47 protein-coding genes, 4 pseudogenes and 3 other annotated features (1 of these 54 cut by a window edge) are annotated in these 57,671 nt (G+C 35.2%); of the genes and pseudogenes, 11 read left to right on the top strand and 40 right to left on the bottom strand.

Features of this window, described 5'->3' with window-relative positions:
* Positions 1 to 44 precede the first annotated feature (44 nt).
* Together BM211_RS02700 and BM211_RS02695 are read right to left on the bottom strand one after the other, a co-directional pair.
* A complete protein-coding gene (locus BM211_RS02700) occupies positions 45 to 905 on the bottom strand; it encodes an AraC family transcriptional regulator (RefSeq protein WP_090994970.1) in 861 nt (286 codons plus the stop codon).
* A 34-nt stretch (positions 906 to 939) separates the two neighbouring features.
* The gene (locus BM211_RS02695; RefSeq protein WP_090994967.1) at positions 940 to 1,965 is read right to left on the bottom strand and encodes a serine hydrolase domain-containing protein; all 1,026 of its coding nucleotides are present in this window, start codon (positions 1,963 to 1,965) and stop codon (positions 940 to 942) included.
* A gap of 201 nt (positions 1,966 to 2,166) precedes the next feature.
* Here BM211_RS02695 and BM211_RS26660 point away from each other — a divergent pair.
* A pseudogene (locus BM211_RS26660) lies at positions 2,167 to 2,292 on the top strand (DedA family protein); the annotation flags it as partial.
* Between the two features lie 268 nt (positions 2,293 to 2,560).
* On the opposite strand, the gene BM211_RS02685 reads toward BM211_RS26660, so the two are convergent.
* The 5 genes from BM211_RS02685 to BM211_RS02665 all read right to left on the bottom strand — a co-directional run bounded on the left by BM211_RS02685 (position 2,561) and on the right by BM211_RS02665 (position 6,470).
* Entirely contained in the window at positions 2,561 to 2,953 is a 393-nt protein-coding gene (locus BM211_RS02685) for a VOC family protein (RefSeq protein ID WP_035433669.1), read from the bottom strand.
* Between the two features lie 29 nt (positions 2,954 to 2,982).
* Positions 2,983 to 3,612 (bottom strand): HAD-IIIA family hydrolase, encoded by a 630-nt coding sequence (locus tag BM211_RS02680; protein WP_035433667.1) that lies wholly within the window; start codon positions 3,610 to 3,612, stop codon positions 2,983 to 2,985.
* Between the two features lie 115 nt (positions 3,613 to 3,727).
* Positions 3,728 to 4,303 (bottom strand): YpjP family protein, encoded by a 576-nt coding sequence (locus BM211_RS02675; protein ID WP_035433666.1) that lies wholly within the window; start codon positions 4,301 to 4,303, stop codon positions 3,728 to 3,730.
* Positions 4,304 to 4,549: 246 nt separating this feature from the next.
* Positions 4,550 to 5,767, bottom strand: coding sequence for an ABC transporter permease (locus BM211_RS02670; RefSeq protein WP_090994963.1), 1,218 nt, complete (start codon positions 5,765 to 5,767; stop codon positions 4,550 to 4,552).
* Positions 5,760 to 6,470 carry an ABC transporter ATP-binding protein gene (locus tag BM211_RS02665; RefSeq protein ID WP_035433663.1) on the bottom strand — a complete coding sequence of 237 codons (711 nt, stop codon included), beginning with the start codon at positions 6,468 to 6,470 and terminating at the stop codon, positions 5,760 to 5,762. The genes BM211_RS02670 and BM211_RS02665 overlap by 8 nt, the downstream gene beginning before the upstream one ends.
* Before the next feature lie 219 nt (positions 6,471 to 6,689).
* On the opposite strand from BM211_RS02665, the gene BM211_RS02660 reads away from it, so the two are divergent.
* Positions 6,690 to 7,229, top strand: coding sequence for an HAD-IIIA family hydrolase (locus BM211_RS02660; protein ID WP_035433662.1), 540 nt, complete (start codon positions 6,690 to 6,692; stop codon positions 7,227 to 7,229).
* 463 nt (positions 7,230 to 7,692) lie between these two features.
* Here the strand turns inward: BM211_RS02660 and BM211_RS02655 are convergent, their stop codons facing one another.
* The 5 genes from BM211_RS02655 to BM211_RS02635 form a co-directional block, all read right to left on the bottom strand.
* Positions 7,693 to 8,133, bottom strand: a complete 441-nt coding sequence (locus BM211_RS02655) for a GNAT family N-acetyltransferase (protein ID WP_035433661.1) — start codon at positions 8,131 to 8,133, stop codon at positions 7,693 to 7,695.
* Entirely contained in the window at positions 8,130 to 8,603 is a 474-nt protein-coding gene (gene tsaA / locus BM211_RS02650; RefSeq protein ID WP_035433659.1) for a tRNA (N6-threonylcarbamoyladenosine(37)-N6)-methyltransferase TrmO, read from the bottom strand. Before tsaA ends, BM211_RS02655 begins: the two co-directional genes overlap by 4 nt.
* 135 nt (positions 8,604 to 8,738) lie before the next feature.
* The gene (locus BM211_RS02645) at positions 8,739 to 10,178 is read right to left on the bottom strand and encodes a GntP family permease (RefSeq protein WP_090994960.1); all 1,440 of its coding nucleotides are present in this window, start codon (positions 10,176 to 10,178) and stop codon (positions 8,739 to 8,741) included.
* Between the two features lie 164 nt (positions 10,179 to 10,342).
* Entirely contained in the window at positions 10,343 to 10,999 is a 657-nt protein-coding gene (locus BM211_RS02640) for an HAD family hydrolase (protein WP_090994957.1), read from the bottom strand.
* A gap of 14 nt (positions 11,000 to 11,013) precedes the next feature.
* Complete coding sequence (locus tag BM211_RS02635) at positions 11,014 to 11,655, bottom strand: class I SAM-dependent methyltransferase (RefSeq protein WP_035433654.1); 642 nt, start codon at positions 11,653 to 11,655, stop codon at positions 11,014 to 11,016.
* Positions 11,656 to 11,838: 183 nt separating this feature from the next.
* On the opposite strand from BM211_RS02635, the pseudogene BM211_RS02630 reads away from it, so the two are divergent.
* Positions 11,839 to 12,636: pseudogene (locus BM211_RS02630) on the top strand (lipid II flippase Amj family protein).
* A gap of 58 nt (positions 12,637 to 12,694) precedes the next feature.
* On the opposite strand, the gene aspS reads toward BM211_RS02630, so the two are convergent.
* The 3 genes from aspS to ileS form a co-directional block, all read right to left on the bottom strand.
* Complete coding sequence (aspS, locus tag BM211_RS02625; protein ID WP_090994954.1) at positions 12,695 to 13,987, bottom strand: aspartate--tRNA(Asn) ligase; 1,293 nt, start codon at positions 13,985 to 13,987, stop codon at positions 12,695 to 12,697.
* Positions 13,988 to 14,097: 110 nt separating this feature from the next.
* Positions 14,098 to 14,310 (bottom strand) — a binding site (T-box leader).
* A gap of 139 nt (positions 14,311 to 14,449) precedes the next feature.
* On the bottom strand, positions 14,450 to 18,658 hold the full coding sequence (locus BM211_RS02620; RefSeq protein WP_090994951.1) for a tetratricopeptide repeat protein: 4,209 nt from the start codon (positions 18,656 to 18,658) through the stop codon (positions 14,450 to 14,452).
* 113 nt (positions 18,659 to 18,771) lie between these two features.
* Entirely contained in the window at positions 18,772 to 21,876 is a 3,105-nt protein-coding gene (gene ileS, locus BM211_RS02615) for an isoleucine--tRNA ligase (RefSeq protein ID WP_090994949.1), read from the bottom strand.
* Between the two features lie 55 nt (positions 21,877 to 21,931).
* Positions 21,932 to 22,173: a binding site (T-box leader), on the bottom strand.
* A gap of 202 nt (positions 22,174 to 22,375) precedes the next feature.
* Between ileS and BM211_RS02610 the strand changes: the two genes are divergently transcribed.
* Positions 22,376 to 22,612: a hypothetical protein gene (locus BM211_RS02610; protein ID WP_090994946.1), complete on the top strand. Its 237-nt coding sequence runs from the start codon at positions 22,376 to 22,378 to the stop codon at positions 22,610 to 22,612.
* A gap of 281 nt (positions 22,613 to 22,893) precedes the next feature.
* Here BM211_RS02610 and BM211_RS27450 read toward each other — a convergent pair whose 3' ends face one another.
* The 5 genes from BM211_RS27450 to BM211_RS02590 form a co-directional block, all read right to left on the bottom strand.
* Positions 22,894 to 25,215 carry a GW domain-containing glycosaminoglycan-binding protein gene (locus BM211_RS27450; RefSeq protein WP_090994944.1) on the bottom strand — a complete coding sequence of 774 codons (2,322 nt, stop codon included), beginning with the start codon at positions 25,213 to 25,215 and terminating at the stop codon, positions 22,894 to 22,896.
* Positions 25,216 to 25,675: 460 nt separating this feature from the next.
* On the bottom strand, positions 25,676 to 27,292 hold the full coding sequence (locus BM211_RS02600; protein ID WP_090994942.1) for an amidohydrolase: 1,617 nt from the start codon (positions 27,290 to 27,292) through the stop codon (positions 25,676 to 25,678).
* Positions 27,293 to 27,304: 12 nt separating this feature from the next.
* A complete protein-coding gene (locus tag BM211_RS26655) occupies positions 27,305 to 27,469 on the bottom strand; it encodes a hypothetical protein (RefSeq protein WP_218160777.1) in 165 nt (54 codons plus the stop codon).
* 64 nt (positions 27,470 to 27,533) lie between these two features.
* Positions 27,534 to 28,874, bottom strand: coding sequence for an aspartate aminotransferase family protein (locus tag BM211_RS02595; protein WP_035433636.1), 1,341 nt, complete (start codon positions 28,872 to 28,874; stop codon positions 27,534 to 27,536).
* A 355-nt stretch (positions 28,875 to 29,229) separates the two neighbouring features.
* The gene (locus tag BM211_RS02590; protein ID WP_090994940.1) at positions 29,230 to 30,819 is read right to left on the bottom strand and encodes a PucR family transcriptional regulator; all 1,590 of its coding nucleotides are present in this window, start codon (positions 30,817 to 30,819) and stop codon (positions 29,230 to 29,232) included.
* Between the two features lie 300 nt (positions 30,820 to 31,119).
* Here BM211_RS02590 and BM211_RS02585 point away from each other — a divergent pair, with 300 nt between their 5' ends.
* Entirely contained in the window at positions 31,120 to 31,809 is a 690-nt protein-coding gene (locus tag BM211_RS02585) for a YjjG family noncanonical pyrimidine nucleotidase (protein ID WP_035433634.1), read from the top strand.
* A gap of 412 nt (positions 31,810 to 32,221) precedes the next feature.
* Here the strand turns inward: BM211_RS02585 and BM211_RS02580 are convergent, their stop codons facing one another.
* From BM211_RS02580 to BM211_RS02525, 12 genes and pseudogenes are all read right to left on the bottom strand, one after another.
* Positions 32,222 to 32,830, bottom strand: a complete 609-nt coding sequence (locus tag BM211_RS02580) for a GNAT family N-acetyltransferase (RefSeq protein WP_177206875.1) — start codon at positions 32,828 to 32,830, stop codon at positions 32,222 to 32,224.
* Positions 32,820 to 33,557 carry a helix-turn-helix domain-containing protein gene (locus tag BM211_RS02575; protein ID WP_090994934.1) on the bottom strand — a complete coding sequence of 246 codons (738 nt, stop codon included), beginning with the start codon at positions 33,555 to 33,557 and terminating at the stop codon, positions 32,820 to 32,822. Before BM211_RS02575 ends, BM211_RS02580 begins: the two co-directional genes overlap by 11 nt.
* 167 nt (positions 33,558 to 33,724) lie before the next feature.
* A pseudogene (locus BM211_RS02570) lies at positions 33,725 to 33,883 on the bottom strand (DDE-type integrase/transposase/recombinase); the annotation flags it as partial.
* Between the two features lie 50 nt (positions 33,884 to 33,933).
* Positions 33,934 to 35,622, bottom strand: a complete 1,689-nt coding sequence (gene argS, locus BM211_RS02565; protein ID WP_090994931.1) for an arginine--tRNA ligase — start codon at positions 35,620 to 35,622, stop codon at positions 33,934 to 33,936.
* A gap of 48 nt (positions 35,623 to 35,670) precedes the next feature.
* Positions 35,671 to 35,886, bottom strand: a binding site (T-box leader).
* A 40-nt stretch (positions 35,887 to 35,926) separates the two neighbouring features.
* Positions 35,927 to 36,703, bottom strand: a complete 777-nt coding sequence (locus BM211_RS02560) for a class I SAM-dependent methyltransferase (RefSeq protein WP_090994929.1) — start codon at positions 36,701 to 36,703, stop codon at positions 35,927 to 35,929.
* Between the two features lie 45 nt (positions 36,704 to 36,748).
* Complete coding sequence (locus BM211_RS02555) at positions 36,749 to 37,183, bottom strand: BrxA/BrxB family bacilliredoxin (protein ID WP_035434617.1); 435 nt, start codon at positions 37,181 to 37,183, stop codon at positions 36,749 to 36,751.
* Between the two features lie 84 nt (positions 37,184 to 37,267).
* Entirely contained in the window at positions 37,268 to 37,651 is a 384-nt protein-coding gene (locus BM211_RS02550; protein WP_035434619.1) for a thiol-disulfide oxidoreductase DCC family protein, read from the bottom strand.
* Between the two features lie 5 nt (positions 37,652 to 37,656).
* Positions 37,657 to 38,784 carry a conserved virulence factor C family protein gene (locus BM211_RS02545; protein WP_090994926.1) on the bottom strand — a complete coding sequence of 376 codons (1,128 nt, stop codon included), beginning with the start codon at positions 38,782 to 38,784 and terminating at the stop codon, positions 37,657 to 37,659.
* A 63-nt stretch (positions 38,785 to 38,847) separates the two neighbouring features.
* A complete protein-coding gene (locus BM211_RS02540) occupies positions 38,848 to 39,186 on the bottom strand; it encodes a single-stranded DNA-binding protein (RefSeq protein WP_090995014.1) in 339 nt (112 codons plus the stop codon).
* A gap of 161 nt (positions 39,187 to 39,347) precedes the next feature.
* Entirely contained in the window at positions 39,348 to 40,079 is a 732-nt protein-coding gene (locus BM211_RS02535) for a Bax inhibitor-1/YccA family protein (RefSeq protein ID WP_035434624.1), read from the bottom strand.
* Positions 40,080 to 40,155: 76 nt separating this feature from the next.
* Entirely contained in the window at positions 40,156 to 42,048 is a 1,893-nt protein-coding gene (locus BM211_RS02530) for an ABC-F family ATP-binding cassette domain-containing protein (protein WP_090994923.1), read from the bottom strand.
* Positions 42,045 to 42,692: an HD domain-containing protein gene (locus tag BM211_RS02525; protein WP_090994921.1), complete on the bottom strand. Its 648-nt coding sequence runs from the start codon at positions 42,690 to 42,692 to the stop codon at positions 42,045 to 42,047. The genes BM211_RS02530 and BM211_RS02525 overlap by 4 nt, the downstream gene beginning before the upstream one ends.
* Positions 42,693 to 42,815: 123 nt before the next feature.
* Between BM211_RS02525 and BM211_RS02520 the strand changes: the two are divergent.
* Positions 42,816 to 43,145: pseudogene (locus tag BM211_RS02520) on the top strand (hypothetical protein); the annotation flags it as partial.
* A gap of 444 nt (positions 43,146 to 43,589) precedes the next feature.
* Here the strand turns inward: BM211_RS02520 and BM211_RS02515 are convergent.
* A complete protein-coding gene (locus BM211_RS02515; protein WP_090994915.1) occupies positions 43,590 to 43,964 on the bottom strand; it encodes a hypothetical protein in 375 nt (124 codons plus the stop codon).
* 297 nt (positions 43,965 to 44,261) lie between these two features.
* Here BM211_RS02515 and BM211_RS02510 point away from each other — a divergent pair, with 297 nt between their 5' ends.
* Positions 44,262 to 44,546: a TIGR04197 family type VII secretion effector gene (locus BM211_RS02510; RefSeq protein WP_090994910.1), complete on the top strand. Its 285-nt coding sequence runs from the start codon at positions 44,262 to 44,264 to the stop codon at positions 44,544 to 44,546.
* A 41-nt stretch (positions 44,547 to 44,587) separates the two neighbouring features.
* Positions 44,588 to 44,950, top strand: coding sequence for a DUF3958 family protein (locus tag BM211_RS02505; RefSeq protein ID WP_090994907.1), 363 nt, complete (start codon positions 44,588 to 44,590; stop codon positions 44,948 to 44,950).
* 194 nt (positions 44,951 to 45,144) lie between these two features.
* Here the strand turns inward: BM211_RS02505 and ltrA are convergent, their stop codons facing one another.
* Complete coding sequence (gene ltrA, locus BM211_RS02500; protein WP_090994906.1) at positions 45,145 to 46,944, bottom strand: group II intron reverse transcriptase/maturase; 1,800 nt, start codon at positions 46,942 to 46,944, stop codon at positions 45,145 to 45,147.
* A 697-nt stretch (positions 46,945 to 47,641) separates the two neighbouring features.
* On the opposite strand from ltrA, the gene BM211_RS02495 reads away from it, so the two are divergent.
* The 3 genes from BM211_RS02495 to BM211_RS02480 all read left to right on the top strand — a co-directional run bounded on the left by BM211_RS02495 (position 47,642) and on the right by BM211_RS02480 (position 49,486).
* A complete protein-coding gene (locus tag BM211_RS02495) occupies positions 47,642 to 48,823 on the top strand; it encodes a T7SS effector LXG polymorphic toxin (protein ID WP_256216742.1) in 1,182 nt (393 codons plus the stop codon).
* Between the two features lie 222 nt (positions 48,824 to 49,045).
* Positions 49,046 to 49,237, top strand: coding sequence for a hypothetical protein (locus tag BM211_RS02485; RefSeq protein WP_035436836.1), 192 nt, complete (start codon positions 49,046 to 49,048; stop codon positions 49,235 to 49,237).
* Entirely contained in the window at positions 49,238 to 49,486 is a 249-nt protein-coding gene (locus tag BM211_RS02480) for a DUF4176 domain-containing protein (protein WP_035436833.1), read from the top strand. It abuts the gene before it with no gap.
* Positions 49,487 to 49,579: 93 nt separating this feature from the next.
* Here the strand turns inward: BM211_RS02480 and BM211_RS02475 are convergent, their stop codons facing one another.
* From BM211_RS02475 to BM211_RS02450, 6 genes are all read right to left on the bottom strand, one after another.
* Complete coding sequence (locus tag BM211_RS02475; protein ID WP_090994900.1) at positions 49,580 to 50,599, bottom strand: GH25 family lysozyme; 1,020 nt, start codon at positions 50,597 to 50,599, stop codon at positions 49,580 to 49,582.
* Entirely contained in the window at positions 50,599 to 50,805 is a 207-nt protein-coding gene (locus BM211_RS02470; protein ID WP_371261852.1) for a hypothetical protein, read from the bottom strand. Before BM211_RS02470 ends, BM211_RS02475 begins: the two co-directional genes overlap by 1 nt.
* Position 50,806: 1 nt before the next feature.
* A complete protein-coding gene (locus tag BM211_RS02465) occupies positions 50,807 to 51,088 on the bottom strand; it encodes a hypothetical protein (RefSeq protein WP_090994895.1) in 282 nt (93 codons plus the stop codon).
* A 63-nt stretch (positions 51,089 to 51,151) separates the two neighbouring features.
* Complete coding sequence (locus BM211_RS02460) at positions 51,152 to 54,883, bottom strand: phage tail protein (RefSeq protein ID WP_090994892.1); 3,732 nt, start codon at positions 54,881 to 54,883, stop codon at positions 51,152 to 51,154.
* A 1-nt stretch (position 54,884) separates the two neighbouring features.
* Positions 54,885 to 56,834: a hypothetical protein gene (locus BM211_RS02455; protein ID WP_090994889.1), complete on the bottom strand. Its 1,950-nt coding sequence runs from the start codon at positions 56,832 to 56,834 to the stop codon at positions 54,885 to 54,887.
* 15 nt (positions 56,835 to 56,849) lie between these two features.
* A protein-coding gene (locus BM211_RS02450; protein WP_090994887.1) for a phage tail domain-containing protein crosses the window boundary here: on the bottom strand, positions 56,850 to 57,671 show its 3' portion. Its footprint extends 6 nt past the window's final position; 822 of the gene's 828 nt are visible here — the last part of the coding sequence; the start codon falls outside the window, past its right edge; the stop codon is at positions 56,850 to 56,852.

Raw genomic sequence — 57,671 nt, 5'->3', positions numbered from 1 at the left:
AAAATGTAACATGAAACGTATTTTTATTGTTGTTCCTATTTGATTCAATTATTGTCGTTTTTTGATATGATATTTTTTCTATACTGTAATGGCGTATATCCATATTTTTCTTTAAACTGTGAAATAAATGATTTTACATTTGGAAATCCGTGTTTTATTGCTATATCTTGTATAGAATTTGTGCTACTGATAATATCTTCATAAGCTTTATAGAGCCTGTATCTCGTTAAAAAAGAGGTGAAATTTGATCCAAAGGATTTTTTGAACATACGGGAAAAGTGTTCTTCACTTACAAAAAAATGTTTAGCTACATCTTTCAATTTAAGTTCTTCATCGTAATGTTCATAAATATACGTAATCATCTCCTTCTGTCTATTCCCCAGTTGAAAATCATTTTCTACATTCTCCCCATCTTTACAGTATCGTAATAAAATATAAACGATTTCATAAATCAAACTATTAATTTTTATATAACTTAAATCATCAGAATTTGTTACTAATTCCTTTAACTCAAAAAATATTTTTTGAAGGTTTGTTTTCTGAACAACTGAGTCTTTTATATTAAATCTGTATTTATCAAAATCTTCATTTACCTCTTTAAGAAATTCATAGGAAATAATTAACATCATTACTGCACAACTTGTATTTTCAATTTTTTCAAATTCATGAACATCTCCACTGTTTACAAAAATGAATTCACCAGCTGATACTTTCTTTTTTTGCCCATTCACATACAAAAAAATTTCTCCATATACTACTAGGCTAATTTCAATACTTCTATGCCAGTGAGGAGGAATATAATCGTGAAAATCAGTTGAAAACATTGTATCCTCTATATATTCAACCATTCCTGGAATTCGATCACGTAATTTTATTTCTTCATATTCTCCTTGCCTGATTTTCAATAGTTAACCTTCCTTTTCATTATAAATATTCACCCTATTTCAAAATCTCTCCAATAATGCCCTCCATTTGATGAACTCCTAAATCGGTATTTGTCATAATAACCACACCTGTTTCTAAATATGGATAAGCAACGATCATACATTGAAATCCAATTCCCCAACCAAGTGAAGAAAATTCAATTTCTTGTCCTATACCATCTAGAAAAACGCCTAGCCCCGCCCATTCTTTACAACCTTGTGAGCTAATAAGTTCCTTTGCCTTACTTTCAGAAAGACCAATTTTACTTTTACCTTTTAACGAGTTCACAACTTCAATTACTAAAATTGCTAAATCTGTTGGCGTTGTCCAAAGTCCGGCAGCTGCTGGATATGGATAAATCGGATATTCACTAGAAACGACTTCACCTTTTTTATTATGTCCACAAGAAAATTGTATATTGTTTCCTGTTAATGTTGTTTGTTTGTATGTACTGTTTTTCATATGTAACGGTTCAAATATCTGTTCATCCATTAATTCCACGAAAGATTTATCACAAACATCTTCTATTACTTGCTGTATAATACAAAAACCTGCATCGGAATATTGAAAGTCACTTTCCGGTTCATATTGTACTTCAATTCGCTCTTTACAATACGGTGTTTTTCCTTCTAATAATTCAACCATTGCAGGTTCGCCTAGAGTGGAATTATATTCGCAAAAACTCCCTTCAGGATCGATTATTCCAGATTGATGGCTAAGTAATGTTCGTAACGTAACTTTATTATTTTGCGTATATTCATTTTCAGGAACCTTCCAAGATGTAAGTCTATTATTTATATCCTCATCTAAATGAAAGATACCTTGGTCGGTTAATTTTAATACTAACATCGCTGTTAAGAACTTACTAATCGAACAAGCATTAAAAATAGAATGATTGTTTACCCTTCTATTCGTTCCCGCTTTCATGACACCAAATTCTTTTGTCATATGTATCGCACCATTTTCAATGAAAGCAATACTTAAACCAGATACATTATAGTGCTCCATACGTTCTGAAATATTTATATCCCTTAATTCCATATCGAATCCACCCCCATATTATCCTATGTAAATTTTAACAAAAGAATATATGTTCGTAAATTATTTTTATCCCGCTATTCGTGGGCAGTAATACTCCCACCTCAAAATTCAGCGAAAACAAAGAAGATAGGAACGCTACCTATCTCCAAAGTATCTTTTAGGAAGCGATATTTTTTTAGTACGTTTAAAATTTTGTATGTGGTAGGTGAAAAATGGCAGAATATTAACGAAGTAGCTGGCCCTTATGTGAAAGATTTTGCTATAGCTGCTGTGTGTCTTGCTGTTTTCTATTTTATTGTAAAGAAATTAACGAAAAAACGTGGTTAGTAATTTCATATTAATGATGGGAACATCTTAATTATGTAGTGGAAAAATAAAATCAATTCATTAATGATGTTAAAATCGGAATCATTTCGTGATCAAAACTATTTTTTCTGTATGTCTCGTGTCACAGTATATTCATACACAAAAGACCCATCCGCTAATTTATGGATATTAGTAGATGGCCTTTTGATCGTTTTTATTTGTATTTAAAATTCATTGAAAAATCACTAGATAAACATGATAATCTCTTCTAATTATGGTTTGTTTACATTTACATCTCCATATTCGGCGCATACACAACTTCTACTATGTAACCGTTTGGATCATAAAAATCTACCGTATAATATCCTTCTGAATACTCTTTCACTTCTATCGGTCCCCGAATGATTGTAGCTTGCACATTATGCAAAAAACTTGCTACTTCATCAACTACAGAGCGATTCATTGCCTGGTAACAAATATGTCTTGGCCCTAATGTTCGTACAAGCTCTACACGAATCTCCTTAAAATATATCTCTGTTTCCCCTGTACTAAAGGCTGTTTCATTTAGTTGTTTCCAGCCAATAATCGAAAATAATTGCCGATAAAATTCAATCGATTCCGCTAAGTTTGCTACCCAAAACTCAATGTGATGAATACCTGGTTCAAACGTTTTCTCTGGCATACTCCCCATTTCCCTTTCCTATCAATTTTCTATTTCGAATGTACAACACTTACAATTTCTTCTGGCTCATTGACAATGTAATTCGGAGATTCAACCTGAACTGTTTCTATCACATCATATCCCCAGCTTACCCAAATCACTTCTACACCAATTTTTTTACAAGATACGATGTCTCGAAGCTCATCTCCTACGTAAATTACATCTGAACTTTTCAGTTTCTTTGCTTTTAAAAATTTCTTTATCATCTTGTCTTTTCCGAAAATATTGTTAGAACAAAAAACATCTTGGATAAAATCAATTTCATTCTGACGTAAAAATTCGCGAATATGCTCCTCTGCGTTTGAGGATACAATGACAATTTCATATCCACTTTCTTTCAACGTCTGTAACACATCTATGATTCCATCGAACAAAGTAAGATTTTGAATCGATGGTTGATATAATTTATAAAATTCTAATGCTATCATAGGGATTTTATACAGGGGCACATGAAGCAATTTACACCTCTCTGGAATTGATAACTTCCTCAATGCTTCAACATCCTCTTCTCTTACCTGTTTAAAACGGTGTTTCTCCGCTATTTCATTGAAAATAGGGATAAAAATATCTTTAGAATCCACTAACGTACCATCAAAATCAAACATAATATATTTACTCATTACAAAGGCTCCTTGTTATCATTTATATTTTTTATACTTAAGAATTCTCTTCCAAACTGATATATCCTTTTATTCACAAAAAAAGAACAAGGTATATCTCCTTGTTCTCCTTTTTCTATGACAGCCATTTTGGCGGTGTATTCGTATTCCAATAAATATCACCAAGCTCGTGGTGTCCTGTAAAATCGTCATCATAACAATGGTAATGAAAATTAAAATAGTAACCATCTTGCGGTGGATGATCTCTTCTTACGTGAAAACGAAGTAAGTCATTCCCAGTTTTTGTATTATACACATGAAAAATCTTTTCATTTTTCCCACCGGCCGGTTTTTGCGAAATTGCTAAAGACTGCAGTGAATCTTCCGGTGTGTTATTCGCAAGGTTTGCAATTGCTTCTTCTATTTTCGGCAATATAACATCTTTAAACTCATCTTCAATTACTGGGCCAATTTTCGATCCGAATTTCTCCATCGATTGTCTCTCAGCCTCTTGCATCGCATAGAAAAGAAATGATTCTGAACTTATATCGCTTGATTTTTCATCCAGTATAAACGACGGTTGCTCTAAATTTTGTTGTTTTGTAGGCTTGTCCGCTTTGGCAGTATCAAGCAGTACAGAAGGAGGTGTTACTAATCCAAATGTAAATACAGTAATTAACGCGACGAGTGTCTTTTTCATCCAATTTGGCATGTTGTATCCCTCCCTTTCTTTTTATATTTTTATAACGATTTCTTCTATTATACAAAATGATGCCAATTTTTGCACTTTACAAATTTATTTACGTTAACATCATTTGAATATGAAATAGTAAGATTTCATATAATAAATAATATACCTTGATCTGACTAGGGGGACTTGACCTTCTCTTTTCAGCCGTTAGCATTTGCGTTCTAATCTTTGTTATGTATGTGTCGATTACGGATTAACAAAAAAGATCTATCTAGCTCTTTTTTTATTAGGAATAAATAAAATCCACACTGTTAGTCCAATGGTGACTCCTGCGCACATCACAGCAGGGATCATATAAAATTGAGCTAATGTCGTAATGCCGTAAACACATAAAGCTGGCAAAATGAGATATGCCTTTGCTTTCTGCGACAGCCATAGTTTCTTTCCTTCTGAACAATATAGTTGTAAATATAGTTTGCCAGAAAAAACTTTCCATATGTCTCTTGAGTAACGAAATATTGCAAACAATGCAAACGAAACAACAATTGCAGCAAGCCACCACGGAGCAACCCAAATTGTACTTGTACTAATAAGAAGGATACGAATGTAAAAACCACCTGCATCACCCGAACGAAAATATTCCTTTAAAAAAGCTTCAATGATTCTTGCATCATTACTTTTTCCTAGCAATATTCGTTTAGAACGCGGAAATAACCACGGCTTCGCTGCGTTTGTAGGTTTTTGTACTTGACCTCCAAGTGTCATAATTTGTGTTGTCCATCTCATTCCCTCTGCTTGTTCTTTTTCAATTTCTTTAAAGAAGAAGCGATGGTACTCCATTTTTGCTTTTAATAAGAAAAAACTTATGATAAATAGAAGGAGAAAGAACAAAATCGTGTAAAAAGACTGCTGTAATATATATCTACATGCCATTCCTACATATACAACGCTTATAAAAAAGAGAATATTTTTAATAATAATCACTTGCCACTGTTTATGAAACCGAATATCAATATACCGTTGCAGCAAGGAGAGCATGAAACGAAAGCAAGTCAAAAAGATAAAACAGAGAACAGCTTGTAAGCCTGTTCCATGTAGACTTTTCAAAAAGATTGGTAGGAATAGTAATGTTACTAGTGCACTTGTGAAACAAATACGACAAGATGAATATAGCATTCCATATTTCATCATTTGTTTCATCCAATCTGGAAATTGAATTAAAAACAAACTGTCCGCTTGTTCCAAAAATGAACGTACACTTCTTGAAAACGTTGTACTGTAAAAGATAAAAAGTCCGATAGATAAATAGAGCACATCTTCATTTTCTGGTCCATTTTTCCAAAGTGAAGTGTAGTATATCCAGCTAAATACAAGTGCTGGAACAACTGCATATAATGCGATTGTCCAATCAACAACAGAACGTACCGCTTTCCATTTTCGTTTTAATTCATGAAATAGTCTCTTATAAAATAATTTTCTAATCATGTTGCTCCCGCCTTACAATCACATCAAAACAATCTAACAATGTGCCTTCTGGCATGTCAGCAAGTGTTTGAATACTACGTAAATCTCCATTTGCAAATAACGTTCCTTCTGAAATTAATAAGAACCGCTCACATATTCTTTCTGCCGTATCTAACACATGTGTGCACAGTAAAATGCCAGCTCCGCGCTCCTTTTCTTTATACAAAAAGTTGAGAAAATCGCGAGTTGCTGTCGGGTCTAATCCAATAAATGGTTCGTCAATAATATAAAAGTCTGGCTTTGTTAAAAAAGCTAAAATGAGCATTGATTTTTGTTTCATTCCTTTTGAAAACTTCGATAAATATTCATGCTTATGCTTGTCCATCCGAAATGTATGTAACAACTCTTCAGCTTGTATTTCCCAGCTCCCTGATTTAACATCCTTAGCAGCCATTAATAGTTCAATATGTTCCCATAACGTTAAGTAATCATAATACGTCGGATGTTCTGGTACATAGGCATACGGATTCTTTTTTTCTCCAAATGAGACTTTCCCGTCCATATGCGCCAATAAGCCAAGAATCGCTTTTATCGTTGTACTTTTTCCTGCTCCGTTTGCACCAATTAAAGCAACTAGTTCACCTTGTTCAATTGAAAAGGCGATATTATGTATCGTTTGCTCTCTATATTCGTATCCAGCTGATTTTATATGAACTTGTAGCACGTGTATCCCTCTCTTTACAAAAAATACAATATATTCCTATGAAAATAATAACATATTTTTATAGGAAAAATATAAACCATAGCAAAGATACCATTCATATGCAGGAAAATAATCTCAATAGTAGAATACTTTATATTCTGAGCTCAAACTATTTTTTGTTACTCCATGTACACCGTTTTATAAAATATTTCTAACAAACGACGAGAAAGGATATTTACTATGACAAATAAACGGAACATCGAAGCTATTTTCATCGACCGTGACGGTACAATTGGCGGTGATACAACCATTCATTATCCCGGAGAATTTCAGTTATTCCCATTTTCGGAGATGGCTCTAAATCAACTAAAAGCACAAAACATACAACTTTTTTCCTTTACAAACCAACCTGGCATTGCTGATGAAAAAGCAACAACCGAAGACTTTATTCAAGAATTAGAAGCTTTCGGTTTTGATGATATTTATCTTTGTCCGCACCGGCATAGTGATGGCTGCAGTTGTCGTAAGCCTGAAACAGGAATGCTTCTTCAAGCAGCGAAAAATCATCATCTTGATTTAACGAAATGCGTTGTAATCGGTGATCGGTGGAGCGATATTGTTGCAGGTATAAAAGTCGGTGCCACAACAATTTTAGTTCAAACAGGTGCCGGGTACGATGCACTGCATACGTACCGTCATAAGTGGTCGGACATGAATGCTGATTATATTGCCACAAATTTAGAAGACGCTGTTTCATGGCTCTTTTCACATTCTATATAAAAATAAAACAGCAATACCGGATAAACGGCATTGCTGTTTTAGTCATTCCACTCGCTTTGCATACCTCACTGCAAAAATACGAAAACTATCTCTTTATAAAAAGCTTATCCTTACATATTCATATGTTATGAAAACGAATCACAATATGCTTGTATATATATCACTAGTCATATATGGATTTTTAGTAACTACCCAGCCATACATTTCATTTAGAAGTTTGGTAAGGAGTATGATGTAAGTAGAAATATACTGACCTATAAAAAGTTATTTTCATTTTTCAGCATATAGATTGCTGCCACGAAGGTAAAAATGGACCTACACCTTGCTGTCTTTCTATGTTTTTAAACTTTGCGCGTGGCAGGAAAAGGCCCTGACCGCTACTATACATAGCCAGTCCCTCTCGACCATTTAGAAAAATGCTTTTCCGCCTTTTTTTCATAGAGTGACTGAGTTGTTACGATTTTTATAAAGTTAATTCATAATGGAAATAGCGATCATCTCTTATATAACCGTTGCCTACATATAAATGCTGCGCCGCGGCATTATCTACTTCCGTTTGGAGCTTCAATCCTTTTGCCCCTGTCTCCACTGCAAATTGCTTAGCCTTTGCTAACAATTGTTTCCCTACTCCCGTTCCTCTTGCCTCACTTCGTACAAATAAATCATTTAATATCCACAGCTCTTTCATTGAAACAGAAGAAAAAGAAGGATACAGCTGCGTAAACCCAAAGTACTTCCCATCTTCTACTGCTACAAAGATAACGGATTCTTTTCGCTCCATACGTTCACGTAAAAATTGTTCTGCTCCTTCAATATTAGAATCTTGTCTATAAAACATGCGGTACTCATTAAATAATGATGCTACTCCTTGTAAGTCTTCCATAGTTGCTTGATATATTTTCACTTCTCTTCGCTTCCTTTCCAGTAATTCTTCATTAAATCCGTTGCCCAATCTGGCTGCTTAATTTCTTCTTTTGGCAAAAACTCTTTCATAACTGGTTTCATATCTAAAATAGGGGTACCATCAATCGCATCTAATCCTTGCACAACTAAGCGCTTTCCTTCTCTTCGTACTACTTTTACAATCGTAGCACCTAATCGATTCGGACGATTTTTCCCCCGCTGTGCAAAAATACCTACTTTCGGATACTCTTCATTATTTCGAGGATGTCTTGCTGTATACTGAATGTTCTCTTCTCTCACTCTATTAAAATAAAAAATCACTTCAATATGTGAAAATTGTTCAACCCCTTGCAAACTCTCTTCTGTATACAAATCTGTCAACTCAATAACAGATTCAATTTCTCCCCACAAATCATCTTCTACATTGATTCGTTCATTATGTACAAAAGCGATCGGTTGTAACGAAAACATCGTATCCCCCCTTTTTGTAACCACTTACATTATAATATATTTTCTGAATACTTTCCATGAATAATATTTCAGTTTACATAATAATATTATAAATCAAAAAGAAGAGAGGATGTAGTGCTCTCTTCTTTTTGAAGGTTATATAAGACCTGTTAAGCTATGCATGCCAATTACAACAAATACAGCTACCGTTTTAATAATTGTAATTGCAAAGATATCCCGATATGATTGTTTATGAGTTAATCCAGTTACTGCAAGTAATGTAATAACTGCTCCGTTATGCGGCAATGTATCCATTCCACCTGATGCCATTGCTATAATGCGATGCATCACTTCTAACGGGATTTGGAATTGTTCTGCAGCTGCAATATACTTATCAGACATTGCGCTCAATGCGATCCCCATCCCCCCAGAAGCCGATCCTGTTATACCTGCAAGTACATTTGTTGTAATGGCTCCGTTAATAAGTGGATTTGTAAAAGTAGTTGAAATACCATCACGAATTACACCAAATCCTGGGAGAGAGGCAATTACACCACCAAATCCATATTCTGCACCTGTATTCATAGCTGCTAGTAGCGCGCCGCCAATACTAGCATTTAATCCTGTTTGAAAGTCTACAAATACACGTTTCCAATTTAATAGAAGTGTCGCAATAATCCCTGTGATAAGTGCTAATTCTACTGACCATACCCCAAGCACCCCAGATAATTCTACTTTCCCAAAACTTTTCAAACCAATTGACGCAAAATCAAAGCCACTTGGATACCATTTTGGAATAGTAATTGTAAAAATTTTATTCATGACACCAACTAAAATAAGCGGTACGAAGGCAAGCACTTGTCGAAATGGGGTAATTTCAGTCGGTGGGAGTGCTTGTTTTACACCTTGTTCTGCTTCGATGGATGCTGCCATTTCCGTATGTCCATCCCCAAATCCAAAATACCCTTCACCTTGCGCTTCTGCTCTCTGACGTCGACTTTCTAAATACACCATACCGACAATAAAAATAAAAATAGCTCCTGTAATTCCTAATAACGGGCCAGCATAAATGTCTGTCTTGAAAAATGTTGTCGGAATAACATTTTGAATTTGCGGTGTTCCTGGAAGCGCGTCCATTGTAAACGTAAGCACACCAAGTGCAATTGTACCTGGAATGAGTCGTTTCGGTATATTTGCTTCACGAAACAAATTAGCTGCAAATGGAAAAATAGCAAATGCCACTACAAATACACTAACACCACTATATGTTAAAATTGCCCCCATTAATACAATCGCCAGAATCGTTCGTTTCACCCCAACAATTTGGATAATCGTTTTTGCGATAGACTCTGCGATTCCTGACATCTCAACTACTTTTCCGAAAATCGCTCCTAACAAAAACACTGGGAAATATAATTTAATGAAACCAACCATTTTCTCCATAAAAATGTTTGAGAAAAAAGGTAAAACATAAGTCGGCTCTGTTAACAAAACAGCAAACAGTGCACAAATAGGTGCGAATAAAATAACAGAAAATCCGCGATATGCCACAAACATAAGCATACTAAGTGCCAGTAAAATAATGACTAATTCCATGATTTTCTCCTTTCTAATTTCCGAGGAAATATTTATAGAATTTTCAGTTTATTTAGTAAAATTCCACTTTATAAATGAAATTCCTCTTTCAAGCATCGAATATAGTCATTTTCCATAACACCTATATAAAAAAGATAAGGAAATGACCTTATCTTTTCAATCTGTTACTTGTTTACCGCATAATGAAAATTCTTTAAACCTTCTACATCTTTACTAATATGAGTAGCTCCTGCTTCCACTAATTCTCCTTTACTACCGTACCCATATAAGACTCCGATAGAATCAATACCAACTTGACACGCGCCAATTATATCATGCTCTCGATCGCCTACCATAACTACATGCTCTTTCTCTAAATCATCATATGTATGTAAAATATGCTGAATTATTTCTGCCTTTGCAATGCGTGTTCCATCTAAATTACTACCGACAATCTCTTCAAAATAATGCGCCATCTGAAAGTGTTCCAAAATTTGTTTTGCAAATATAGTTGGCTTAGACGTTGCCACAAACAATCGCTTCCCCGCATCCTTTAAATCTTGTAAAATACTAGGAATATGCTCATATACATGATTTTCAAACATTCCCTTCGTTTTAAAATATTCACGGTAATGCGTGACTGCATCTGTTACTTGTTCTTCATTCATTCCATATATATTCGCAAATGAATGTTGAATCGGCGGACCGATAAAAGTAAGTAATTTGTTATGATCCTGCTCATCTATCCCCATTTTTCGCAAGGCATATATGACTGAATTGACAATTCCTTCTTTGGGATCTGTTAATGTGCCATCTAAATCGAATAAAAAAGTTGTATACATATATTTCCCTCCACTCACTTTACTTTATATGTTACGCTCCAAAAACATTTATTCATATGAATCTCTAAATCTACTGCAAATGGTTCAAAAATAGCTGTAAGCTCTTCTTTCGAATAATAATTTTTTATAATTTCATACTGCTGGCCATCTGCTAATGGGCGAATTTTATATGTATTTTCATCATTTGGCTTAGAAATAAGTGTTCCACCAATTCCTTCGTTATACATATTATCGACCATACACACAATCGAACCTCGTTCTAAAACCTCATGAAACTGTTCTAAAAAGGGAAAAATATTTTCTTTCGGGATATGAGAAAACCAAAAATTTGCGTATGCTCCATTAAATGTTTTTGCTAACTGATTTAGTTTATATGCATTTCCTTGTACAAAAGAAACTTTCGATGGCAAAAGCTGCTTTTCTTTCGCTAAAGTTAGTACTTCTTCTGCGTAATCAATCGCAGTAATGTGCTGAGCTGTTTTAGCAACATATTGCGTCCAGTATCCTGTACCACAAGCAACCTCGAGTACATCCCTCCCTACAAACTTTTCTTTCAAAACATCTTTTATTTCCATTAATTCTGTTTGCCTAATAGGGTCATCTCGAAAATATACTTCTTCATAGCTCTTTGCACGGTTACTGTAATATGTTTTCATCCCTATCCCCCCTTATCATCTTAACCACAACTCTCACCATTTTACAAAACAATCATTTTAATGTAAATATTCAGTCAATAACTTTCGAGCAAACTTTTTTTAATAAAAATCAATATATACAAAATCCTTTTCATCCTGTATGATTAGATTTATTTTCCAAATTTTAATAGATGGTGAATACATATGACGACAAAATTAATTATCATAGTAGTTTTTACAATTATTATTCATGCAGTAGAAACAAGTTCTTATAGCATCCGACTTGCAGGCATTCGATTAAAAAAGATTGCTGTTTCGTTATCTGTAGTTGGAATTGTATTACTTGTTGCGAGAACATCTAACTTGCTGCAAGCTTTTTTAGTTGGCGGTATTGTCGATCAAGCAAGACTAGACGATTCTATCGATTTAAAAGGAACATTTCATCTTATTTTATTCGCTGCCTCATTCGGTACATTACTAGCTATCTTTTTGTATCCAACTCTTACAAAACTATTTGGCTATGTGATTCAAAACTTTGAAACAGATGGTTCTTTTATACGTATGATGAAAACAAATAACATTCAAAAACTAAAATACACAAAAAAATATGTCCGTTTTCCAAAGTTGCAAATGATTCACCGGATGAGAGTTGGCGGCATTCCAAAGCGAATTATGCTCATTAATATGTTTGCTACCGCTATTTATACGGCAGGCGTTCTTTCTGCTTTATACGCTTCTTTTTTAAATCCTACTTACGCAACGAAGGCAAGTACAGCTTCCGGCCTCGTTAACGGATTTGCAACAATCTTATTAACGGTACTATTAGACCCACGGATTGCACTATTAACAGAACGAGCTCTCCAAAAAGAAAACGGTGCAGAAACAATGGGGAAAATGTACGGATAGCTTATGATTTCTAGATTTTTTGGAACATTACTAGCTCAGCTTCTTTTTGTACCAGGAGCTCATTGGATATTGTGGATTATTTCGATTACGAATTGAAAATAGTTCCTCCATAACAAATCCCCGGTACACAAACCGGGGATTGTTTCATTTTATATTACGGTACTAACCTCGTACAGTCTCTCGGAAATGCACTCGCTTCACGAACATTTGATAAGTTTAAAAATTTATATACAAGTCGTTCTAATCCAATCGCGAACCCACCATGCGGCGGACACCCATATCGGAATGTATCAATATACGATTGAAAGTTTTCTACATGTAATCCCTTTTCTTCAAAGGAGCGAACTAACATATCATAGTTGTGAATACGCTGCGCACCTGATGTAATTTCTAATCCTTTATACAACAAATCAAAAGAGTCTGTGACGGAAGGATTCTCTTGATTTGGCATTGTATACATCGGACGTGTTTCTTTCGGATAATGAGTGATAAAGACAAAATCACTATCGTATGTTTCTTTTATATACTTCCCAAGCAACTTTTCTCCTTCTGAATCTAGATCTCCTATTGGGGACTCTTTTCGATACTCTTTTTGTAAAATCGTTTGCGCTTCTGTTACCGTTAATTTTGGAATGTCTGTAATAACCGGAATTTCAATTTGAAGCAACTGTAACTCCTTTACGCAATTTTGTTTTACTTTTTCAAACATATACCGAAGTACATCCGTTTCAAGCTGCATTACTTCATAAAAATCTTCAATAAATGCAAGTTCGACGTCTAAGGAAATGTATTCGTTTAAATGACGAGATGAATTGTGATGTTCAGCGCGGTATACAGGCGCCACTTCAAAAACACGTTCTAATCCACCCGCAACCATCATTTGCTTATAAAACTGTGGTGATTGTGCTAAATATGCTTCTTTTTCAAAATATTGAAACTGAAATACGTTTGCTCCGCCTTCCGCTCCTTGCGAAACAATTTTCGGTGTGAAAATTCTTGTAAAATCGTGTTGTAGTAAATATTCGCTAAAAGCATGTGCAAACATTGATTTAATTGTAAAAATCGCTTGCACTTGTTCATGCCGAAGTGATACCGTTCGCGAATGTAACATTTGATCTAAACCGACCTGCAGCTTCTTTTTATTCACTTCAAACGGGATTGGCTCCGCACCATTTATGAGCTTTACATCTTCAACTAATAACTCTACTCCAAGTTTCGTTTTATCTGTCTCAATTACTTTTCCTGTCACTTGCACAACACTTTCTACTTCTACTTTATATCCTGCCCATTCTTGTTCAAGTACGCATTGCATGACGCCTGTTCGATCACGAAGTAATAAAAAGCTAATATTCCCTAGATGCCGTATTTTTTTTACCCATCCTTGTAATACAACTGTTTCATGCGGTGTACATTCGCTAATAAGCGACCGCTTCATCTGTTGACTCATACTTTTCGCCTCCTATAATGAATTGTATGATTATAAATTTATTATTATCGTTATCATCATCATCCACGGCCGCTCACCTCCTTTCAAAGAATACAAAAATCCGCCCCTATAAAAGGGACGGATTTCACCGCGGTACCACCCAAATTGTCACATTGACCACTTTTCGCCTGATAACGGTAGGTTCCGTTTACTTTTACTAGTTGTTCACGTTCAAAATAACACTCACAGGTGTCTTTCCATCACGCTGCACCGCAATCTTCTCAGCTACCGATTGCTCTCTGTAGATCAGTTCACGATGTACTTTTCCTGCTCATCGTTTTTTATATTTACGGAATATTCTATCCTTTCGAACGACGAAATGCAAGTAGTTTTTCTTTATTTTTTTAAATTATTTGAAAGGTTATTTCTCTAACTTCTTTAATTCATCCGATATAATCTTGCTATAAGCTTTCCCGAAATTCATCAAGTATACTGCTTTACATACTTTTTAATACGTATTAAATCTGGGTCCTCTTCCATTAATTCTGCAAAATAGCCGCTTTCATCTTCTTGCAATACGCGCTCTAATTCAACGGTCGCTTCTTCATTTCGATTCAATACAGCTAAATAACATGCTTTATTATATCTAGCATTTAAATGTGATTCATCCATTGATAACACATCATTCATGAGCTGCAACGCTCTTTCTGTATCACCATTTAAATGATGAGAAACCCCAAGTCCGATATATAGTTCATCTTCTTCTGGATGATGCGCTAATCCTTTTTCTAATATAGCAATAGCTTCTCGGTAACGACCTTGATTATTGTAAAGGGCACCTAAATGTATAAAGCTTCCACTCATCATCGGAACATCTTCTGCTAAAGTACGAAGAATATATTCTCCTTCTTTTTCCCTTTGTAAATCTAGTAATATCGTACCCTCCAGCATTCGAATCGATGCGTCAATCGGTCTTTCTTGTAATATGCGCTCCGTTTCACGTAATGCCTCTTGTAGCCTTGCTTCATTATCATCTGCATGCTCTAGGAGCAGCATAATAAATTGATGTGCAACTTCATAATTCCAATGTTTCCCGAGCGACTTACGTAATGTTTTAATTGCATCATCAATGAGATCACCATTTACATAAAAGTGAGCAAATCGTTGTACCGCTGCGCCGTTTTCTTGATTTAGGCGGATTGCCGTTTCATACAAATCAATAATAGATGTAAAAGAAAGTACATCATTTGCACGTTTTCGAATGCGGTGATATATTTTTGTGAAAAATGCTCCTGTTTGTTCTTCTTGCTCCATCTGTTCCAAAAATCTTTGTTCAAGTGCAGAAGCTGCATACATAAACGCATAGCTTTTTTCTTCTTTTGATATGTCTAAATCGCCTAAACTATTACTTATACTTTTTCTTCGCTTTCGCAATTCTTCTATATACGTTACATACACTTCTTCATTGTGGACATTTTTCAAAATAAGCTTCTCAATAACGTTCAGGCCTTCTTTTTCATCCGAAGCAAGTAATATTTTCGCATAATGATGTAATATTTCTTCATGATTATTTCCCTTTGCCAGCGCCTGCTCTATATAAGCCCGTTCTTTCTGGCCATCACCAGTTGCCCCGTACACATATGCAAGGCTATTTAGACGCCATGACTCAGAAATAATTCCTTTCTTTTTGTTTAAAACCGTAATCAGTTCCCCATGACGCCCAGTTTTTACTGAAATATTCGCTAAATGTTCCATATTTACTAATAAAGGAGCATTTTTACAACCTTCAAACATGTAATGCTGTTCGTTTTCTAAATCTTCTTCAACATAGTAAATTTCAGCCAATTTCAAATGTGCCATTGCGAAAGTAGAATCTTGTTTCACGCATTGTAAATACGCTGTTTTTGCTTGATCCCATTCTTCCAATGTTTTATACACTTCTCCGAGCCTAAAATGCGGGAATGGATCTTCAGTGATCTGCGTCGCTTGCTCATACAGCTGAATAGCTTTCTTATAATTCCCTGCAGATTCCTGTAAAATGCCTAAATAACATAAATAATCTATATTGCAATTATCTTTTTCAACTAACGTACGTAAAAATGAAATTCCTCTTTGTAAAAATGGTGTATCTTCAAGCTGCGATACATACATTTCTAGTGCATCTCGGAAATTACTTTGTATACAAACGATTCCTTCTTCCATAATCAGTAAAGCTGATTCAACTTCTTTTTGTTCGATATTTTGATCTATAGCTGCGTTCCATAATATCTTTCCAGCATTAATAAGGAAGTCGCTATCTTCAATAAATTGTTCTTTCAATCTAAAAATATATTGTTTTCCTGTTTCATAGCCTTTTTGTTTCATGTAAACTTCACTGATTCCTATATGACAGGATATTTCTTCCTCGTCACATTGAAGCCCGCCTTCATACATTTCCAGTGCTTTTTCATATTGTTCTCGCTCTAAATAAAGGTCACCTAATTTCACATATAACGCAGCTGATTGAACATCATTCTGCATTCCTTCTAGTAAAACTTCTTCTGCTTTCCTTTCATCATCTAATTCTGCTTCATAAATATCAGCTAACATGATATATGGTAGCGGTAATTGACGATCCAATTCCTTACCAACTTGAAGTCCGCGAATTGCCGATCTTATCTTTCCTAATTTATGAGCACACCGAGCACGCTCACACCAAACAAATCCGTCTCGTTTATACTGTTTTAACAACATAGTAAACACTTCATATGCTTCTTCATCATGGCCGCCATCCGTTAAAATAAGGGCATGATTAACAAAAACAAAACGATCTTCATGACGACACGTTGCAATAGATGAATACTTTAAAGCCTGTTCTAAATCATCTAAATACATATATCCAATAGCCATATAACTCCAAGCTACGGGCTGATCAGGGTCTAGCTGAAGCGACGCACGAAAGTTAGCAATCATATCATCATAACGTGATTCATCGAATGCAATGCGTCCTTGCGTAAAATGATAGAATGGATTCGCAATTTTATGATTCACTTGTTCTAATACTGTATACGCTTGTTCTAGTTCTTCGATACGTACAAAACATTGCGCTGTATGAAGCTTTACATAATCGGATTCGGGATAAGCATGTAAAGCACGCTTCGCACAGTTATATACAAACTCTTTTCCATCTTGTAAATCTAAATGCTTAATCGCATATAGCCATGTATACGGATTTTCTTTATGCTCGTGTAGAAGCCTTAATAAATTTTCCACATCGTCACGTTCAGCAAATTCCATTTGATCTGTTAATGAAAAGATGCGCCGGAAATAATAATCATCTTCTTCACATAGTAAAGAAAGAAGCTCACTTTTCTCTTTCGGAACAATTGCGATAGATAAGTAGTTTGTATTGACATGCTGCTTAACAAATTCTTCATATGTAACAAGTATGCGCTCTGCAAAATTTGGATCTTGAATATATAAAACTTGCAGCTGATCATTATAACCAACTACCAATTGTACATGTGAAACATGATCTATATCAACACTAAGCAAAATGGGAACGCCAGCATCGATAAATTTTTTATACACGTCAACTGTACCTACAAAGAAGCGACTTTTATAACCGTTTGCTTCCACGTATTCTACTGTTTTTGATAACTTCGATCCTATCCCATCAAAAATATGCTTAGCAATTTCATCTTGCGTTTTGCGATTTCCAAAAAGCTTTAATATCATTTCTACACTTGCAGGTACGCAATAGTTATCTTTCTGCACGACAGGTACAATAGAAAGCATCACTTCTTTTTTCTCAGTGATACGAAGTGCGTTATGATAAGGAGAATCTTTTAAACTTTTCTCGTTTTCTAACAATGTTTGCAGAGAAGTCCAATCACCTTTCATATAATAGAATTCCGCCCAAATTTGTGAGAAATATGGTTGATAACTATGAAATGGCAACAACTTTTGAACTTCACGTAAAACTTTGCTCAACTCATCATATGCTTTTTGATCATATAACCTTTTAGTCTTTTCTAAATAAAAGAACGGAACTTGTGGGAATTTCCTCATCGCTTCCGTAATGATTTGTAAGGATTCTTCATGTTCTCCTTTCATAGAATACAACTCAGCTAGTAAATAAGTTGACGTATCTGCACATTCCGAAAAAGTCATTCCTTTTCGCAGTACTTCTTCTGCCTTTAGCCAATCGCCTTTAAATAAATAGAAGTAACCCCATTTATCAAAGATCGGAATTTCACTTAATTCGTCTGCTTTCTTCATATATGTATAAGCTTCCTCATAACGACGCATTTCAAGTACGCAACGCGCTAATACGAAATATGCCTTTGCAAGATGCTCTTTTTTAACAGCATGACTTTCTTTTTGCAACGCCTCTTTTAACAAATCCTCTGCATCTAATGATTTTCGTTCATCAATTAAATCATCACAAAACCAAGTAAGCGTCCGAAAACTATTAAAACGACGATGTGCATACCGCACTATAAATGTACTATAAGATGGCATTAAGCCTTCATCCAACAATTGAATAAGTGTATAAAAATCTTCTTCAGAAGAAATTTCTCCTAGATATTTCTTTATATACGAAAAGGATTTTTTTGCTCTTATTTCCTCAATTTCGTTTTGAATTTCCGATAAACCATTTAAAAATTCTTTCTTTTTTACAAATACCCTTAATTCCTCAAAATCTCGCATCTTTTCACTCCATTCTTTTTTTCATAATTGTATATACTTGGTATAGAACTTACAATGTTTTTTCACATTTTCTTTAAAAGAAAAAACAGAGCGTACACTCTGTTTTTCTTCTCTTATATTTCGTTCGCTCGAAGATGAATTAATACCTGCTTATTCCCTATTTGAATTTTTTCTGCTTGTTGCACCTTTTCCTTGATGAATAATTGTTTCATTAGTAAGTTTTCTCGCAGTAATTCTTTATACTTCATCATTACATCCTGTAATTCCTCGTCACATTCAACTTCAATGTCTACTCGCAAATTTACTGGCAAATTCAATTGTTTGCGATATTCCTGTACAGCGCGAATAAATTCTCGCGCCATTCCTTCTTGAAGCAATTCATCCGTTACATGCGTATCCATCATAACGGTATATACTCCGTTCGTAGCATCAGCAAATCCTGTTTTCGGTACTTTTTCAATAAACACATCTTCTAATGTTACTATGACAACTTCTCCAGACGACAATTGACATGCTCCATTTTCATCTTTTAGAAACACTTTTACTTCCTCATTAGATACATTTTGCAACCAATGATTGACCGTATTAATTTGTTTTCCGAATTTCGGGCCTGCTTGTTTAAAGTTTAATTTTAACTGATATGATATATAATCCGCTTCACTATGTTCGATTGTCACTTCTTTCACGTTTAACTCATCCATTACAATCTCTTTATAAGAATTCCAATCCATTTCTTGCTTCGTATTCTCAAATACAACTAGTTTTGCTAATGGCTGTTTTACTTTTAATGTATGTTGATTACGAATGCTACGTCCAAGCTCAACTACTTGTAAAACAGCTGCCATCTCTCTTTCAAGCTGTATTTGAATTAGCCCTTCTTCACATACTGGATAATCTGCTAAATGAACACTGCTACCTTCTAAATGAAAATGAATATCCTCTGCTAAAAATGGTGTGAACGGTGCAAGCAACTTACTAATCGTAACAAGTACTTCGTGAAGTGTCGTGTATGCTGCCGCTTTTTCAGCATCCATACCAGATGCCCAAAAACGATTACGCGAACGTCTTACATACCAATTACTTACTTCTTCCACTAATAATGCTATTTCACGCGCAGCTGTTGTAAATTGATAATCTTCTAAAGCGATGCTTACTTTTTGAATCGTACTATGCAGTCTCGATAATACCCATTCATCTAGTTTTGTTTTCTTTGTATGATATTCTTGTTTTGGATTGTATCCATCTAAATCCGCGTACAATACGTAAAAACTGTATACATTTAACAACGTATCTACGAGTTTTGATTTTGCTTCTTGTACAGTTCGTTCTGAAAATCGCTTTGGATTCCACGGTGCACTATCTACAAGAAGTGCCCATCGCAAGGCATCCGCTCCAAATTTCTCTACTAAATCTACTGGGTCTAACGCATTCCCTTTACTCTTTGACATCTTTTGCCCATTTTCATCCAACACATGCCCAAGTGATAATACACGCTTATACGGAGCTCTTCCAGTATACAGCGTAGACACTGCAAGTAAGCTATAAAACCAGCCTCGCGTCTGATCAATTCCTTCAGCAATAACATCCGCTGGAAATTGCTTTTCAAATACATCTTTATTTTCAAATGGATAATGGTACTGCGCAAACGGCATTGAACCGCTATCAAACCAAACATCAATTACTTCTGGTGTCCGTTTCATTGTTTCACCGCATTTTAAACAACTGATTTTCACTTTATCTACATACGGTTTATGCAGTTCAATATTTTCATCAACCGTGCCAATTGCATATTTTCTTAATTCTTCAATGCTTTTCGGCGCAAATTGATGATGACAAGCTTCACACTCCCACACATTAAGCGGTGTACCCCAATATCGTTTTCGACTAATGTTCCAATCAACCATGTTTTCTAAGAAATTACCAAACCGGCCATGTTGAATATGCTCTGGATGCCAAGTTACTTCATTATTATTTTGTAAAAATTGCTCTTTTAAAGCAGTTGTTCGAATGAACCAGCTTTCATTTGCATAATAAAGTAGCGGTGAATCACAGCGCCAACAGTGCGGATAACTATGCTCATACTTCTCCTTATGATAAAGAAGACCATGCTCAGCTAAATAGCGAACAATATCAACATCACACTCTTTTACAAATTTCCCTTGTAAAAAAGGAACTTCGGATGTATATTCTCCCTTCTCGCTGACAACATTCACAAATGATAGACCATGCTCTTGGACTACTTTATAATCATCTTCCCCGTATGCAGGTGCAATATGAACAATTCCAGTACCGCTATTAGCTGTGACAAAATCAGCATTTACGACATAATGACCATTTGTAACTTCTGCAAATTGAAATGGCGGTACGTAAGAAAGGCCTATTAACTCACTTCCCCTGTGAACAGATAGCACGTTATACTCTTGCTGCAGTACATCTTTTGCTAACTCTTTCGCAACAATATATACAGCTGCTCCTTGCTGGGCCCTCACATATTCCATCTCAGGATGAACTGCTAGCGCTACATTAGCTGGAAGCGTCCATGGCGTTGTTGTCCAGCCGAGAATATACTCGCTTTCCCGATCTGTAAGCTGAAATTTAACTGTTGCACTTAAATCCTTCACCGTTTTATATCCTTGCGCAACCTCATGTGAACTCAATGACGTTTGGCAGCTTGGGCAATATGGAGAAACGCGGTGACCTTTATACAGCAATCCTTTTTCATGAATCGTCCCAAGAACATGCCAAACACTTTCAATATAGGAATTATCTAACGTGATATACGGCGCATCCATATCAACCCAGTACCCAATACTCTCTGTAAACTCACGCCACTGCTTTTCATACGTAAATACACTCTCTTTACATTTTGCTAAAAAAGCTTCTACACCGTACTTTTCAATATCATGCTTACCAGAAATACCGAGCTGTTTTTCAACGCCTAATTCCACTGGTAATCCATGTGTATCCCACCCAGCCTTACGCACCACTTTATATCCTGTCATCGTTTTATATCTTGCAACTAGATCTTTAATGGTCCTCCCTAGGGCATGACCGACATGCGGAAGTCCATTCGCAGTTGGCGGTCCTTCATAAAATACGAAAGATTGTGCACCTTCACGATTTCGAATCGATTGCATAAAGGTATCCTGTTCATTCCATTGCTTGCGAATTCGTACTTCTCTCCTTACAGCTGCTTCTTTCACATCTACCTTTTTCATCTACAATCACTCCTTAAGAAATAATTAAAAGTACACAAAAAACCCGTCCCTAATCATTAGGGACGGGTTTACCCGCGCTACCACCCTACTTCTATTGATCAATCGTTCATCAATAGCACTCAGCAACGTACAATCATACGCGTTCCTTGTAACGGTAGACAACCGTTCGAACTTACTATGTTCAGTTCGACTCCTCGGAGATGATTTTCAAATATATACCGAACACCGGCTTTCAGCAAAGCACCGGCTCTCTGGGGAACAGTGATACATTTTACTCGTTCTCGTCATCAGATTTGTATACTTTTATTATCAGTTATTTTATTCCAATAGAGCAGCAATTGTCAATTAATTTAGAAATTTTTTCTGAGTTGCATTTATTTCATCTTTATTTACTACTTCATTCTACATCTTTAAGAACGTTACACGAATAACAGCATGCCGCATGGTTAAACTACTGAAAGAACCAAAGATGGTTATTATCAGGAAAAGTGGTGTTTTTATGTCAGATTTTTTAGAGCCAATCGAATATGAAACAGGTACAGCCATTCAAACCTTCAACATTATAGAAACAAACGTTACTACTGATGGATATGAGGTGCTGTTGAATATCGATTTAGACAGTGGCTACGAATTAGAAAATGTGAGAATGCAAATTACCAATGAAGAATTAGCAGGATACGAAACAAGTGATATTCATGAGGGAGTAAAATATGCGTTAGGATTTTTTGATAATTAATTATATGATGTTTTTACTTTCTTATTAGCCGTTATTCCCCCTGTTTTGGACGCTTATTAAAATAATCTTTTCTTGTGATACCGAAACAAGGGGGGCACTTTTGTACAATGAAGAACGCATTCTATAAAAACAACATGACGAAATAAAGAGAAATTTTGTGAAACAATCATTAAAAATAGTATATATCTAAAATTTATTTCGTTGAAATACTGATTGACACTAACCTTTTTTATTCATTCATATAAAAAGGTAGAGTCATTCTTTAAACTCTACCCAATACTCTAATATGAAATAGCTCGTCTATTTTGTGTAGACCAATTGTTATAAAAGTCAGACCAATACATAGAAGCGTTTTTCTCACCAGTCCAAGGATCGTTATAATAAAAATAGTTTTCATCATACCCTACAAGCGTAATAGCATGGACTGTAAAACCATGCATAGTCATCCAAACGACAACAGGTTTCCCAGCGTCTAAATTGCTTTTTATTTCTAAACCAGTTAGATTTATTGCACTACCTGTGTATTTACGTACTAAATCCATTAAAGCTGGAGGATATATAGTCCAACCTTTACCGAAAGGATTTCCTACAAAACCTTGATTGGGATCAAAACTAGAATATGGCATTTCGTATGCAAGTTGAACTTTATCTACGTTCGCACCTGCATATTGTAACATCATCGCTACTGACGTTATCTCACAACCGGATACTAAATTCCTTGCTGGAATATAAGGGTCACGTTGACTAATAATTGGTACATCCAAATACGGGTAAGCAGAACCTTGTACAACTGCTCTACTATCTATCCAATTTAAATTACCTTTAGAGTTTTTAAAACCATACCATGTGACACCATTATAATTTACAGATAATTTCACATTCAAGTTTTTATGAATAAAATCTGAAGCCGAACCTACAAAAGAAGCATTTTGCATTCCGTAAGGTCTAGTCCATACTGCATGACCTTGATTATTTTCTATATGATAAGTCTCATTCATTTCTATTATGTTAGATGCATTAGAAACTGTTTTAGAGTCAATCCAACCAACTTCTTTACCGTCTACCATAAAATGATACCAAACTGTTTGTTCTCTAGTAAAACTACCAATTACTTTAATAGGTTTATTTACATAATTATTTGCAGAACCTACATATTTAGCGTTCTCTTCACCATAAGGTAAAGTCCAAACAGAATGACCGTATGTATCTCCTAATAATACAGTTTTATTTTCTTCATTAATCACAAGATTAGATAATGTTCTTGAATCAATCCAACCTAGTACTTTATCCTCTAATTTGATCTTACTCCACACAACATTATTTTTCTTTATTTTTTGGATAACTTTAACTTGTCTAAAGCTATAATCACTTACTGATGCAATCCAGTTAGCACCATACTCCCCATATGGTACACTCCAAATGCCGTCAGAAGGTTTTGCAGAACCACCAATGAGTGCTGAACTATTTTCAATCGGTAAATTTTCCAGGTCAGTTACAGCTTTATCACCATCTATCCAACCTACTATCCCTTTATCATTTTTAACTTGATACCAGGTTGTAGCTCCCTTTTTAACTGTCTTTATTACTTGTAATGTTTGATAAGCATAATCATTAGTTGAACCTAAATATTGAGCCCCCGTCACACCATAAGGTTTTGACCATACCCCATTACTGTTTGTATTTCCAATTGTTACAGAGAAATTAGCAGGTTGTGCTCCATCTTTGTCTAATGCTTTACCATCAACCCAACCTATTACTTTACCGTCTACACTAAATTGATACCAAGTTGTATCTCCAAAATTTGCTTTTGCTATTAATTTAATGTTATCGTATGCATATTTGTCTGAAGTACCTACATAGTTTGCACCCTTAACACCATACGGTAAAGACCAAATACCATTATTATTTGTCGCACCCATTATAGAGTCTTGATTTATTTCTTGTATGTTCGATAATTTACTTAATACTTTACTATCTAACCAACCTATCGTTTTACCGTCTACACTAAATTGATACCAAGTTGCATTATTTACTATCATTTTTTGAATCAATTGAACTATTTTTCCTGCATACTTATTTGTAGAATCAATATAGCTTGCACCTTGTAACCCATATGGTACAGACCAAATACCATTACCTTGTGAAAACTCAATAATTTGAGCCTCTTGTACATTTGTTGTGTTAGGTTGCGAGTTAGATGATTTATTATCTAACTGTGTTTTGACCTCATTACTTTGCATGTTATATGATTTAGCACTGTTATCTTGTTGACTATTTGATTCTACATCTACACCCTGTACATTTTCTGATTTAATATTACTATCTTGTAGATTTTGTGTAGTATTCGCTTTAACTCCGTCAGTTTGTGAATTATCTTTTTTCATACTATTTTCTTGCGATTGTTCTTGTTTAACACCATTATCTTGCTGTTCATTTGATTCAATATCTTTACCTTGTATGTTTCCACCAACTTGATTATCTTGTACTTTTATATTGTTTTCAGCTTTTATAACCGTTGGCTCTGATAAAAATAAACATGCCCCAGTTACTCCGATCACCGCAACTGATTTACTACATACCTTTAACGTATTATTTTTACTCATAATTGTTATCCCCTAATATATTTAAATTAAAAGTTTAATTGATTTGTTGTTGTTTTATTCAAATCTCTAAAAAGTATAAAATATTTTGTGTAAATAAATAAAAACGTAAAAAAAGAAGCTCTTTTCTTTGTAGGATTGAGCAACCCCACTAAATTCACAGAAAAGAGTCCTTCCTATAAATCAGTTTACATCAAAAATCACCAAACAACTAGCCCAAAAACAAGATAGAACAAAGATTTTCATGAGCACTTTGAACTTACTCTCGCTTCTGTCCATCGTCACTTAAACCTTGGATTGAAGTTTTAGCAAAGGTCATGAAAAAAAGAACAAAAAGATAAACAATTTGGAAGCTTCATTTTATAAAATGAAGCTTCCAACAGTTATCCCTTACCTATCTTCCTTGCTTTAACCTTAAAATTTTGGGTCTTACTGCCATCAAATAGTGGGACAAAGTTATACGCTATCCGATTAAAGAAGTTGAATGCTGAAATACAATTTTACCGTCTAGCATGGTCAATTCAGCCTGTATGTCTTTGATTTGTTCATGAGGAACATTTAAAATCGCCTTATCCAAAACAACTAAATCTGCAAGTTTTCCTACTTCGATGCTGCCTTTCATCTTTTCCTCAAAACTTGCGTAAGCGCCATTCCATGTAAAGAGTTTAATAGCTTCCAAAACGCTAATCCGCTGGTTGGCTCCGACCTCCTGCCCCGATGAACTTAAGCGGTTAACAGCGACATGAATACCATGAAGTGGGTCTGGCATGATAACCGGGCTATCTGAAGCAGCTGCAGCAATGACACCAGCATCAATGTAATCACGAAGGGGATACATATGATTTACTCGTTCACCATAATGTTTTATATACCCTTCCCCAAACTCATAGAAGAACCCAGGATTAGGAATCGGAATGACTCCTAACTTCTTCATGCGAGTCAATAAGTCCGGCATTGCCAGCCCCGCATGTTCAATCCGGTGCCGGTGATTTGACCGCGGATATTTTTCCAGTGCACGCTCCATACAAGTAAGTAACATATCAATTGCGCGATCTCCCTGTGCATGTGCTGTAATTTGAAATCCTTTTTCGTGTGCTTCTCCTAATATCTCATCTAGTTGCTCCTGACTATAGTAAAGAATTCCACAATCATTCGGATTACTTGTGTATGGTTCCCTCGTCGCAATTGTCGGACCGGTGCTCGCACCATCCATAAATATCTTTGCAGGACCAATTTTAAACCACTCGTTCCCCGCTCCTGACAAAATACCGGCATCTATCATTTTCTTAATGTAAATTTCAGGATGGTTCAGTTCACAGATCATGGCATAAATCCGTGTCTTCACAGCACCAGAAGCAACCGCTTTCTGCATGGCCCTAAATACGGAAGCACCGTATGAGCCCGCATCATGAATACTCGTTATTCCTAATTTAACAAACTCATTACTAGCTAGAATAAGCCCGTTGATCAGTTCCTCTTCGGAAAATTGCGCGAGTGCATACATACTCATATGAGCGGTTTCATATAACAGTCCGTTAAGTTCACTGTTTTCATCCCGCCCAATGATTCCCCCCTCCGGATTAGGAGTACTTTGAGATAAGCCAGCTAATTCAAGTGCTTTGCTGTTTACTACCGAAATGTGACCGCAAGTACGTCCTACGATAATTGGATGCTCCCGGGAAATTTCGTCAAGCTCCCATCTTGTCGGAAACCGCTTTTCTTCAATTATATTTTCATTAAACCCCCATGCCCGAATCCATTCCCCTTTAGGGATCCGATTCGCCGCTTCTTTCCCCTTTGCCAGAAAATCACGTATGGATGTCAAATGCATTTCTTTAAAATCAATGCCGAGCTTATTCGTTCCGATAATTGCCATGTGCAAATGGGAATCAATGAAACCAGGCAGTAAACTCTTTCCTTCCAAATTTATGACATGCGTGCTGTCATGAATATATTTCTTTATTTCCTCGTTTGTACCAACTGCAATAATTTGATTCCCTTCTATCGCAACCGCTTCCAAAATTCTGTTTTGGTCATCGACTGTAATAACTTCACCGTTTAAAAACACATGATCTGCCATTTTAACTCCCCCTTACATCATTGTTTTTTTTGTCTCTTCTTTTTGAACAAACAACTGATGACCCTCTTCAAGCTTTCGTGTTATCATGCTGACTCCCAGCATGATAATCGTATTTACAAACAAAGCAATAAACGCAACCAATTCAAAATAAACAATGTAAACAAGTGCATTTCTCATTAATGTACTTGTTCACACTGTATCATTTCTAAGTTTTTTATCGTCTTATTAATTTAGATTAAACCTATTCAAGTTCCGCTACTGCTTTTTTAATTGTTCTAACGATAAATTCAAAGTCTTCTTCTGTAATGTTTAATGGCGGAGCAAGCATGAGTACATTGTTATATCCTGCAACCGTATCACCGTTTTTACCAATGATCAATCCTTGCTTTTTACAAGATTCAATTACAGTATTGACCTTCTGTATATCTGCCGGCTGTTTCGTTTTTTTATCTTCAACGAGCTCAATCCCTATTAAAAACCCTTTACCCCGTACATCGCCGACATATGGATAATTTTTTAATTCCGACAATTCACTAAGGAAACGCGCACCTAAAACCCTTGCATTTTCAATGAGGTCTTCCCGCTCCATAATCTCTAGATTTTTCAGTGCAACTGCACAGCTCGCTGGATGTCCACCGAATGTATTCACATGACGAAGGTGATCATATTCTTCCGTTCCTTTAAACGCTTCATAAATATTTTTTCTTACAGCGGTTGCAGATAATGGAAGATAAGAACTCGTTAGTCCTTTTGCCATTGTGATAATGTCTGGTTTTACACCATAATGCATAAACCCAAATTTTTCTCCTGTTCTACCAAAGCCGCAAATTACTTCATCCACAATAAGAAGTACACCATGCTTTTCACAAATTGCTTTTACTTTCTTCATATAGTCTTCAGGGGGCATAAGTACACCTCCGCCGCTAATAATCGGTTCCATAATGACTGCGGCAACGGTTTCTTTTAACTCCCACGTAATGACACGATCGATTTCTTCAGCAAACTTAAGATTTTCTTCTTTCGTATGACGATAAGAATCAGGCGGTGCAACATGTAAAAAACCTTGTCCTAACGGTTCATATTTATACTTACGCTGCGCTTGCCCCGTTGCAGCAAGAGCACCCATTGAATTGCCGTGATAAGCGCGATAACGTGAAATAAATTTATAGCGATTGTATTCACCGAACTGCTGATGATACTGGCGGGCAATTTTAAACGCTGTTTCATTCGCTTCAGAGCCACTATTGGAGAAGAAGATGACATATTCATCACCAAGCCATTCATTTAACTTCTCTGCTAATTGAATAGCTGGTACGTGACTTTGGGATAATGGAAAATATGGGACATCTAAAAGCTGTTGGTAAGCTGCTTCCGCAAGCTCTTTACGGCCATAGCCAACATTCACACTCCATAAACCAGACATGCCATCTAAATAACAATTCCCTTCAATATCAGTTACTTTCGATCCTTTTGCATCTGTTATAATCATTGAAGGAGCACCTGCATTATAACGGCGCATTGCATGCCAAACGTATTGCCCATCTTTTTTTACAAGCTCTTGTTGCTCGTCAATTTTTTGCATAGTTATTCCCCTTTCTTTCATACTGTGCTGTTAACATTTTTTTCTTCAACTTGTTTACCTGTAGATTCTCCCCACTGTCCACCAATGTAATTTTTTAGCGTTTGTGCAATGTTAGTTGCTACCACAATGAAAACCTACTGCTCTGAAATAACAATCCTGTGCATTTATTATATCTAAACAAGAAAGCGCATTCAGTAGACATTATGTAAATTGATTTTTGAGATAATCACTACATTTTGGTGATATCCAATCGATTTATTTACAAATAGTCTAAAGAAAGAAGTCATAGAATACGCGTTTCAGCATACTTGATCTTCCCTTATGGCTAAGAAAGATTCGATAAAGTGAAACTTAATTACGATTTAGAAGCAGATACGTAATCATATGCAGTAATCGCAAATTCGATCGCTTGTCGTTTATGAAACTCCATAAAATCTTCGCCTAAAAGTTCATTTATTTTTTGAAGTCGTTGATAAAGAGTCTGCCGAACGATATATAAATTTGTTGCTGTTTCTTGTTTGGAACCATTGCATTTAAGATAAGCTTTTAAAGTTTCCATTAGTTTCCCGTTATTCTTCTCATCATGAATGCGAACAGGATCTAAATAATCAGAGATAAAATCATCAAGTGCTCCTTGTTCGTCTGCTATTAATACGAGACGAAAGATATGTAGGTCATCATAAAAGTAACTCTCGTGCCCTTTTGGCATGTTCTCCTGAATGATTAATGATTCTTGTGCCGTGTGATAACTCTTCCTTACATGACTTAGTTTATCGATAAACTTACCGACACCAAATTGGATCTGACCCGCCTTGTACTTTTCCATTAATTCTGTTTTTTTCAAATGATTGATTCCCGCTTCGACTCTCCATTTCCAATCACCCGTTTTTCGCTTGTTCAGCAATATGAACATCATTTGATTTTTCCTTACAGTAGTTAAAAGGAAGAAACCTTGATTTTCAAATATAGAGCGAAAAAGTATTTTTAAATAAGTAAAATCCGAGTTTTTTTGATCATAGTCTTCGATTTTACAGAGTAGTACAATACAGCCGTTTACTTTAAGGTTCGGCTCAAGATCAGCAATGTATCTATGAATTCGTTCTTCACTATGTGTTCCATCAAGCCATTTTTGAATCCATTCTATTTCATCAGCCTTTTTCCGTTCTTCAACATATAACTCACGTAATAAATTTTGCGCCAACGCAGTGGCAGTTCGGTCTACTATAAGTGATTCAAATCCATGTAATTCGGATTTGGAAATAACGAAGAGTTCTGCAAATGTTTTCTCTAAAGCTCGGATTGATTGACAAAAAATAGTCATGTCATTTTGCATGTTATCTTCCCTTAAAAGTTTAATGATTTCCTCTTGTTCATCAGATGTTTTTTCGGAAACAATTAGGATTTCACCTTCTTTTGAACAATACACTACTGTCATTTGTAAATAATTATGTAACAGCTGTAAGATTTTTGATTGTGAATTAGATGTAAGAAGCAACTGATTTAACTGATGTGAATAAACTTCTAAATCTGAAATCAGTTGATAGTGTTTCTTCAATAAAAGAGTGTGCACATCTTGTGTAATATCAACAAACCGTACTTCATGATAGAAAACTATTAATGGAAAATCATGACGATCAGCAAATTCTATAATTTCTTGTGGTACGTCAGTCATATACATTCCTAATTCAACACAAAGCCCAGCAGCGTTAGAGGAAATAAACTCTTTAAGTAACGAAAGAAATACTTCTTTATCTCCTTTCCATCCAACCCCTGTAGAAAGAATAAGCTCATTTCCATTTAAAAGATTTCCAATTCGAGGTATTTCCATAATATGAATCCATTTTACCGTTCGGAAAAGGCCTGCTTTCCCTGCTATCACTTCTGCATTTTGAAAATGCTTATGCTTTAAAATTTCTTGTACTGATAATTCAACCCCAGTATTCATTTTATCGGCACCTCTTTACAGTTTAAAAACTTTAACTCTAATATATATTAATATCTTATTTGAAAATTCAAAATTAATCAAAAATAATTAGTGCTAATTACAGATAATCTTCCTTTGCTCAATTCTTCTTATAATCTCTGCTACATATGACATATGTCATATACAACACGTAATAAATACTGTAATTTATTAAGTATTGTAAAACCTGGATTTTGCGTATAACAAAAGCTATTATGAGTACGTTTATAAGACTTTTTATAGAAGAAAACTACAAAAACTAACTATATTTGGAGGATTACTATGAAGTACGAAGTAATAATATTTGATGCAGATGAGACTTTATTTGATTTTAAAAAATCTGAAAAAGATGCTTTTAAAAATACGATGCTGGCGTTTCATATAGAATATGATGAAAGTTATCATTTGGAAGTATACAAAGAAATAAATACAGCTATATGGAAAGAGTTTGAGGACGGGCTTATTACTCAGAAAAAGTTAAGTTTTGAAAGATTTAAACGGTTGTCCGACAAATTAAATACGGAATTTGATGAAGTTAAATTTGCACAATTATATATGAAACATCTATCTCATGCATCTTTTTTATATGATGAAAGTATAGACCTTGTAGAAAGTCTCCATAAAGATTATAGACTTTCTATCATTACCAATGGTCTCAAAGATGTTCAAGATCATAGAATACGGAAATCTATTATCGCAAAATTCTTTGAAGATATAGTAGTCTCCGAGGATGTTGAGGTATCGAAGCCAGATTCTAAAATATTTGAACACGCTTTAAACAATTTAAAGCATACTGACAAAAGCAAAGTATTGATGGTAGGAGATAGTTTAACTTCTGATATACAAGGCGGAATCAATTTTGGGATAGATACGTGTTGGTTTAACCCTAATCAAATTGTAAATACATCAGAATTAAAACCTACCTATGAAATTGCAAATTTGCTGGAGCTTAAAAATTTACTAAAAAAATAGATATATTAAGAAGAGAAAGTAATTGATGCTCCTTCAATTTGTACTACGACAATTATTATCGTTACTGGAATCTCCATATTCTAAACATTAGTTTTCTGGCAATTATATTTATCCCGCATTAACGGGCAGTAATACTCCCGCCTCAAAATTCAGTGGATGCAAAGAAGTTAGATGGGAGATAAACTGCCCGTAAAAGCCCGATTGGTTCAACTAATAATCAGTGGGGGATGAAGAAAACCCCCACTGATTAAAGTTTCACTTTATCACCGTTACGAAGATAAAATTTCTAGTTCTATTTTAAATATGAACATAGATGTATACCAAGTACATCTATGTTCATATTCTTTTCATATTGAAAATAGCCTACTTAGCTAGAGAAGTAATCACAACACACAATATGATTGTGACGCTTTTAATTGTTTTTTTCATCGCTTGCCTCCACTTTCTTTTTCATTACTAACCAATTTTCTTCTCCTAAGAACCATTTTGTTAATACATATCTTTCTGTGTTGTGTATTTTAAAACCATAACGCTGATACAGGTGTATGGCAATTTCATTCGTTTGAGACACATAAAGCTTTACTGTACTTTTATTTTCGAATTTTGCTATCTTCATTACTTCGTCTAAAATTTTCATCCCATATCCTTTACCACGAAATCTCTTATTAATTGCAAAAAAGCTTAAATATAGTTCATCCTTTTGGGGCTTAGTATAAAGTAGCCTCATCGCTAATTTCCATCTAAGTTTCTCCAAAAAAGGAAAATATCCATCCTTATTCTCTTTATTAAAGTTCTTTTCGGGAAAATTCGAAGCATTTACTCCAAAAATACCTACAATTCCATTATCACCATCAATCACAGAAAAACGTTTTTCTGTGATTTGATCGTATGATTCTAAATACATATCAATTTTTTGATTATCATTTGTCCCTAAAATTTTTGTCCATTTGGAAATGAAAGACTCTCTCAAAAGCATAACTTCTTCGTTTTTATCATATTTATTGATTTCTTTAATTATCATCTTCATCCCCCTTTGCCGGCATTAAAATTTCTAGTTCAAGAATGTCACCACTAATAAAAATTTCATTTGAATATTCTATGGCATATATCGGAAAGTTCTCTTTAGTAATAATAGTAAGTAACCGTTCCTCAAACTCCTCATCCGTTCCTCCATGTATATATAATGATTTATATAGCCCCTCTTTCATTACAAAATCTGCATTACCATCTGTTTTTATACATAAGTGATACGTATCTTCTTCAAAAACATAAAAGATATCATTACCAAACAATAAAGTTGATAACTTCATCTCATAAACATCTTTTGCAGTTAGATTCTCATCTGCTCTTAATGTAATAATTTTTTTCAAATGAATATTTTCTACATACTTTGTTGAATCTATCTTTTCTTTTGTCAAGTTATTCATATGATATTCTATAGATTTTTGAATTTCAGTTAACCTTTTGATTTCATCAATAATTTCATTCGATTTTTCATTTAATAGATTCAGGTATTCTCTTTTTTGATAAGTTTTAAATATATCTTTAATTTGAATAATTGAAATATTTAAATTTCGTAACATCAGTATTTGGGCAAGTTGATAAATTTCTTTAAGAGCATATTTTCTGTACTTATTTTTATCAACATAGGACGGAAACAATAGCCCTTTTTCTTCGTAATATCTTATTTGATGATGACTAATGTCAAAAATTCTAGCCAATTGATTTATTGTAATTGTTCCTTTCATGCTATCCCTCTTTTCTATTCCAAATATAAACTATAGGGTTAACCTAATGTCAAAATAAAAAAATCCTTTTTCTGTTTACGAATAATAAAGTTATTTAATTTTCTCTTTATAAAAAAGGTTCTTGTGGAAATATAGGAAGAAGAACACGGATACTAATAGATTCCTACAGGTTTTTTATCTGCTGTTATTACGCGAGGTTTAGAAACGTACAAAAAAGCCAAGGCTTTCTTGAAAAAGCACTTGGCTGCTTGTTTATCCCTTGATTTACTTCAATAAAAATCAATGGTGTTCCCTTCTGAATCAACGGCGTGATATAAATACGTCCATTATCCCTTTAGATTAATAATTGTAAAGGGGCAATTCTCTTTTACATCTATTACATCTCCTCAGGCGCTTCAATCCCAAGTAATCGTAACCCTTCTTTTAATACAACAGCCACCGCATTTACAAGTGCAAGTCTACTTTCTTTCTCTGCATTTTCTTCTAAAATACGAACGTTACCGTAATATTTGTTAAACGCTTGCGCCACGTCTAATAAATATTTTGCAATATGAGATGGCTCATATTTCGCAAAAGCTGTTTCAATGACTTGCGGGAAGCGATGAAGCAGTTTTATCAATGTCCAGCTTATATCATCTGTTAACTGTAATTCTTGTTTTTCAATATCCATATCGCTTTTTTTCAACAGCGAACAAGTACGCGCATGCGTGTATTGTACGTATGGCCCTGTTTCCCCTTCGAATTTCAACATATTTTCAAGCGAAAATTCGATATTATGCATACGTTCGTTTTTTAAGTCATGGAAAATAACTGCGCCAACCCCGACTTGTCTCGCTACTTCAGCTTTCTTCTTTAAGTTAGGATTCTTCTCTTCAATATTTTGCTTTGCAAGCGTAATTGCTTCTTCTAATACCTCTTCTAGTAAAACAACTTTCCCTTTACGAGTAGACATTTTCTTACCATCTTTTAAAATAAGTCCAAATGGAACGTGAGACATGCCTTCTACCCACTGGAATCCTAATTTCTTTAGTACAGTGAAAAATTGTGAGAAATGTAAGCTTTGTTCATCTCCAACGACATATAGAGCTTTATCAAACTTATACGTATTTTGACGATATAGTGCAGCTGTTAAATCACGTGTGGCATATAGAGTAGCTCCATCTGACTTTTTAATTAAACATGGCGGCATTCCTTCTGCTTCTAAATTAACAACTTGTGCTCCGTCTGATTCTTCTAGTAAACCTTTTTCTTCTAGAAGCGTAACGAAATCATCCATCTTATCATTGTAAAATGCTTCCCCTTGAAAATTCGAGAATTCTACGCCAAGCAGTTCATAAATGCGAGAGAATTCTTTTAACGATTCATGACGGAACCAGTTCCACAAATATACCGCTTCTTCGTTGCCATCTTCCAGTTTCTTAAACCAGGCACGACCTTCTTCTTCAAGCATTGGATATTCTTTTACTTCTTCATGAAAACGTACATATAACTTAAATAACTCACGAATCGGATCTTCTCTAACAAGCTCTTCATCGCCCCATTTTTTATAAGCAGTAATGAGTTTTCCAAACTGCGTTCCCCAGTCGCCAACGTAGTTAATACCTACAACTTCAAAACCACATTTTTCACATATTTGTTTTAATGCATTTCCAATCATTGTAGAACGTAAATGTCCCATCGAAAACGGCTTCGCGATATTAGGAGATGAATAGTCAATTACAACCGTTTTTTCTTGTCCAAAGTACAACTGTCCATATTCTTCTTTTCCGTCTAATATTGTATTTAACACTTCATTACTAACAGTTTGACGATCAAAGAACACATTTACATATGGTCCAACCGCTTCTACTTTTGTAAAAAATGGGTGAGATAATTGATCTGCTAGTTCCTGCGCAATAACTGCTGGAGATTTTTTATATTGCTTTGCTAATGTAAAACAAGGAAAAGCTGCATCACCAAACTCATCTTGCTTTGGTGTTTCAATTAAAGCAGCAATTTGTTCTAATGATAAACCTGGTTCTAATACGTCGAATACATGCTTTGCAAACTTCATTTTATATTCCATCAGTATCTTCCTCCTTTTTATCAATAAAAAAACTCGCCTCTTTTCTAAAAAAGAGACGAGTTTACACCCGTGGTACCACCCTTGTTGTTCATTACGAACCACTTTCCCGTTTATAACGAGGTTAGGGAGCCCCGGCTTACTCTACTATACCGTTCAAGCAGCATCTCCGAAGTGCGCTTCATTATTTTCTCTGCACTAGGCTTTCACCGTCCCTAGCTCGCTTTTGCTTCTGAAAATAATTACTCTCTTCATCCAAGATTTTCTATACAATTTATTATAATCTATTATACATATTGTCTAATAATTAGCAAGTTTCAATCACACCAAAATGAAATTTTGCGCTTTTTCGTTTGTAGACTGAGAAGTTATGTTTTTCAAAACGCATGCTGCGAAAATGATCCTTTAATACAACACGTTTTCGCGCTACACGCTTAGCCTCTTTAATTGTCTCATTTGTAATATCATTGTACAATGCAAAATGCTTTAAACCACGAATCCCATCAGATTCTAATACTGTTTCTTCAAACATCGGATCTAAATATACGACATCATAACTATGATCAGCACATTGCTCTAAAAAAGATAAATGCTCCGTATGCTTTACAGTAATTCGCTGCATCGCTTCGGTAATTTCTGTTACACCTGCATCCCACTGCTGAATACCTTTTTCAATTAAATACGCCATATAGCGATTACCTTCTAACCCAGTGACCTGTCCTGCTTCTCCTACAGCATAACTTGCCACAATGCTATCAGATGCCATGCCAAGTGTACAATCTAACACCGTCATCCCTTTTTCTAGCTGCGCAGCTTGCAGAAATGGATCATGTTCACCGCGCATTAATCGCTTCACACGAAACATCGCTGAGTTCGGATGAAAAAAGAACGATTCTTCCGTTCCTTGCGGGTAAATCGCTAATCGATTTTTCCCTGCAACAAGTACATCTTGTTTATATTGCTCATGTAATTCATAAATTGGACGATCATTTCTCACAAGAAAAGAACTTTGCAAATCTGCTGCTATTTTTTCAGCATATGCAGTCATTTCTTTATTTGTTCGTCCAGCTGTCGTTACAATCATTCTTTCACCTCAATACTAAGAAAAAGGGAGAAAATCTCTCCCTTTTTAGCAATGCTTTTCAAAAGCTTGTTCTAAGTTTTGAATAATCTCTTCCATTGTTGCACCTTCAATTTCATGACGGTGAACGAAGTGAACAACTTCTTTTCCTTTTAATAGTGCCATAGATGGTGAAGATGGCGGAATTTCATCAAAGTAAGAGCGCATCATCGCTGTTGCCTCTTTATCTTGACCTGCAAATACAGTAACAAGGTTGTTAGGTTGCTTCTCAGAACGCACAACCGCTTGACCAGCTGATGGACGCGCTAAACCTGCTGCGCAACCACAAACAGAGTTCACAACAACTAATGTAGTTCCTTCTGCATTTTCCATGTATTCTTGGACACCTTCTGCCGTTGTTAATTCTTTAAATCCTGCGCGTACTAATTCTTGACGCATCGGAATTACCATTTGGCGCATATATTCTTCGTATGCATTTGTCATGTTACCAATCTCTCCTTCAACTTTCATTCCAAATTCATCATATCACGCTCTAATACTAGACGCAAAAGAAACATCATGACTTTCTTATTTTTTCCTTGGGATTTCACAAACACCATTTTTACAATGTCCAACAGGGACAATTTCCCTTTTTGTTGCAATATAATCATATACTACATGACCAAATCCGAAAAGAATTGATAGTTTAATAAAAGGTACGATTGCCCAGTAAGCTGGAATTACTTTCGCTAAGACATATACACTTTGAATCCCTTTATACCAGCGGGCATCCTTATAAATGTATAAATGTTTCTCCATGTTTTGCTGCATCTCTTCTGATAAACAATATTGCTGAACAACTTCTTCATCGCGAAACGAAACAAATGTTATTTTTCCTTTTTTATCTAGTTCCTTCGTTCGATTTGCAACCTTTGTACACATCGGGCACCAACTATCGTAAAAGACAATCATAGTTATTATTCCCCTTTTCTGTACTCCGTCATTTGCTTCCATACAGAACCTTTAGCCTCTTCACCGCCTTCAATACGTTCAAGTGCTAAACGTGCTTGCATTGCTACTTCAAATTCTGGATCCTCTTGCGCTACGCGAAGTGCTGGGATTGCACTTTCGTCACCAATTTCAAACAGAAACATTGCCGCACGCCAACGTACAAGTTTACTTGAATCTTTTAACGCTTTAATCATCACAAACATTGCAGCAGGATCACCGATATCTGATAAGCAATCACCTGCTGTGCGGCGTACACTAACTGATTTATCTAATAATACCTTATAGAGTAAAGGCAAGACACGTTCCCCTTTGACCATTCCTAAATAAGCAGTTGCTAAGCGGCGAATCGATACTTTTTCATCTTCTAGCGCTTTCTCTAATACAGGAATATCTTCTTCTGTTGGATCCATTTGTTCAAGCGCTGCATAGCGTTTTGTCCAATCAGAATCATTCATCATTTCCTCTGTTACTTTATATGGCTCACGCTTTGTAATCGTTACTTCTACTTCCCCTGCCTGCTGTAATAATTCTTGGACAATTGCCTCTACACGATCGATTGGATACGTTGCAACAACCTCTTCCGCAACTTCTTTTCCAATCTCTTCAAAACTACCATAACGTGTACTTTGCTCCATCCATTTACGCTCTTTCACAACATTCGGCGCTGTCATTTGCACTTTCATAATCGCTTCTTTAAAACGGTCTGGTAACCCTACGCGTTCTTCAGTTGTACCATCGGTTAGTTTCACTTGCATCGGAATGGTAAAGAACATTTGAATAAACACTTTCACTTCCCCAAAATGGGCATTCTGTTCTTGTTCGCTCTCTGTTACGACTTCTTCACCGAAGACCGCGCGTACTTGCTGTAAAATATGTTTCCAGTCAAATTTCGCATTACGCTCTACTGCTAAAAAGTCCGCTACATGATATACACCTTTTACACCTTCAATTTGCAAAATTTGCTGCACTCTCTCTGGAGCCTCTATTGCATTATCACGCGTATAATTGTTTCGTGCTCCTGCTGGTAGTACTTCATTTAAAATAACCTTCATTGTATTTGGACTTGGTGTCGGTTCAATGCCTTTAATCCTCACGTAATTTCTCTCTCCTTTATTGCTGTTCTTAGCTGTATTGTAACATGTTCTCAATTAAGACTCCTACTGAGGTGCTTGCTCTTTTTTCTTCTCTAAAAATGTAATTCTTTCAATCACAACTTCTGTCTTATATATTCTCTTACCACTCTCATTATTGTATTGACTCGTATGAATATGTCCTGTTATACCAACAAGTTCCCCTTTTTTGCAGTACATTGTTACATTTTCCGCTGATTTCCGCCAAATCATGCAATGAATAAAATCTGCTTGTTGCTCTCCTAAACTATTACGAAATCCTCTATTTACCGCAACACATATACGTGCATAAGCAATTCCTTGCTTTGTATAGAATAACTCTGGATCCTTTGTTAATCTGCCAATTAACGCAACTCGATTCATCATACGATTCATGTCACCTCTTCGTTTTTTTCTTTATTGTAGAAAAAACGAGATGTGTAGTAAAAAATGTAAAAAAATATTTTTCCATATAAAAATGCGTCTTTATCTCTATAAAATTCCAAAAAGAAATCCTGCATGATACAATCATGCAGGATTTCAGTACGTTAATCATTTTTTACAAAATAAGAAACGAAACGTAAAATTTCTAAGTATAACCAAACTAATGTCATCATTAAGCCCATCGCACCGTACCACTCCATATATTTTGGAGCGCCGCCGCGTGCACCGCCTTCAATGAAATCGAAGTCTAACATTAAGTTTAATGCAGCAACAACAATTACAACTGCGCTGACAATGATACCAATTGTTCCGCCTTGATGTAAGAATGGAACTGGCACGCCAAATAGCTGTAAAACGAAAACGGTTAAATACATAATCGCAATTCCAAACGTTGCTGCCATTACACCCGTACGGAACTTATCAGTCACTTTCACAACACGCGTCGCATATAACACTAACATTGCTAGTAAAATAGAGATTGTTAATAGCACTGCGTGTAATATAATATAATCACCAAACTTCATTGTATATATAGCGGAAATACTGCCTAAAACAATTCCTTCCACTGCTGCATAAATTGGTGCTGTAATTGGTGAAATACGCGGTACGAATATCGCTACAAATGCGATAATTGTCGCAATAATTAATGCACCAAATAACACTGGCATTTGCATTTTATTTTGCATCATCTGCATATACGAGTACACAGACGTTCCTAATAACAATATGAGCATAATAAACGTTTTAGCAACAGCACCACCGACTGTCATTGCTGAAGTACTTACGCCCTCTTTACGAAACGTATCTTTCTTTAACATTGGATTAGATGTGCGCATATTTTCCCTCCTAAAATAGATTCTACCAAATAGTGTAAAGGTTTTCTCTTTACATTTCAACATATGCAGCTTGTTTTTACTTTAATCCTTCTACAATGTCAGATAATTCACTCCAACGCTCCATAGTCTGTTCTAATTCTTCTTCTGTTCGCTGCTGCTCTTCAGAGAGTTGCTGCGCTTTCGTATAATCAGCGCCCACTTTTTCTAATTCTTCTGTAATGCTTTCAATTTTCGCTTCTAATTCTGCGATTTTATCTTCAATCGTTTCCCATTCACGCTGTTCATTATAGGATAGCTTACGTTTTCTTTGTTGTTTTGGCGCTTCTTCTACTTTCTTTTCTTTCTGAACTTCTGCTTTTAATAATGCTTCTTGTGCTTTTTTCTCATCTAAATAATCGCTATAGCTGCCAAAGAAGATGCGAACGTTTCCGTCCCCTTCAAATACAAACAGCTCTTCTGCAATTTTATCAAGGAAATATCGATCATGCGAAACAGTAAGGACAACACCAGGAAACTCTTCTAAATAATCCTCAAGCACGGTTAATGTTTGCGTATCTAAATCGTTCGTCGGCTCATCTAAAAGCAAAACATTCGGTTCTCCCATTAAAATACGCAATAAATATAATCTTCTTTTTTCACCACCTGATAATTTGCTAAGCGGTGTACCATGTGTGTGCGGTTCGAATAAGAAACGTTCTAACATTTGCGAAGCACTGATCGTTTTTCCATCTGTCGTATGAATCACTTCAGCTGCTTCTTTAATATACTCAATCATCCGCTGATTTAAATTCATATCTTCATTTTCTTGCGTATAGTATGCGATTTTTACCGTTTGCCCAACTTCAATCTCACCGCTGTCCGGTGTGATTTTACCAGCAAGCATGTTTAATAGAGAAGATTTCCCACTGCCATTCGCACCGATAATACCGATACGATCCCCTGGTTTCACTATATATTGGAAATGATGAAGAACCGTTTTATCACCAAATGTTTTTGTCACATCTTTTAATTCCAATACTTTCTTTCCAAGTCGGCTGCCTCCAAGTGCAATATCAACGTTTTGTTTTGCACTTGGTCCTTCTTGCTTTTGCAATTCTTCAAAGCGCTGAATACGTGCCTTTTGCTTCGTAGAGCGTGCCTTCGCACCGCGGCGAATCCAAGCAAGTTCACGGCGATATAAGTTTTGACGCTTTGCTTCCTGCGCTATTTCTTGTTCTTCTCGAAGTGCTTTCGCTTCTAAAAAAGCACCGTAATTTCCTTCATAGCTATATAACTTGCCATTTTCTAATTCAAAAATACGGTTCGTTACACGATCTAGAAAATAACGATCATGCGTAACAAGTAAAACGGCTCCTGTATAACGTGATAAATATTCTTCTAGCCATTCTACCGTTTCATGATCAAGATGGTTCGTCGGCTCGTCTAAAATTAATAAATCTGGTGTTTGAATAAAACATTGCGCCATCGCAATACGTTTTTTCTGTCCGCCCGATAAATTCCCAACTTCCGCAGAGAAATCAGTAATACCGAGCTTTGTTAACAATGATTTTGCATTTGCATTCGCTTCCCAAGCATTCATTGCATCCATACGCTGCTGAACTGCGAATAATGACTCCTGCGCTTTTTCACTTGTTGGATTTTTTTCTAAGTTCAATAATGTTTGCTCATACTCACGAAGAAGACGAATTAACGGTGTATCACCATGAAACACTTGCTCTAGTACAGTTAAATTTTCTTTAAAATCTGGTTGCTGTGATAAATAACTAATCGTATACCCACGTGTATGCGTCATTTCCCCTGTATCTGGAATTTCTACCCCCGCAATAATTTTTAATAGCGTTGACTTACCTGTTCCATTTACACCGATAATACCAGCGCGCTGCCCTTCGGCAATACTAAAAGATAGGCCATTAAATAATGGTTTATCTCCATATGATTTCGATACATTTTCAACTGTTAACATTCTCATATTTGTGCATTCCACTCTTTCATAAATTGATCAATAAATTGCTCCATATAGCGATGACGCTCTGTTGCCTCTTCCTTCGCTGCATCTGTATTCATTAAATCTTTTAACTTCAACAATTTTTCATAAAAATGATTTAGTGATGGTTCATCGCTTTTTCGATATTCTTCCTTCGTCATCGTTTCACGCGGTGGAGTGTTTGGGTCATACAGTAAACGTCCCTTTGCACCTCCATAAGCAAATGTTCGTGCAATCCCAATTGCTCCAAGTGCATCAAGTCGGTCTGCATCTTGAACAATTTCTCCTTCTAACGTCGCAACAGTTCCGCCATGTCCACCCTTATAAGACATATTAGCAATAATATGAACAATATGCCGTGCATCTTCTTGGCTAACACCTAATTGCTCCAGCCAGTCTGTCACTTTCTTCATACCTGCTTCTTCACTTTCATTTAACTTCTCATCTGCAACGTCGTGAAGTAACGCTGCCATTTCAATAACGAAGCGATTCCCACCCTCTTTTTCAAACAACGCAATCGCTAATTTATGTACGCGTTCAATATGGTACCAATCGTGACCACTTGCATCTTTTTCCAATATGTTTTTAACAAATGTAATCGTTTTTTTAATTTGTTCTTGTTTATTCATAATATCTTCACCCAATTCACTATTGTAACACGCCCTCATTTTTTCATCACATATTTTCTTGTCCGCCCATATTATATGTTGTACTTATGTCATGAAGGAGGAAAAATAATGTTTTACAACTCACAACAACCCTATTATCAACCATATCCTGAACCACTACCACAATACCAGTATCATTATGATCCACGCTTCCCACAGGCCAGCCCTACAATACCAACTGAACCAACTGAACAACAAATCCAGCAATATGCTGCACAATTTCAACACTTAAAACACCCCGTATTAAACCTCGTTAAACCTTGGGTAGAATACGGGGTAAAAGAAGCAAAATATACATCCGTATCACACGCTATGACGGAAATTGCGGCAATCACGTACTTAATTGGAAAAGGTTACAATCCAACAGTTGCTCATTATATCGTTGAATCTTGGGAAAAGAATGAACATTTTTAAAATAATTCATTCTGTTAATTCCATTCACTATAAAACGCCAAAAAACCTAATAAATAAAGGTTTTTGGCGTTTTATGTTCTTCATTTTAATTTTATTAAAATAATACTTTTTCGTCTATTTTCATATAGTTTTATATAGTTTGTGAGCAAAATGTGAGCAACAATGTGAGCACTTCATATACCATCAAATCTTATGATACCAAGCTTTTAAATTCACTTTCTATTTAAAAACATTTAATTTATCCTCTTTCTAAAAACAACTCATTTCAAATTAATTCAACACGGAGAATTATTTTTGCTAGTTGTAGTAAATGGGAAGATAAAGTTTACACCAATGGGGTGACAACAAAATAAGCGACCGTTCTTTATTTCTTCCATTTAAAATTATATGATAAGATCTCCGATGCACAAGAAGTTCAATTCGCTATATAATACAAAGCCCTTCTCACATGAGAGGGCTTTCTAATTTATTCATTGAGTCTCGTGAAAAAGCATCTTCTAAATATCTAAATGCAACAACCTCTTCTTTTGTCATTTCTCTTACATAAATTGATTCCTCACGTGTCAATGGTTCTAATAATACCAATCCAGACATATTTCTATATACCTTTCTAAAATTCACTTTATCTTCCTCGCTCAGAAGTTTACTAAGAAATAGTTCAACAGGAACAGGTGTTAAAAATTTCTTATTTTCATCAATAAGATTAATATCTATGTTGTCATCAATTTCCCGAATGTGAAACAAGAAATCTTTGTCTAGATAAGATACTTGTACTAAATACGATGTTACCTTTTGTTTATCGATTACTGTCAATTCCACTAAAATCTTCCCCTTAATTGTTATTTCGTGTAAAATTTTAACAATTAAACATTGAGGATGTGTAAAATTATGGTTAATTTTTATGTAAAATCTTCTCAAAAAAAGAGCATGAGAAAGAAGAGATTATTCTCTTCTTTTTTATTGTATTTACTTTTATTACTCTTTTAAATTTATATGTAAAATTCCAGTTAGTAGATATTAATAAAATATAAAAATAGTATAAATTTCTTATTAATGTAATCCATCTATGATTTACTAATATGGTATAATTTCCATAATTAATTAAATATAGAGAGGATGCAAGCGACGGGACAATTTCAAAGTAATTCTCAAACAGCACAACAAATTGCTACGCAAATGGGAACCGCTGCTGATACGATTCAAAGTGCCACAAGTAGATCCATAACAAGATCATCACGTACAACGTTATCTATCAACTCCAAAGTACAAGAAGCAAATCAACAAGCTTTAGATGTAACCACACAATTGTATAGCGCCTTTCAACAAGCAGTTCACAATATTCATTCTGTAGCTCAAGATTTTGAGCGTATGGATAACGAACTTCAAAAAATTTTCAAGTGATATAGCAACCTACACGAACATAGAAAAGTAGGAGTGAAAAAATGAGTCTAGATATTCAAAAACAAATCAATCAACTAAATGATAAATTTAGAATTATATCTGAAGACCAATATCAAAATCAACGTGCTATTCAAAAGCAAGAACAGGCGGAAGCAAATTTTTATGAGTGGAAAGGTCAAAGTTATCGACTGTTTGATCCTTTATTAGAAACTTGGCATAACGATAAAGAACTAGGACAATTTTTTCATAATCTGCGTCAAGATACAGGGCAAATTGAACGAAAACTTACATACGAATTGGAAGACCAAAAAGAAACGTTACTAAAAGAAAAACAAAACCTTAGCAACCTAGAAAATGACCTTCACCATCAACGTCAAAAATTAACATTGGAGGTTAAATCATGAGTTTAAACATGTATCTAGGAGAGGTCCAGGCTCAAACACAAAGTATGAATGCTATGTGTAATGCAACGATTCAAGGAATGGAACAAGCCATCAATTCGTTGCGATAGGTAAGACTTTGAAGTTATCTCCATCTTTTCCCCCGCTTAACACCGTGCGTGCGACTTTCACCGCACACGGCGTTCCATCTTATCCTTTTATACTAAAGCAACTAGATTACAAACTTTACGGAGTTTGTTTATTTTCTTCAATTGTTTATCATTCAATTGAAGTATTCTCATATATTTTCTAATCGTCTCTTCATTTGTAGCATGTATCAGTCTGTGGACAAATTCATGTACAATAATTAGGTTATTGAACTCGTCAGTTCCTCCTATATCTTTCGGTAGTTTGTGATGGCAATGCGCATCATCAGCTAGTAAAAAGATTCCTGTGACAGCACATTTACCATTTTGCATGGAATATCTCGATATTCTGTTATCTGTGTACTCCATGTTTTTCCCTTTACTGGAGGATAGCAACATTTTTTGTATTTCATTAGCAATGTTACCTTTTAAGCTTTTGATGAGTTTTTGTCTTCCTTTTTCAGTATAATTACATATGTCTTGACTGAAATTTTGAGGGAATCGTGTTTGTATGTCCGCTAGTGGATATACATGATTACCTACTACTTCAAAGGTTCTAAAATTGTTCCTGTGCAATTTTTTGTATAATATATTAGCGTTGGTAGGAATTTTATATTTTCCTATTGATTTTAGACGATTAAACAAGGTTTTCGAGAGACGAAAGGCTATTTCAGCAAAGTCTATATTCACATGTGTCGCGATTCTATAATAATTTTTGATACCAAGCACATAGGAGTTATAACTCTGTACTGTTTTTGCTATTGGATTCTTCTGAATTGCTTTAATCCTTGTTTTTGCTTTTTCAAGGATATCCTTTTTCTTTTTCTCGCTTATATGTGTGTTTGCCACATGTCTTTTTCGCTTTTTTACAGATTTGATAAAGAATCCTAGAAAATCCGAAGATTTTCTTTTTAGGTTAGTTATAGTTGATTTTTCATTGGATATATTAAGGTTTAATTGATTTTTGAGATATCCTTCCACTGCATGGAATATTTTAGTTGCAGATTGATGGTTGTTGGTAAATATTTTAAAATCATCTGCATACCTAACTATATACATTCTCTTCAGGTTTGCTTTTGATAAACGGTAGTTTTTAGTTTGTACTGTATGTGGTTTTCTTGTTTTGATATTCTCCCACTGACTAGATATCCACCAATCCAAATCGTTTAATACGACATTACTAAGTAATGGACTTAGGATTCCTCCTTGCGGAGTTCCTTTTGTAGGAATGCCTTCTCCTTTGATTGGTGCTTTTAACATTTTCGAGATGATTGTCAGTACCCTTCTATCAGTTATACCTATGTTGTATAGTTGTTTTAATAATTTGGAATGATTTACGTTATCAAAGAAACCTTGTATATCAATATCTACTACGTGACTATATCCCCCTCTATTTATCAAGAATTGACACCTAGCCATTGCATGATGTGTTGACCTGTTAGGTCTGAATCCATATGAATGCTTGTAGAATTTTGCTTCGCATATTGGTTCTAGAACTTGTTTGAACATTTGTTGAATCAATCTATCTCTCATTGTAGGAATTCCTAATGGGCGTTTCTTCCCATTTGCTTTAGGTATCTCTACCCTACGTACCGTGTTTGGTTTGTAATTTGTGAGAGCTTTTCTAATATTATCGACGAAGGAATCTACATCTTCCATTTTATAATGGTTGATTGTGATACCATCTGTTCCTTTAGTTTTAGAACCACTGTTTGCCTTTATGTTTCTATATGCCAGTAGAATATTTTCTTTCGATATGATGTGTTTATATAGGTTTATACCTTTTGTAGCATTGTTTTGGCTACGATGATATAAATCATCAAACACTTTTTGCATATCGTAATACTCTGCATGCCGTAACGTTGTACTCACCGATGTGTTAATTCCCCTTTCTTACGAAAAGTCCCATCATCTTACTCGATCCTGTGAGTTACATCTAGTTAATTTAGTTTTCAAAGAACAAGACTAGGGACTATCCCTCCACATTTGTTACATGTTTCGTCGGTACTGTGTCCCCACCTTCACAAGAATAAAGCAATTTCGGTTCGTTAGAACCTTATATACACCTGTCTGCTAGTAGGCGTTGGTGACAGTTTCTCGCTTACCACGTTCCGATTGACTTAGCTATACATATATCCTTAGGTGCTTGCTGTAAGCCTGTTATCGTTACATCCTCGTCGTTAGATGTTCCGAATTTCATATCATTCACTCTTACTTTTCGGTAGATAACGTCGTCATTAACGACATACATATTTCTAATGTATTAAGCATTTAGACCCGTATATTCGCAAGTTCGCCAGTCCGTTTGGACATTCTCACCATAGATATTTTGTAGCATCCCGACCTATCCATTACCATATGATTTCTCACTTAGGTTTTGTTCAGCCGACTTCACCTAGCTTCATACAATTTGTAACTACTATCACGCCTTGCATGTAGGAGTATTAGACAAGTAGTTTCAGCTCAACCTGACGGCTTTCATTCCTACTTTCGGTCAATCAGTTGTTGTCATCAAATTGATAACCCTCCTATTTCGTGATTACACACTTATAAGGAAACGTGTCGCGCGATTGATGCTTTTATGTTCGATGCGGTTTTGCAAGGACAAACTTATGACAGTGCAAAAACATTCTTTGCACAAACATTCCGACCTTTAGCACAAGGAATCATTTACTTGTGTGAAGAATTAATCCGGCAAAATAATGCCTTTCCAAACGATTTTCAATCACAAGTAGCTACAACAGATGTCATTGAAGAAGAAATAAAAGAGCAAATGCGACAAATTGACCGAACAAAAACAGGTATTGAAGGAATCAGTAGTACCCTTCCAAGCACGAAAGTTATGGTAGACATGTTTGATGCTATGAAGCGAAAACTACAGGAAAAACTAGACCATCTACATCGATTTAATTATACTTCTAGTAGTAACTATGATACAGCGATCCAACTTGCTGCCAGCATTGCCCGAGGACTTGCTGAAGTTCAAAGCGGGAAAGGTTTCAGTTCCGCATCAGGGACATTTAGTACACAAGAACTAAATATGGATTGGGTAGCCCCTATCCAAAAAATTGCAGAAGATAAAGCTCGGAAAGCTGATAAGTTAGATTCTACGGTAGCAAATGCAAAATCGAGTGATTCAAATCAGAAGCAGGCTAAAGGTAGCTATGAAACTTTTAAAGGAACAGTAAAATGGAAAGAAGGAACTCGACTCGGAGGAGAAGCGGAAGGCTTTGTGTTAGAAACAAAGAATCGTATTGGGGGAAATGATGAATTTTCGATGAAAGCTCTGTCCGGAAAGATGGATATAAACATGCCATTTTCTTTGGGCGCTATAAAAGATGATTTACTTGCTGGTAAAATTATTGGTGGAAAGATAGAAGCTTCCGCATTAGAGAATTCCTATAAGGCAAAAATCCCAATTACTACTCCTATCGGTGTATTTATGAAGGACATTACAATCACACAAAAATTTTTCGAAGGGAACTTCGCGTCTGGCGTAGATCAATATACGATGAAACTGGGAGCAGAGCTTACTACAAATAAGTACGAAGTAGAGTTAAATATCTTTCATTTCCCGAAATTCATTCCAATTATAGGAGATAAAGATATGATAGCTAAAGGTGAGCTAGGTATAGGTACATTTGGATACAAATTGAGTCTTGGAGCACAAACAGGTGGGTATATCGCACCAGGAGAAGGATTTGGTCTGGGTGGATTCCTTAAATTTGAAAAACCGGAGGATAAAAAATAATATGAGTCCATTTAAATCAGGTAAAATTATTATATGTATTGCAATTTCTATATTTCTTGTATTTGCTATCTTTTCTCCCTATGGATTAACTAAAAAGATTTTATTTATTGTTTGTATACTTCTTTTAGGAGCGTTTTCACTTGGTGCTAACAAGCTACTTGGGTCGATATATGATAAATTTATAAATAAATAGGTTTAACATAAGACTGGAGAAATTAAATTATGAATAAAACATTAAGAGTCATTACTATTATCGGAGTACTCTTTCCTCTTATGTTAATATGGAGCATAAATACTGCTTCTCAAAAAGAAAAGGCTATCTTTACAGTTATTCAACTATCCGTAGGAGTTACTTCAATAATAACACTAGATTATATCTTTAAATACATTAAAAAGAAGAAGGAGAGTAAGTAAATGAAACTATTACCTATAGGCTCCGTTGTAAAATTAGAAGAAGTAGAACCAATCATTATGATTATTGGAAGAATGGTTATTTCAGAAGACAAACGTGACTTTGACTATGCAGGCGTTCCTTATCCTGTTGGTTATCTAGGTGATGAAAAAGTATTATGCTTTAATCATGATAAGATTGAAGAGGAATTACATAGAGGTTATATGACTGAAAGTGAATTAATTCTACGTGAGAAGTTATTAGAAATGTAGTTTTGATTGTGTTCACGGTATTTAAAGCCTCCGCTAGATTATTAGCAGAGGCTTTATTAAATATACGAGCAATAAAAATAAAATACGCTTTGTTTATCTCAACCAACTTACATAAGATTCATCAAAATACATCCAACCTTCAACACCTTCACCTGTTACATAAATCCAGTTCTCATATCGATAATGCACTTCATAAGCGGAACGCTTTGTAATTTTATTCATAACAGGGTCACCAGTGGATGCACCTCTGCGTAGATTGATGTCAGTACCATTTACCCAAACGACACCTTGATTTTTACCGTCTTTATTGATACTTGCTGTATCATCACGCATCCAGTTTTCTGGATTTACTCGATACCAGAAATGAGAACCATCATAAGACCATTCATAATACGTATGCCCTTGACCTTTTGTAGCTTGACGCATAATAGATGAATTTACATTAGGTTCTTTACGAATATTAGCTATATCAGCAGTCGTTGTAAGGTATCCTAAAACATCTTCTTGTGGAGGAGCAAGTTGAGAATCATTTCCTATAAACCATTCTAGTGATTTATCGCCAATAAGTTTATTTACATCACAGTTGCCGATACCTTCCACATACCCACCAGTTGCATTATCTGCATATTGCCACATATCACATGCATATGCAGGTTTCTTACCGTAACGAGGAATCCATAAGAAATCAGCTTGTACATTTTGTAATCCATAAGAGCCGTACATATGATGAGATACATAGAAACCTACTTTCCATCCTTTTGCTTTTAACGTGTCTATAAACGCTTGTGAAGCTTTTGCTAGATTAGTGCCTCCACAGCTTGATAGGGTATCATCTTCAACGTCTAATACTAAAAATTTAGCGTTAGGGCTAACACGATTCATAAAGTCCTTCGCCTCTACAATTGCATCTTCCACAGATACATAGCAGCCATAAGCATAAGCAGCGTGTGGAATGCCTCGTTCTTCTAAATTTTCAACGTGTTGTTTGTATAAATAATCAGCTTTATTTGAACCATATTGTACACGGCAGATTGCTAAATCAATATTAGAAGCAGCTACGTCCCAATTAATAGAGTCATTGTATTTTGAAATATCGATAATTTTTTTAGTCATTATTTATCCTCTCCTTCTTGAACTTCTTCATGATCTGACCAAATACCTAAAGCAATACCGAATAAGTAAACAGCTTGCTGTACCTTTTCTAAATCGCCTTCAAAACCTTTAACACCAAAAACAGGTAACATTAATCCAAGGCATGAAAAAAGCGCAACCCATGTTTTCCAGTTGCGCAAACGCTTTTTAATATTTTCTTTGTTCATTTTAATTCGTCTCCTTTTCTAAATTATCCAGCCTCTTATGTGCTTGCTTTGTACTCTCTTCAACTCGTGTAATTCGTTCACCAAGCTGCTGCATTTGCTTCTCATTCGCTTTTAAGTCAATTCGAATGTCATCAACTCCCTTACGAATATATCCGAGTTCTGCTTTCATTTCTGCACTTTGTTGGCCATCTGATTTTATTACTTTAGATTTATTTAGTGAGTACCCAAAATAACTAACGGCCGCAGATACTATTGCAACGAGTACTCCGATTTCAATTGTCATTTTCCCACTCCTTTATACAAAATAAAAAAGCCTTACTTATTAGTAGACTTTGGTTTCAACTTTTCATTTTCTTCTCGTAACTTTTGATTTTCTGCTTCTAGTTCGATTACGCGAGCCAAATAAATGTTTTTCTCTTGGTTGGCTGCGCTTAGTTGTTCTTCCACCACTTTTGCGTAAAGTTCTGCGTTTGCTGTTATTTTCATCAATAATCACCTTTTCTATTTGATTTAGTCTTTCATCAGTTCTCCCTACATACTGTTGAAAACCTTTTATTGTTACTGATAAAGAAGCGTATAAATTTACTCCTTGTCGATTTACATCTGTAAATGAAATAGGACAATCATCTACCATGAAACCATAGTATTTATTAATATCATTTAATGTGTATGGAGCTTGTCCTTCTTCTTTTTGTTCACGCATTTCGTATAATTTCGATACATCGCTTTTAAAATAGTATTCTTTAATTTTTAAGTCTAAAACGTCCTGCAATGCATCAATCTGTATATCCTTTACGTTTGTTTTAAGCTTTAACTGAGATGTTGTCTTAAATTCAGTAGCAACAATACCGTTGTGACTGGAACCATTACCTGATTTAACTTGTAAATACCCATTCCAGTGATCATCACAAGCAAGCATTGATCTATACAAAGTTAAATGAGAACCGTTACTCTCAGTAACCCATTCATTCTCATAACGACCATTATAATTATGAAAATAAATCCCATTTGATGATATTCTTGCAAGTTCGTCACCTTGAGGATTATCGATCTTAAAACTTGGTCTCCACCCCATTGTTGCATCATAAGATCTAGCTTCAACAGTTTTGTTTTGACCATTATCCCGTATAATAAGTGAACCGGCTCCGTATGTTGCTCCGTCATTACCGTTGTTAAGATTAAGGCCCCATGCTGCAATGTTTACAGAATTTGCTTGTGTGCCGTCCTCTTTATAACCTCTACTATAAAAACTTCCCTTTTCTAAACCTGTAATAACTTTCTTTGACCACTGATTCCATTCAGCCGGAGTTTGAAAACCTTGTGTAAATATTCTACCATTCGACATTTCTGTAAAGTTATTATTATCGTTTGGGTCTTTTGCTCTAATCGTGATACCTTCAAGAAATTTACCAGCAATCGATTCTGCTGTAACGGCGCCAACTAAATTAATGCGTTTCGCTTCAATTTTTATTGCTTCAGCGGTTTGGTTAATTTCTGAAATTACACTACCTTTACGGACTGTATTAGTAATTGCTTTCTCAGTTACATCAATACGGCCTTCCACCGTTTTTACATAAGCGCCTGTAGCATACTTGCCGTCAGCTTCTACTTTTGTGTAAACTTCTGTACTCTTAGCTGAAATCCGAATCCCTTCCGTGTTAGCTACAATTTGACGATCTATTTCAGTCATTTTCTTGTTGTAATCTTCGGTTGCTACCTTATGAGCTAAATCTTCAAGGATTTGATCTTTATCAACAATATCATTTGGATTTTCAACATAAGCACTGGCTTTATTTCCTTTTTGTAGCATTGGATGTGCCAACCAAAATGTACCGTTTTGAAGGACATATGCTCTTAACCCTACAGAAGCTGCTTCAGGCGGAGCGACTTTTGTAAATTCTTGTCTTGTCCAAGTGTCATTACTTATAGTGAAATCATGGGTGCCAGCTGAAAATTGAGTGCCATCGCTTTTCCAAAACACAGCAACCATTCGTAGTTTCTTATTGTAGTGTTCATCAATATTTTTAGTCATAAAATACGCTGAAACAACAACTTCTTCTCCTGCTTGAATAGGAATTCTATTAGAAGTAAAACTATTATAAACAGGGCTTGTTTGACCAAAAACAGTCAATTTCATACTAAAATCACCTAAGTATGTTGTGTCTTGGTCTACAACCGCTGGAAATTTAGCTGCAATCCCCCAATACTTTGTTCCTTGTGTAAATCTTGAGTTTCTAATTAAATTTGCATTTCCAACTCCACTTACATAATTTTCAACATCTTTTATCTTAACAGCTAAATTTAATGCATTTGAATGTTGTTCAATTGTTGAATTCGCTTGTTCTATCGCTTTTCTTTGGGATGTTTGTACTTCTTTAATTTCACTAACATTTTGTGAAATTCCCTCAGCACTTTTTTCTACAGTTGTAATACGCTGGTTAAATGTTTCTTGATCACTTTCAACCTTTGTTATATTTTCTTTTATGCCATCCGCAGTTTCTTCTACTGTGTTTATTTTGTTTGTAATAGTTTCATTGCTTTTATTTAACGATTCAATAGAACGATTAAATCCTTCAGTCGTTTGTTCTACTGTTGTCATTCGTTTGCTAACATTACCTTGTTCGTTTTGTACGTCTGTCATTGTTCGATTAACAAGATCAACAGTTTCTTTTACTTCGTTATATTTTCCATTAGCTTCTTTCTGAACAGCTTCTACTTTTTCATTAAGCTCTGCTTTTGCTTCTTCTACATCTGGAACAATTACATCCCATGTTGTTCCGCTCCACTTCTTTAGAACACCAGGCTTACCTTTCGAAGTATCTAACCACAACGATTTACCAGGCTCAAGATTAGTAGTTGGTTCAATATCACTTTCAATAATTGTAGTTTGAAAGTTTTTTTGGTTTTCTTTCACAAGCTCCGCAAGTTTCTTTGCTGCTTCACTTTCCTGCTTTGCTTCTTCGGCTTTTTTATCGGTTATAGCATTGATACGGTCTGTGTAATTATTGGATTCGTCTAATAGCTTTTTATCAAGGTCTTTCACAACTGATAAAATATCAGAAGTCCATTTCTTTTGTTCTTCTGTACGATCAACTAATTCATCACGCTTATTACTAAATTCATAGACATTTGGTGTTTGTTCAAATGGATAACGTCTTCGTTTTACAACGCGTACATCGAAATCCATATTATATTTATGATGCTGTAAGATTGCTTTATCTCCAACTTTTGGTTCATTTGTATCATCAAAATTGGCTTCTTTATGATCTACAGTGATAGAAACAATAGGAATATCATTAACAAATTCCTTACATCTTCTTAATGCTGTTTCCTTATCTTTAATTTTGTCATCTTCAATATTTTCAGCTTGTCTACAACGAATAAGCTCTGGCATTTTATATTTTAATGGCGACTCATAATAATATTTAAATTGTGGGCCACCACCATCTTCTTCAGAAGGTGTATGACCTAGTAATAAAACAGAGAATGAACACTCACTATCATCTGTTGTTTTCTCAATCGCGTTTACATTGTAACCAAACTTATATAATTTATCTGTTGTTTTTCCGATACGATCAGCAAAAATAACTGTCATATTATCAAAAATACATTCGATATCAAACCGTTTTAATAAGTTTTGAATCATGCTCATTCGGTTTACGCCACCAAAATTTTCGAAATGTAACTGCTTTTTTGGAGAACAATAGTTAACGTATTTAAAATTACTTCCTTGGAAGATATGATCAAGACCTTCTTCAATAGAAAAATCACCTGTAACTTTCTGCTCCTGTGTTTGCCTAGATAATTCTGCACCAATCTGAATAGCATCACAATCTTTAAATCCTAATTCATTTAATTTGTTTACTAATAGAATGTAATATTGCCCTTCAAAGATAAGTATGTTTCTATCTTCTACATATGGATAAACACGCTTGTTCATATCTGTATCTGGAACCTCGAAGCGAATAGAGGACGGTTCGTTCTTGCCCTCCATTACTTCAAAAAGTTTCATATCAACAAGATGATATTGTTCACCAGTTCCTAGCTGCTCAATTTTTGGTCTCTCTACTCGCTTCATATTACCAACCTACTTCTAAATAATCGATTTTATTATTGTGATTAGAACCAACTTGCGAGAAAGCGCCACCTTTAATGATCACATTATTAATAATGCTATCTTGTAAATTCTCTACTCGTAATGTTCTAACTTGGACATTTGAAAGAATCGATCTAAATACCTTCTTATTCCCATTATCAATAGCTAATTCACCTATGTGGACATCAGCACGGGAGTCCCAACCATTTTTATTGTTGTATTTGACCGTTCCACCATTTAGGCCCCAATCAAGGGTGAAGTAATTCCAAATACCATCTTCCCAACATTCTTGTACGTCTGGATTGGTGATTTTAGCGCTAAAACCATAATCTGTAGTGATACCTTTTGCAAACGATCGAATAACTGGATTGGAAATACGAACATTTTTATACTGCGGTGCATTGTCACCTTCCTTACTTTTGAACCAAACACCGCGGGATGTTTCTTTACTTTTACCATTTCGAATATTAACACCTGTTATTGTAAAATCTTCACAAGTATCATTAAGAATTTGGAATACTAAGCCATGTCCAATATCATTTCCGGCTACTTTTTCTGTTTTGAAATAAGACATATTGTTGAATAATCCAAGTTCTTCTAGTACATTCTCAGCTTGTACATTATAAGTGATATTCTTATGAATCACTTTGTCTACCGGTGCAATTTCAGCTAGTCCTTTTTTAGCATTCTTTAATTTAAGATTAATTAATACATTGTCACATGATGTGAGATCATAAGGCTTCGCATTTTGATTTGTAAGCGTATTTTTATCATTAAATACATAAATACCTACAGTTGCCCCTGTAGACGTTGTAGCGCTACAATCAATGGCTTCTATCTCTATCTCTGAATCTTTCACAGCATTTAGAGCAACGTATGTTTGTGATTCTCCGCCATTTATAATTTTTGTATCTACTTTTATATCTTGGCAATGAGATAGCACAAATGCTTTGGCATCTTTCATCTTTTTAAAATCAAATACTCCACCTTTAAAAACGATGCCTCTCGTTTTGTCATATCCACCTATGTTAACTGTATCTTTATTTGTAAAGAACGTTATACTTCCTGCCTTTAAATTAAAAATAGCATTCGGATCTGCACGAATGCTAATGTTACTTGGAATTTCTAAATCACCAATTGTATATGTTCCTGCTGGCACATCTAACGTTTTTCCGGCTGATTCATTCAAAGCTTTTTGAAAAGCTGCGTTATCGCTACCGTAGTATTGCACACTATTGTATGGAATCATCGCTCTGATTGCTGCATTTAATGAAGAATGAGTACTTTTTACGTTTAATACTTCTTGCTTTATGTCATCATAAGCACCTTCAAAAGCTAATGACATCCACTCTGTTCCTAAACGTAAGAATAAACGTTTCGTTGTCTTGTCTACTGCAAGAGCCGAAACGTCTGTTTTACTGTTAGAAACAAAAAAACCAATTCCATCAGTACTTCCTGGTGGCATCCCTTTTGCTCCTGCTGTATATCTAAAAAATCCTGATTTACCTATTAATTCATTGGTATCTGTCACTGATAAAGCAAGGCCTGTGTTGTCCGTTACCTTAACTTGTTGAAAGCTATCTGTATTATCAAGTTTTGTTTTTATCTTCTGATTAAAATCATATAAAGTTTCTTCTCCTAATCGTGCTGCCAATACCTCATCAAAATCTGACGGATTTGCCACTAAGAAATCAGAGATTAGTTTTTTAACTATGTTTAAAGTATTTGTATCACCACTTGTTATTAGTGATTGTAAATTAGCAACATCAATAGCTTCTTTTTCTGTCAAATTTAAAAGCGCCTGTTGAACCGTAGTGATAAATTTGTTGTTGTTCACAAGCTCTAAATATACATTATCTATTTCTAAATTTAATTCTTTCCGTTCATCAGCAGATATAAGAGTATTTATATAATATTTTCTTGATAAACTCATGTCATTCGCTCCTTTCTATAAATAATAAAATCTCGTATTTACTTCACACCAATGGAACGTAGACGATTCAATTTTGATTTGGTTTATGCCAGGCACAAGGTGTATTTCACCTGCATCAGCATGGCGTACCAAATTACGACCATATTCATCTTCTATATGAAGTCCTTTTATAACAATGATTCCCTGTGAAACCGCACCCGGATTGTAAATAGTCAATGAATCATTTGTAGTAAAGTTAGTAACCTTTAAGTAACGCGGATCGCATTTAATACGCCATGTTATATCATGTTGGGCCGGGTTAATTTCCATGGAACCGATGTTTTTAAAATAAAATATTTTCTCTTTGAATGTATAATCGTATTTATCATCCCATTCTAACCCCATGCCCCAAGCGAATTTATTAGTATCCCATTCCTTCGCATCTAGTGATGTAAAGATACTTTCACCGAAACCATCAGGTATAGAAAACTCAACAATAATTTCAAATAATAAAGAACCAGGTGGACGGTTAATTTTCATATTTTCATACTCAACACGTCGTCGTATGCCTGGTTCCCTTGAATATATAATATAAAAATCTTCTAACCTACCAAATAAAGCATATAGTTCATTTCTTTTTTCATATACTCCCTCAATATCTCCTGTATCCACAAGAACCCTTAATTGACACCCTCGCTCTGTATAGCTTTTATTGTAATGACGAACACCAAACTGTCCTTTTATTTTCATCTTGTCTGATTCTTTTTGAGGTGGATCTACTGTTAATTCTAAAGTTTCTACATTGTAATCTTTTTTAAGGGAGCAAGTTTGTCCATTCTTAAATAAAATTATTGTATC

It is taken from the genome of Bacillus sp. 491mf, assembly GCF_900112415.1.
Classification (GTDB): Bacteria; Bacillota; Bacilli; order Bacillales; family Bacillaceae_G; genus Bacillus_A.
The sequence above is the reverse complement of the archived record's forward strand: the minus strand, read 5'-3'. Positions and strand labels throughout refer to the sequence as shown.

What these genes read in the sequence shown, in the direction of transcription:
- BM211_RS02480 (WP_035436833.1), top strand. Translation starts at nt 49,238, where the DNA reads ATGAAACTATTACCTATAGGCTCCGTTGTAAAATTAGAAGAAGTAGAA.
- BM211_RS02525 (WP_090994921.1), bottom strand. Translation starts at nt 42,692, where the DNA reads ATGAATAAACAAGAACAAATTAAAAAAACGATTACATTTGTTAAAAAC.
- BM211_RS02680 (WP_035433667.1), bottom strand. Translation starts at nt 3,612, where the DNA reads ATGAGTAAATATATTATGTTTGATTTTGATGGTACGTTAGTGGATTCT.
- ileS (WP_090994949.1), bottom strand. Translation starts at nt 21,876, where the DNA reads ATGAAAAAGGTAGATGTGAAAGAAGCAGCTGTAAGGAGAGAAGTACGA.
- BM211_RS02560 (WP_090994929.1), bottom strand. Translation starts at nt 36,703, where the DNA reads ATGATTGTAACGACAGCTGGACGAACAAATAAAGAAATGACTGCATAT.
- BM211_RS02640 (WP_090994957.1), bottom strand. Translation starts at nt 10,999, where the DNA reads ATGTATACAACTTTTTTATTCGATTTAGATGGCACATTAACAGATCCC.
- aspS (WP_090994954.1), bottom strand. Translation starts at nt 13,987, where the DNA reads ATGAGTCAACAGATGAAGCGGTCGCTTATTAGCGAATGTACACCGCAT.
- BM211_RS02460 (WP_090994892.1), bottom strand. Translation starts at nt 54,883, where the DNA reads ATGAAGCGAGTAGAGAGACCAAAAATTGAGCAGCTAGGAACTGGTGAA.
- BM211_RS02595 (WP_035433636.1), bottom strand. Translation starts at nt 28,874, where the DNA reads ATGCAAAAAATTGACGAGCAACAAGAGCTTGTAAAAAAAGATGGGCAA.
- BM211_RS02695 (WP_090994967.1), bottom strand. Translation starts at nt 1,965, where the DNA reads ATGGAATTAAGGGATATAAATATTTCAGAACGTATGGAGCACTATAAT.
- BM211_RS02610 (WP_090994946.1), top strand. Translation starts at nt 22,376, where the DNA reads ATGTCAGATTTTTTAGAGCCAATCGAATATGAAACAGGTACAGCCATT.
- BM211_RS02555 (WP_035434617.1), bottom strand. Translation starts at nt 37,183, where the DNA reads ATGACAAATGCATACGAAGAATATATGCGCCAAATGGTAATTCCGATG.
- BM211_RS02510 (WP_090994910.1), top strand. Translation starts at nt 44,262, where the DNA reads ATGCAAGCGACGGGACAATTTCAAAGTAATTCTCAAACAGCACAACAA.
- BM211_RS26655 (WP_218160777.1), bottom strand. Translation starts at nt 27,469, where the DNA reads ATGAGAAATGCACTTGTTTACATTGTTTATTTTGAATTGGTTGCGTTT.
- BM211_RS02620 (WP_090994951.1), bottom strand. Translation starts at nt 18,658, where the DNA reads ATGCGAGATTTTGAGGAATTAAGGGTATTTGTAAAAAAGAAAGAATTT.
- BM211_RS02660 (WP_035433662.1), top strand. Translation starts at nt 6,690, where the DNA reads ATGACAAATAAACGGAACATCGAAGCTATTTTCATCGACCGTGACGGT.
- BM211_RS02590 (WP_090994940.1), bottom strand. Translation starts at nt 30,819, where the DNA reads ATGAATACTGGGGTTGAATTATCAGTACAAGAAATTTTAAAGCATAAG.
- argS (WP_090994931.1), bottom strand. Translation starts at nt 35,622, where the DNA reads ATGGAATATAAAATGAAGTTTGCAAAGCATGTATTCGACGTATTAGAA.
- BM211_RS02645 (WP_090994960.1), bottom strand. Translation starts at nt 10,178, where the DNA reads ATGGAATTAGTCATTATTTTACTGGCACTTAGTATGCTTATGTTTGTG.
- BM211_RS02675 (WP_035433666.1), bottom strand. Translation starts at nt 4,303, where the DNA reads ATGCCAAATTGGATGAAAAAGACACTCGTCGCGTTAATTACTGTATTT.
- BM211_RS02635 (WP_035433654.1), bottom strand. Translation starts at nt 11,655, where the DNA reads ATGAAAACATATTACAGTAACCGTGCAAAGAGCTATGAAGAAGTATAT.
- BM211_RS02530 (WP_090994923.1), bottom strand. Translation starts at nt 42,048, where the DNA reads ATGAGAATGTTAACAGTTGAAAATGTATCGAAATCATATGGAGATAAA.
- tsaA (WP_035433659.1), bottom strand. Translation starts at nt 8,603, where the DNA reads ATGTTTTCGTTACAACCGATCGCTTTTGTACATAATGAACGAATCAAT.
- BM211_RS02465 (WP_090994895.1), bottom strand. Translation starts at nt 51,088, where the DNA reads ATGACAATTGAAATCGGAGTACTCGTTGCAATAGTATCTGCGGCCGTT.
- BM211_RS02455 (WP_090994889.1), bottom strand. Translation starts at nt 56,834, where the DNA reads ATGAGTTTATCAAGAAAATATTATATAAATACTCTTATATCTGCTGAT.
- BM211_RS02540 (WP_090995014.1), bottom strand. Translation starts at nt 39,186, where the DNA reads ATGATGAATCGAGTTGCGTTAATTGGCAGATTAACAAAGGATCCAGAG.
- BM211_RS02685 (WP_035433669.1), bottom strand. Translation starts at nt 2,953, where the DNA reads ATGCCAGAGAAAACGTTTGAACCAGGTATTCATCACATTGAGTTTTGG.
- BM211_RS02535 (WP_035434624.1), bottom strand. Translation starts at nt 40,079, where the DNA reads ATGCGCACATCTAATCCAATGTTAAAGAAAGATACGTTTCGTAAAGAG.
- BM211_RS27450 (WP_090994944.1), bottom strand. Translation starts at nt 25,215, where the DNA reads ATGAGTAAAAATAATACGTTAAAGGTATGTAGTAAATCAGTTGCGGTG.
- BM211_RS02600 (WP_090994942.1), bottom strand. Translation starts at nt 27,292, where the DNA reads ATGGCAGATCATGTGTTTTTAAACGGTGAAGTTATTACAGTCGATGAC.
- BM211_RS02505 (WP_090994907.1), top strand. Translation starts at nt 44,588, where the DNA reads ATGAGTCTAGATATTCAAAAACAAATCAATCAACTAAATGATAAATTT.
- BM211_RS02550 (WP_035434619.1), bottom strand. Translation starts at nt 37,651, where the DNA reads ATGATTGTCTTTTACGATAGTTGGTGCCCGATGTGTACAAAGGTTGCA.
- BM211_RS02485 (WP_035436836.1), top strand. Translation starts at nt 49,046, where the DNA reads ATGAATAAAACATTAAGAGTCATTACTATTATCGGAGTACTCTTTCCT.
- BM211_RS02580 (WP_177206875.1), bottom strand. Translation starts at nt 32,830, where the DNA reads ATGATAATTAAAGAAATCAATAAATATGATAAAAACGAAGAAGTTATG.
- BM211_RS02575 (WP_090994934.1), bottom strand. Translation starts at nt 33,557, where the DNA reads ATGAAAGGAACAATTACAATAAATCAATTGGCTAGAATTTTTGACATT.
- BM211_RS02585 (WP_035433634.1), top strand. Translation starts at nt 31,120, where the DNA reads ATGAAGTACGAAGTAATAATATTTGATGCAGATGAGACTTTATTTGAT.
- BM211_RS02670 (WP_090994963.1), bottom strand. Translation starts at nt 5,767, where the DNA reads ATGATTAGAAAATTATTTTATAAGAGACTATTTCATGAATTAAAACGA.
- BM211_RS02470 (WP_371261852.1), bottom strand. Translation starts at nt 50,805, where the DNA reads ATGAACAAAGAAAATATTAAAAAGCGTTTGCGCAACTGGAAAACATGG.
- BM211_RS02475 (WP_090994900.1), bottom strand. Translation starts at nt 50,599, where the DNA reads ATGACTAAAAAAATTATCGATATTTCAAAATACAATGACTCTATTAAT.